Consider the following 55041-nt stretch of genomic DNA (forward strand, 5'->3'; position numbering starts at 1 on the left):
GGGGAGATCTCTAGCGAATGTGAGATTCGCCGGCAACGCCGGCTCCTACAGGGGTCGCGCATTACCTGTAGGAGCCGGCATTGCCGGCGAAGGGGCCCTGGAGGGCCCCGCAAGGATAAGGTCTTGCGCTCAGTTCCAGCCAGCCCGATCCATCAGGCGAATCGCTTCAGCCTGACGCTTGCCCGCCACTTCCACCGGCAGGCTGTCGGCCTTGAACTTGCCCCACGCCGCCACTTCTGCCGAAGGTTCGACCTTGGGGTTGGCCGGGAACTCCTGGTTCACATCGGCGAAGATCTTCTGCGCCTGCGGCCCGGTCATCCACTCCACCAGCTTGATCGCGGCCTCCTTGTGCGGCGCGTGCCGGGTCAAGCCGATGCCCGACAGGTTGACGTGCACGCCACGGTCGGCCTGGTTGGGCCAGAACAGCTTGATCGGCAGTTGCGGCTGCTCCTTGTGCAGGCGGCCATAGTAGTAGGTATTGACGATGCCCACGTCGCACTGCCCGGCCTCGATGGCCTTGAGCACTGCCACGTCATCCGAGAACACGTCGGTGGACAGGTTGTTCACCCAGCCCTTGAGGATCTCTTCGGTCTTCTCGGCGCCGTGGGTTTCGATCAGGGTCGCGGTCAGCGACTGGTTGTAGACCTTCTTGGCGGTACGCAGGCACAAGCGCCCTTCCCATTCCTTGCCGGCCAGCGCCTCGTAGGTGCTCAGCTCCTCGGGCTTGACCCGGTCGGTGGCGTAGGCAATGGTCCGTGCGCGCAGGCTCAGGCCGGTCCAGTCATGGGACGAAGCGCGATACTGCGGGGGAATGTTGGCGTCGATCACGGCCGACTTGATCGGCTGCAGGATACCCATCTGCTCGGCCTGCCAGAGGTTGCCGGCATCCACGGTCAGCAGCAGGTCGGCGGTGGCGTTGCTGCCCTCGGCCTTGATGCGCTGCATCAACGGCGCTTCCTTGTCGGTGATGAACTTGACCTTGACCCCGGTTTCCTTGGTGTAGGCATCGAATACCGGCTTGATCAGCTCGTCGATGCGCGAGGAATACACCACCACCTCGTCCGCCGCCTGTGCGGTACCGCCCAGCAGGGTGAGCGCCAGGGCGGCGAGTAGATGCTTGCGTGGCAACATGAAGGCGGTCCTCGGAATGCGGGAGAGGCGCAAATGGTAGTGAATGCCATTTGCCTTCTCAACCGAACTGCCAAGGGAGGAGTTACCAGATGTTGCGGTGCCGCCTCAGGCCCGTGCCAGCTCCGGCAGGTCGCCGCTCAGCCCCAGCGCCTGGCGCACGAACAGCGCCTTAGCCTCCGGCAGTTGCTCCACCCACTTCAGGCCACTGTTGCGCAGCCAGCGCAGCGGCAGCGGGTCGGCCTGGAACAGGCGCTCGAAGCCCTCCATTGCGGCCATCAAGGCCAGGTTGTGCGGCATGCGCCGTCGTTCGTAGCGGCTCAGCACGCGCACGTCGGCCAGGCGCTCGCCGCGCTCATGGGCATGCTGCAGCACTTCGGCCAGCACCGCCGCATCCAGAAAGCCAAGGTTCACGCCCTGCCCGGCCAGCGGGTGAATGGTGTGGGCCGCATCGCCGATCAACGCCAGGCCCTCGGCCACGTAGCGCTTGGCATGGCGCTGGCGCAGCGGTACGCACAGCCGTGGGTCGGCCGCCAGCACCGTGCCCAGGCGGCCCTCGAAGGCCCGCTCCAGCTCGGCGCAGAAGGCTTCGTCCGGCAGGGCCATGAGGCGCTCGGCCTGCGCAGGCGTGGTCGACCACACGATGGAGCACCAGTGCTGCTGGCCGTCGCGCAGCAGTGGCAGAAACGCCAGCGGGCCGTCATCGGTGAAGCGCTGCCAGGCCGTGGCCTGGTGCGGCTCGGCACAGCGTACGCTGGTCACGATGGCGTGGTGCAGGTAGTCCCACTCACGGGTTTGGCAGCCGGTCAGGCGGCGCACCGCCGAGTTGGCTCCGTCAGCCGCAATCACCAGCGGCGCGCGCAGGGTGCGGCCATCGGCCAGGGTCAGCAGCCAGTCGTCGCCACTGCGGCGCATCTGCTCCAGGCGGGCGTTGGCCAGCAGGCCGATCTCGCTGTCGTGCAGGCGCTGCAGCAGACCGTCCTGCACCACGCGGTTCTCGACGATGTGGCCGAGCACCTCGGCGTGCACGCTGGCGGCCGAAAAGTGGATCTGCCCGGTGCCGCTGCCGTCCCACACGTGCATGTCCGAATACGGGCTCAGGCGCCGCTCGCGTATGTGCTGCCAGGCGCCCACGCGCTCGAGGATGCGCTGGCTGGCCATCGACAGCGCGCTGACTCGCGGCTCGAAGGGCGCCTGTGCATCGAACGGCTTGACCGTCAGGGGGCTGCCGTCGAGCAGCAGGATGTCCAGGCCACTGTGCTGCAAGGCCAGGGCCAGGGCGCTACCGACCATTCCGGCACCGACAATCAACAGATCTGCGCGCATTTCCATGCTTTCAAGCCCGATAAAGAGAAGAAGGGGTCATTGGCCAGGCTGGTCCGGGCGTGTACCCAGGCCCATGGCCTGGCGGGCGAACCAGCGCTTGGCCGGGGGCAGCAGGTCCAGGCCCAGCAGGCCCAGGTTGCGCCCGGTGGCGAGCAACGGCTGGCCGCTGCCGAACAGCCGCGTGACCTTGTCGGAGAAGCCCACGGTCAGGTCCTGGTCCAGGCGCTGGCGCTCGCGGTAGGCCTGCAGGGTCGCCAGGTCGCCCGGTACTTCAGGCCCGGCCAGCAGACCGTCGGCCAGCGACTGCACGTCGCGCAGCGACAGGTTGAAACCCTGCCCGGCAATCGGGTGCAGGCTGTGCGCGGCGTTGCCCAGCACCACCAGGTGCGAGCGCACCTGCTCCTGGGCCTCGACCAGCGACAGCGGGTAGAGGTGACGCGCGCCCACCTGGCGCAAGGTGCCCAGACGGTAGCCGAACACGCCTTGCAGCTCGGCCAGGAAGGCTCGTTCGTCTATCTCGGCCAGCCGTCTGGCATCCATTCCGGCACGGGTCCAGACCAGCGCGCAGCGGTTTTCCGGCAGCGGCAGCAAGGCCATCGGGCCGTCATCGGTGAAGCGTTCGAACGCCTGCCCGCAATGGGCCTCGCTCGGGGTGATGTTGGCGATCAGCGCACTCTGGTTGTACGGGCGCTGGCTGACGTGGATGCCCAACTGCTCGCGCAGCCCGGAACGCCCGCCGTCGGCCAGTACCGCCAGGTCGCAGTCCACCGTGGTGTCGTCATCCAGTGTCAGGCGGTAGCCGTCGGCCAGCGGCTGCATCGCGCTGACCTGCGCCGGGCAGCGCCAAGTCACCACCTCGGCATCCAGCCCCTGCCACAGGCACTGGCCGAGCCAGGCGTTCTCGACCACGTAGCCGAGTGCCGGCACGCCTTCTTCCAGGGCGTCCAGGCGGGTGGCGCCAAAGCGGCCACGGTCGGACACCTGGATCTGGCGGATCGGTTCGGCGCGGCGGCTGATCGGCTGCCACAGGCCCAGACGCTCGTAGATCTGCCGGGTACCGTAGGAAAGCGCCGAGGAACGTGCGTCGTAACTGGGCTGGAAGCTGTCGCCGGGGGCGAACGGCTCGATCAGCAGGATCTTCCAGCCACGCGCCCTGGCCCCGGCCTGCAGGGCCAGCGCCAGGCTGGCACCGACCAGGCCGCCACCGATGATGGCAAGGTTGACCCGGCTCATGCGGCGTGGCTGCGTGCAGCCGCCATCAATGCTTCGATTTCGGCCACCGTGCGCGGTACGCCGGAGGTCAGGATTTCACAGCCCTGCTTGGTCACCACTACGTCGTCCTCGATTCGTACGCCGATACCGCGCCACTTCTTCGCGACGCTCTGGTTGTCGGCAGCAATGTAGATGCCCGGCTCCACCGTCAGGGCCATGCCCGGCTCCAGCACGCGCCACTGGTCGGCGACCTTGTACTCGCCGACGTCGTGCACATCCAGCCCCAGCCAGTGACCGGCGCGGTGCATGTAGAAGGCGCGATGGGCCTCGGCCTCGATCAGCGCCGGCACGTCGCCCTTGAGCAGCCCCAGCTCCACCAGCCCTTCGGTGATCACCTGCACGGTGGCCTCGTGGGCATGGTTCCAGTGCTTGCCCGGTGCAATCGCGGCAAAGGCTGCAGCCTGGGCCTTGAGCACCAGCTCGTAGATCGCTTTCTGCTCCGGCGAGAAGCGCCCGCTGACCGGGAAGGTGCGGGTGATGTCGCTGGCGTAGCAGTCGATCTCGCACCCAGCGTCGATCAGGACCAGGTCGCCGTCCTTGAGCAGCGCGTCGTTCTGCTGGTAATGCAGGATGCAGGCGTTGCGACCCGATGCCACGATCGAGCCGTAGGCCGGCATCTTCGCCCCGCCCTTGCGGAACTCGTAGTCCAGCTCGGCCTCCAGGCTGTATTCGTGCAACCCGGCGCGGCAGGCCTGCATGGCCCGCACATGGGCGCGTGCCGAAATCGCCGCGGCCTCGCGCATCACCTTCACTTCCGTGGCCGATTTATACAGGCGCATGTCGTGCAGCAGATGATCCAGCGCAACGAACTCGTTCGGTGGCTGGGCGCCGAGGTTGGCCTTGGAGCGGATCACGTTGATCCACTCCATCAGGTGGCGGTCGAATTCGGGGTGGCTGCCCATGGCCGAGTACACCCGGTCGCGGCCTTCGATCAGGCCCGGCAGGATGTCGTCGATGTCGGTGATGGGGAACGCATCGTCCGCGCCGTATTCGCGTATCGCGCCTTCCTGGCCGGCGCGCAGGCCGTCCCACAGCTCGCGCTCGGGGTTGCGCTCGCGGCAGAACAGCACGTACTCACCGTGCTCGCGGCCGGGGATCAGCGCAATCACCGCCTCGGGCTCCGGGAAGCCGCTGAGGTACTGGAAGTCGCTGTCCTGGCGGTACACATGCTCCACGTCGCGGTTGCGAATGGCCACCGCGGCCGCGGGCAGGATGGCGATGCTGTTGGGTTCCATCTGCGCCATCAGCGCCTTGCGACGACGGGCATACTCCGCTTTGGGGATATGGGCTATTGGCACGAGGAACCCCTGTTCGGCATTTAGTGCAAGGAAGGCTTGGGCGCAGGCGCCTGTGGCTTGGCCAGCTCGGAGAACAGCAGCATCGGTGCGACGCGCAGGTACTCCATCACTTCCATATAGTCGCTTTCGCCGTCTTCGGATTCTTCCAGTGCATCCTGGACCTGGGAAATGGCGTCCAGGTCACCCAGCACTTCCTTGGCTTCGGCACTCAGGCTCAGGCCTGCCGAGTTGAGGCCGAAGCCGTACAGGAAGCCTTTGCACCACTCGCCCAGGGCGATGGCACGCTCGGTCAGCGGGGCATCGTCGGTGGGCAGCAACAGCACGACGGTGACTTCTTCACCGGTGAGTTCGCCCTTGACCATCTCCTGCAGGCCGATCAAAGCGTTACGAACATTGTCTACAGGATCGACTTCCAGCAGGTGGGCCGCATCGGCCAACCAGCCGTCGGCATCGAAGCCGGCGCCGGCGCAGCTGCGCCCGAGCAACAAGCCGTGAAGCTCGGCAGGCGAAACAGGGTGACCGTTGCTGGTGAGCAAGGTGGCAAAAGCGGTGTATGGCGAATTCGTAATGGGCATGGGCAGCTAGGCGCCAGACGGCGCAATGACTAGAATGAAGGCCTTGTATCCTAGCACCGGCAGGCGCGCCAAGACCATCGACGCCGCCAATTCGGGGCATGCCGGAACTTAATGAGCGGGTAAGACCCGTCTGACAAAAGCGAGTGGCACGTCATGCCAGAGAACGACCTGCAAGCGCTGATGGGCCGATTCGAGCTGTTGATCGAACGTGTCGAGCAACTAAAGCGGCAAAATGCACTCCTATTAGCTCAGGAAAAATCCTGGCGCGAGGAGCGCGCCCACCTCATCGAAAAAAACGAGATCGCCCGGCGTAAGGTCGAATCGATGATTTCGCGGCTCAAGGCCCTGGAGCAAGACTCATGAGTTCAAGCAATAGCGTCACCGTTCAGATCCTCGACAAGGAGTATTCGATCATCTGCCCGCCGGAAGAGCGCAGCAACCTGGTCAGCGCAGCGCGCTACCTGGACAGCAAGATGCGCGAGATCCGCAGCAGCGGCAAGGTGATCGGCGCCGACCGTATCGCGGTGATGGCGGCGCTGAACATCACCCACGACCTGCTGCACAATCAGGAGCGCCCGCAGGCGCCCACCGGCGGTGCCACCCGTGAACAGGTGCGCGACCTGCTCGAACGTGTCGATCAGGCATTGGCCGACGACGCGGGTTCAAAACCGGCCTGAGTTTCGGGTATACTCCGACCACTCCCTGGAGTGCTTGCCAGTCGGTCATGTCCCTGAGCCGATACGCACAACCACGGGGGTTGCACGTGGGGCCGGTGTGCATGTCCGCTTGACGGAAAGCCTTAACGCCTCCTGTAATCTCCACCTTGAACTTTCGGGTTCAAGGGCTACACCGACAGCGGTTCGTCGGGGAGCCTGAATTCTCCAGCCTGCGCCCACCCAGCGGCGCACGCACATGCACTGCCACCCCTGCGTGGCAGTCGCCCCAGGGACCGCCCGTGCCATGACCGACACCGCGCCGCTTACCCGCCCCCAACTTCGTCGTCTGCTCCGTGATGCCCGCCGTGCCCTCAGCCCGGCCGAACAGCGCCGTGCCGCGCGCGGCCTGTACCGGCAACTGGCGCAGCACCCGCTGTTTCGTCGTGCCCGGCACATTGCCCTGTACCTGCCCAACGACAGCGAGATCGACCCGCGCCTGCTGCTGCGCGAAGCTCAACGTCGAGGCAAGCATACCTACCTGCCGGTGCTGCACGCCTGGCCCAGAACCCGCATGGCCTTCCAGCGCTTCGAGCACGGTGAAAAACTGCGCCCCAACCGCTTCCGCATCCCCGAACCACGCATCAATCTCACACGCCAGCGACCCACCTGGGCACTGGACCTGATCCTGCTGCCGCTGGTGGGTTTCGACGAGACGGGTGGGCGACTGGGCATGGGCGGCGGGTTCTATGACCGCAGCCTGGCGTACCAGGGGCGGCGCAAGGCCTGGAAGAAACCCCTGCTGCTGGGGCTGGCGCACGAATGCCAGAAAGTGGAACGACTGGCCCAGGCCAGTTGGGACGTGCCGCTGCAGGGCACGGTATCGGACAGGGGGTGGTACCTGGCACCCTGAAACGGGCGCCGCAAGGCTCAACGCTTGACGGGGGTCGGGGCGGCCGGCATCTCGTAGGCGGCTGTTTCGAGTTTCTGTTCCCATAGGCTTTGTGCATAGCCGGTGGTGACCACACCCAGGCCAAACAGAAAAACGAGCACCCAGAGCAAATCCGGTTTGCGATTCATCGATTGCCCCCCTCAGGCAAACTCATCACGATGACAGCAACGGTTTTTATTATGCCGTGCAGCAGCGTCAAGCTTAAAATGCGCGCATTCTCCGACAACCTGGTGCCACACGCAAACGTTGACGCCAACCGGCTGTCGGTTTCATGCAACAGGTTATTTCAAACTTTGTCTGGAGCGTCAACGATGGCCTACTGGCTGATGAAATCCGAGCCCGACGAGCTCTCGATCGAAGACCTCGCCCGCCTCGGCCAGGCGCGCTGGGACGGGGTGCGCAACTACCAGGCGCGCAACTTCATGCGCGCCATGGCGGTGGGCGACCTGTTCTTCTTCTACCACTCCAGCTGCCCCGAGCCCGGCATCGCCGGTATTGCCCGCATCACCACCGCCGCCTACCCCGACCCCACCGCACTGGACCCCGAGAGCCACTACTTCGACGCCAAGGCCAGCGCCGAGCAGAACCCGTGGAGCGCAGTGGACGTGGAGCATGTGGAAACCATGCGCAAGGTGCTGGGCCTTGGCTACCTCAAGCAACAGGCGGCACTGGCCGAACTGCCACTGGTACAGAAGGGCAGCCGCCTGTCGGTGATGCCGGTGACGGACGAACAATGGGCCGCGGTGCTCGCACTACGTTAATTTCGCGTAAGATGCCCACTCGTTTGATACGTATCAACCCGCCACGGTAGGCAAAACGTCAGACTCTGACGTCAAACGCAGCAGGATGCAGGTGCATGTCGATGAGCCAACACACCCCCAAACTCTTTGCCGGCGCGCTGATTGCGCTGCTGGTGGCAGCCGGCGGCCTGGGCTACTGGAAGTCCATGCACGACCGTCTGCCCGAAGGCCTGAGCATGGGCAACGGTCGCCTTGAGGCCACCGAGGTGCAGATCGCCACCAAAGTGCCGGGGCGCCTGGCCGAAGTGCTGGCCGACGAGGGCGACGTGGTGCACAAGGGCCAACTGCTGGCGCGCATCGACACCCGCACCATGGAGGCCCAGCGCAACCAGGCCGAAGCCGAAGTGCTGCGTGCCCGCGAGAACTACGCGGCCGCCCAGGCCACCGTGCAGCTGCGCCAGAGCGAACAGCTGCTGGCCAGCCAGGAACTCAAGCGCGTGCGCGAACTGTTCCAGCGCAAGTACTCCAGCCAGCAATTGCTCGACCAGCAGCAGGCCCGCTACGACACCAGCAATTCAGCCGTGGTGGCAGCGCGAGCGCAACTCGCGGCAATCAAGGCCGCCATCGGTGCCGCCGAGGCCCAGGTGGCCCAGCTCACCAGCGAAATCGACGACAGCAGCCTGCGCGCGCCCATCGATGGCGTGATCCAGCTGCGCCTGGCCGAACCGGGCGAAGTGCTCGGGGCCGGCGGGCGCGTACTGCTGCTGATCGACCCCAGCGACCAGTACATGAACCTCTATCTGCCCGCCTCCACCACCGGCAAACTGACCGTGGGCGACCAGGCGCGCATCGTGCTCGATGCCCTGCCCGACCGCGCGCTGCCGGCCAAGATCAGCTTCGTGGCAGCCAAGGCGCAGTTCACCCCCAAGCAGGTGGAAACCCGTGACGAACGCCAGAAGCTGGTGTTTCGCGTCAAGCTGCGCCTGACCGAGCCCAGCGCGGTGCCCCAGGCCAAGTCGGGCATGCCCGGCGCCGGCTATGTGCGTAGCGCCCCCGTGGACTGGCCGGCCAACCTGCAATGACGGCCCTGGCGCTGCAGGCGCGTGGCATCAGCCACCGCTACGGCTCCCTCGAGGCCCTGCAAAACATCTGCTTTGAACTGCCGGCAGGCACCCGCTGCGGCCTGATCGGCCCGGACGGTGCGGGCAAGTCGAGCCTGCTGGGGCTGATTGCCGGGGTCAAGAAGCTGCAACAGGGCGAGTTGCAGGTGCTGGACGGCTCGATCCGCCAGCGCCGCCACCGCAACAGCCTGTACCCGCGCATCGCCTTCATGCCCCAGGGCCTGGGCGGCAACCTGTACCCCGAGCTGTCGATCAGCGAGAACATCCGCTTCTTCGCCACGCTGTTCGGCCTGAGCCGTTCCGAGTGCGACACGCGCATGCACGCGCTGCTGCTGGCCACCGACCTGGAACGCTTTGCCGAGCGCCCGGCAGGCAAGCTCTCCGGGGGCATGAAGCAGAAACTCGGGCTGTGCTGCGCACTGATCCACGAGCCCGACCTGCTGATTCTCGACGAGCCCACCACCGGCGTCGACCCGCTGTCGCGCCGGCGCTTCTGGGAGCTGGTGGAGCAGGTGCGCGGCGAGCGTCCGCAACTGACCCTGCTGGTGGCCACCGCCTACATGGAAGAGGCCGAACAGTTCGAGCACTGTCTGATGCTCGACCGTGGTCGCCTGATCGCCCAGGGGCTGAGCCGCGAGCTGGCCGGCGCCACCGCCAGCGGCAAGCTGGACGACGCCTTCACCTGCTACCAGAGCCAGCAGCAGGATGACCGCAGCCGCACCCAGGCGCCGCTGGTGATCCCGCCACGCCCGGCCGACGACGGCGACATCGCCATCGAGGCCCATGAACTGACCCTGCGCTTCGGCGACTTCACCGCAGTGAACAAGGTCAGCTTCGCCATCGGCCGTGGCGAGATCTTCGGTTTCCTGGGCTCCAACGGCTGTGGCAAGACCACCACCATGAAGGTGCTCACCGGCCTGATGCCGGCCAGCGAAGGCAGCGCCACCCTGCTCGGCCGCCCGGTCGACGCCAAGGACCTGGCCACGCGCAAGCGCGTCGGCTTCATGTCGCAGAGCTTTTCGCTGTATGGCGAACTGAGCGTGCGTCAGAACCTCGAGCTGCACGCGCGCCTGTTCGACCTGAACAAGGCCGACAGCACCCCGCGCATCGCCGAACTGATCGAGCGCTTCGACCTGGGCGACATTGCCGACCAGCAGTCCGGCGCCCTGCCGCTGGGCCTGCGCCAGCGCCTGTCGCTGGCCGTGGCGGTGCTGCACCGGCCTGAAGTGCTGATCCTCGACGAACCCACCTCCGGCGTCGACCCGGCCGCACGCGACGACTTCTGGCGCCTGCTGATCGAGCTGTCCCGCGAGCAGGGCGTGACCATTTTCCTGTCCACCCACTTCATGAACGAGGCGCTGCGCTGCGACCGCATCTCGCTGATGCACGCCGGCCGTGTGCTGGCCTGCGATACCCCGGCCGCGCTGCAACAGCAGTTCGGCGGCCAGACCCTGGAAGACGCCTTCGTCACCTGCCTGGAACAGGCGCAGAACAGCAGCCCGGCGCCGACCGAGGCCCAACCGGTGAGCACCACCGCCGAGGCCGCCAGCCCGCCACCCCGCAGCGGCTTCAGCTTCGTGCGGCTGTTCGCGGTAGCCACCCGCGAAGGCAAGGAGCTGCTGCGCGACAGGGTGCGCCTGGCCTTCGCCCTGCTCGGTGCGCTGTTCATGATGGTGATCTTCGGCTACGGCATTTCGCTGGACGTGGAGAACCTGGCATTCGCGGTCTACGACCAGGACCAGAGCCCGCAAAGCCGTCTGTACCTAGAAGCGTTTCGCGGCTCGCGCTACTTCGCCGAACAGGCGCCGATCCGCGACGCCGCGCAACTGCACAAGCGCCTGCAACGCTCGGAAATCAAGCTGGCGCTGGAGATTCCCCCCGGCTTTGGCCGCGACCTGAATGCCGGGCGCCAGCCGGTGGTGGCGGCCTGGCTCGATGGCGGCATGCCGTTTCGCGCCGAAACCAGCCGCAACTATGTGGAGGCCGTGCACCAGGCCAACCTCGAACAGCTCGCCGCGCTGAGCAGCCGCGCACAGCCAGGCCAGGCAGCGGTAAAGCTTGAAACCCGCTTTCGCTACAACCAGGACGTGATCAGCGTGAACGCCATCGGCCCCGGGGTGATGGCGCTGATCCTGGCGTTCATTCCCGCGATGCTCACGGCACTGGGCATCGTGCGTGAAAAAGAGCTGGGCTCGATCACCAACTTCTACGCCACGCCGCTCACGCGCCTGGAGTTCCTGCTCGGCAAGCAGGCCCCGTACCTGCTGGTGAGCCTGGTCAACCTGGCGTTGCTGGTGGCGATGAACCGCTGGCTGTTCGGCGTGCCCTTCAAGGGCAGCGCGCTGGCCCTGGCCTGCGGCGGGGTGCTGTACCTGCTGGCCACCACCAGCCTGGGGCTGCTGATCTCGGCATTCACCCGCACCCAGATCGCGGCGATCCTGGGCACCATGATCATCACCAGCCTGCCGACTATCCAGTTCTCCGGGCTGATCGTGCCGCGCTCTTCTCTCGATGGCGCGGCAGCACTGATGGGCCAGCTGTTCCCGGCCGGCTACTTCCTCGACATTGCCGTCGGCACCTTCACCAAGGCCCTGGACCTGCGCGAACTATGGCCGCAGTGCCTGGCCCTGTTCGGGTTCTTCGCCGGCTTCACCGGGCTGAGCCTGATCATGCTGAAAAAGCAGGAGGTCTGATGCAGCGCCTGGCCCATATCTACCGCCTCGGTCTCAAGGAGCTGACCAGCCTGCGCCACGACAGCGTGCTGCTGCTGTTTCTGCTGTATGCCTTCAGCGTGGCCATCTACATGCCCGCCGCCGGCTCGGTGATCGGCGTGCACAACGCCAGCGTGGCCATCGTCGACGAAGACCACAGCCTGGTCTCACGCAAGCTGGGCGAGGCGCTGCAACCGCCGGAGTTCCAGCCGGCGGTGACGCTGCCCTACGACCAGCTCGACCAGGCCATGGACAGCGGCCAGTACACCTTCGTGATCAATATCCCGGTGAACTTCCAGAGCGACCTGCTGGCCGGGCGCACCCCGGAACTGCAGGTGAACGTCGACGCCACCGCCATGAGCCAGGCGTTCATGGGCGCCGGCTACATCGGGCGGATCTTCGAACGCGAGCTGCTCGACTACGCCAAGCAGGCCGTGCAGAGCCCGGCGCTGCTGAGCCCACGGGCGCTGTTCAACCCCAACCTGGAGGGCGGCTGGTTTCTGGCAGTGATCCAGATCGTCAACAACATCACCATCCTGGCCATCGTGCTGACCGGCACTGCGCTGCTGCGCGAACGCGAGCATGGCACCCTCGACCACCTGCTGGTACTGCCACTGACGGCACTGGAAATCATGCTGGCCAAGATCGGCAGCAACGCGCTGGTGGTGGTGCTGTGCACCTGGGTGTCGCTGGAGGTGGTGGTCAAGGGGGCATTGGGAGTGCCGCTGGCCGGCTCCATGGGGTTGTTCCTGGGCGTGACCGCGCTGTACCTGTTCGCCAGCACCGCGCTGGGGATCTTCCTCGCCACACTGGCGCGCTCGACCCCGCAGTTCGGCTTGCTGGCGATCCCGGTGATCATCCCGATGCTGTTGCTGTCGGGCGGCAGCACGCCGCTGGACAGCATGCCGCAATGGCTGCAGTGGGTGATGCAACTGTCACCCTCCACCCACTTCGTCAGCCTGGGTGCCGCGATCCTGTTCCGCGACGCCGACGCATCGGTGGTGTGGCCGGACCTGCTGGCGCTGGCGGCGATCGGCCTGGCGTTCTTTGCGATCGCCCTGGCACGCTTTCGCCGCAGCCTGGCTTCGTGACTACTGCACGATCAGGTTGTTGAACAGCAGGTCGGCCACCACCGGCCGGCCTTCTTCGCCGTTGAGCACCTGCTGCACCTGCTTGAGGGCTTCCTGGCGAAGGTGTTCCTTGGCCTCGACGTTGCTCATGCCGTCCAGGCTCTGCTGGGTGAACAGGGCCACCAGCTGGTTGCGGATCAGCGGTTCGTGGTGCTTGACCGCGGCCGCATCCACATCGTTGTCCACGCGCAACGCCACATCGGCCTTGTACACGCGCAGCTTGGGGCCGCCATCAAGGGCATAGTTGCCCACCAGTGGCGGGGTCAGGGAGATGTACGACACCTTCGGCGCGCCCTCTCCGTCCTTGGCTTCTTCGGCCATGGCCGCCGCTGGCAGCATCAGAGCCAGTACCATCAAGATCCACGCTTTCACCAATTCGCTCCTCAAACAGTTGGCGCCAGCATACCCAGCGCCTTCGCCAAACCCAAGCCCGGGCTTATGCCGGCTTATCAGGCCGGGGCATGCTCGTTGACCCGACACCCTGCCCACCTACACTTATCGGCCACCACCCGCAAAGGAATAGCCCTGATGAAAGCCGTGTTGTGCAAAGCCCATGGTCCGGCCAGCGACCTGGTCCTCGAAGAGGTCGCCAGCCCCGTGCCCAAACGCAATGAAGTGCTGGTGCAGGTGCATGCGGCGGGGGTCAACTTCCCCGACACCCTGATCATCCAGGGCAAGTACCAGTTCCAGCCGCCACTGCCGTTCTCGCCGGGTGGCGAAGCAGCAGGGGTAGTGCTGGAGGTGGGCGAAAAGGCCGGGCCGTTGCAGGTGGGCGACCGGGTGATGGCGCTGACCGGCTGGGGCAGCTTTGCCGAGCAGATCGCGGTGCCGGGCTACAACGTGATGCCGATCCCGGCGCACATGGACTTCGCCACGGCTGCCGCATTCGGCATGACCTACGGCACCTCGATGTACGCGCTCACCCAGCGCGGGCAGCTGCAAGCAGGGGAAACCCTGCTGGTGCTGGGCGCGTCGGGCGGGGTCGGGCTGGCGGCGGTGGAGATCGGCAAGGCCCTGGGCGCGCGGGTGATCGCAGCGGCCAGCAGCGCCGACAAGCTGGCCGTGGCCAAGGCTGCCGGTGCCGACGAGCTGATCAACTACAGCGAAAGCGGCCTCAAGGAGGAAATCAAGCGCTTGACCGGTGGCCAGGGCGTGGACGTGGTTTTCGACCCGGTGGGCGGCGAGCTGTTCGAGCAGGCGGTGCGCGGGCTGGCGTGGAACGGACGGATGCTGGTGGTGGGGTTCGCCAGCGGGCAGATCCCGCAGTTGGCGGTGAACCTGACGCTGCTCAAGGGCGCGGCGGTACTGGGGGTATTCTGGGGTGCGTTCGCGCAGCGCCAGCCGGCGGATAACGCCGCGAACTTCAAGCAGCTGTTTGCGTGGCATGCCGAGGGCAAGCTGAAACCGCTGGTGTCGCAGACCTACCCACTGGCCGATGCCGGGGCTGCAATCGAGCAGTTGGCGGAGCGCAAGGCGGTGGGCAAGCTGGTGGTGTCTGTGCGATAGCCAAGCCCGCTCCCGCACTGCCCTGTGGGAGCGGACTTGACCCGCGATAGAGGCGTGAACGTCAGCTCATGTCCCAGGCCAGCAGCACCTGCTTGCACCCACGGCACACGAACTTGTAGAACCCGGTATCCCCGCCCGGCGCATACCCCACCGCGGCCCACGACCAGTCCTCCACGGTCATGCCGTTGTACTCGGCCCAGTGCTCCCGGGTCGCCGGCGTGGCCTCACTGATGTCCTCGGCGCTGGCGTCCCCGTGGAACTCGCAGGCGTCACCGCAATGGTGCATCCACTGGCTGTCCTGCCATGTGGGATAGCCCGGCGTGCGATAGGCGATCTCGTCCAGCACCTCAGGCTTTATGCCCGCCTCCCCCATCGCATACACATCATGGAAACTGCCGTCGTAGCGCCTGGCCGCCGAACCATCGGCGATGCACCACGGGCAGATATCGCCCTCGAGTGTCTGCGCGGTGTACAGCGTGCCGTCATACAGGTAACCACGCGCCTGCCCGCAGCACACGCAAGCCTCGCTGCTGGCCACGATGTAATGAACCTTGCCGGGGTAATAGGTAAAGACCGGAAGTGGTGTTGTCATGGCATTCCTTCTCACAGCTGCTTGAGCGCAAGGTCACGCAGTTGCTGCGGCCAGGCGTCGATGAACATCAGGTCGGGCTGCCCGGCGCAGCGCCGCTCGATAGACGGCAGCGCTGCCTCGAACGCCTGCTGCGCCTGCTTGAACTGCAGCAGGGTGGGCGATGCGGGTGACGTCCTGGCCAGCAGGCCGATGGACGTGGCCACGCTGTCCATCTGCCACAGCGGCTGATGCGAGCGGATCTGACGGTAGGTGGTCAGGTAATAGTTGAACAGCTTGCACTGCAGCTGCGGCAACGCGGCCTGGGCATCCAGGGTCATCGCCATGGACTGCTCATCCATGCGAAAGAGCAGGCTCTGCACCACATCGGTTTTCACCGGCTCGCCCGCGGCCACCGTCCAGGGTTCGAACCGCACCTTTGCGATGGCCGCTTCTGCAGACGCACTGAACAACGCATGATCACTGTGCTTGACGGTTACATGGCTGACCGAGCCATCGCGCGAATCGACCTGGTAGCCGATGCGCACAGCGCCCTCCAGGCCCACCAGCCTCATGGCCCTCGGGTACACCGGGGCCGGGGGCTGTGCGAACGTGGGCACATGCTCGGCCTGCACGGCGCAGCACCAGCACAACAGTATTCCAAACCAGCGTTTCATCCCTGATTCCCAACACGTCCATTGATAAGGGGCGCGATGGTACCGCAGGCTTCACGCCTTGTCCGCCGAATGACAACGCTTGAAGCGTGCCTCTAGGTTGCGGTCGGGCATGGCATGGGTGCGCAGCGCCGAAAGGGTCTGCTCGACATAGTCGCGGGTGGTGCCGTAGCGACCCTTGGCGCTGGCCAGGATATGGCTGAGCAAGGTGTCGGGCAGGTTGCCGGCATAGCACGGCAGGTGCCGCTCCAGCACGAAGCCCAGTGCCTGCACCTTGCTGCCGTCCTCGAGACGGCAGTTGAGCCAGTGTGGACGGTACGCCGGGTACGGCATCTCGCGCTGCCACAGCGCCAGCAATGAATCCTCCAGGCGCTCTTCGGGCAGCCGATAGGCAAAGCCGCTGCACGAGCCACCACGGTCCAGACCGAACACCAGCCCCGGGCACTCCGGAGTGCCGCGGTGCTCGTGGGACCACAGGTACAGGCCGCGATGATAGCCATGCACGCGTGCCCGCCGGCGCTCGGCCGCGCTGCATTCCGGTCGCCAGATCAGCGAGCCATAGGCAAACAGCCAGACCGGGCCGCCCTCATGGCGGGACATGGTGTGATCAACCGATTGTCGAAGTTGCTCGTGGGTCAGTTGCTGACCGAAGTCGAGCACCGGAGGGTACGCCAAACTCGAGGGTGCAGTTTCAATTGCCGACATGATCGCCGCCAGAATTCCTCGTGAACTACTGAAGTAGCCCACTGTAAAGTCATTGCACTAACAATACATCGACCGTACGGCAGATGGCCGCTCGAATACAAGCCCCCGTTGCAAACAAAGCCCCCAGCACCGGGGCTTTCAGGCCTGCTGTTTCAAGTGTAGTAATAGTTTTTGGCGGTGCTTGCAATAATTAACGCGACCAGCACTTATAACCAACGAGGCACAATCGGGTTATTTGAATCGGCGCGTTATTGCAACGCGCCGTTATTACCTAAGTTAGCCGCGCGGGGCATAAGCGAATACATCGGCGCGCATCTGGTGTGCGTCCATGCCAGCGTCCACCAGGGCATCGAGGGTGGCGTAGATCATGGTGGGCGAGCCACTGGCATACACGTGCACGCCCGCAAGGTCGGCAATGTCTTCGCACACGGCTTCGTGCAGCAGCCCGCAGCGCCCCTCCCAGCCGCACAGGTCGCTCACCACTTTGTGCAGGAACAGGTTGGGCAGCGTTGCCCACTCGTCCCAGTGCTCGATCTGATAGAAGTCTTCCGGGCGGCGCACTCCCCAGTACAGGTGCACCGGGTGCTTGAAGCCGCTGGCCCGGCAATGTTCGATCAGGCTGTGCATCTGCGCCATGCCGGTACCGGCAGCAATCAGTACCAGCGGCCCGTCCGGCAGTTCGGCCAGGTGCGTGTCGCCAAACGGCAGCTCCACCCGCGCCATGCGGTTGCGCTGCAACTGTGCGATCAGTTCCAGTGCACTGCTCTCGCGGGCCAGCACGTGCAACTCCAGGTCACGCCCGCTGTGTGGCGCCGAGGCCAGCGAGAACGCGGCCTTGTCGCCAGCTTCGCGCTCGATCATCAGGTACTGCCCGGCATGGTAGCGCGGCGGCTTGCCGGCCGGCGCGCGCAGACGCACGCGCCACACGTCGCCGCCCACCTCGACACATTCGCTCAACTGGCAGGCCAGCTTGCGCACCGGCAGCTCGCCCAGGGCCAACACGCCATCCCACAGCAACACGCAATCCTCCAGCGGCTCGGCGATGCAGGTGTACAGCTCGCCATGGTCCTTCACCTCGCCATCCTGGCGCACACGGCCTTCCACCAGCAGTGCCGCGCACACATGGCAATTGCCATTGCGGCAGCTCTGCGGGCAGTCATAGCCCAGACGACGGGCCCCATCCAGTATGCGCTCACCAGGGTTCAGTGCCAGCACCGCCCCGGAGGGCTGCAAGGTAACCTGCATCAGTCTATTCCCAACTGTGTCCACAGCTCATCGATGCGTCGGGTGACGGCCTCGTCCTTGACGATGACACGCCCCCACTCGCGGGTGGTTTCGCCCGGCCACTTGTGGGTGGCATCCAGGCCCATCTTCGAGCCCAGGCCGGAAACCGGCGAGGCGAAGTCCAGGTAGTCGATCGGTGTGTTGTCGATCATCACGGTATCGCGCTTGGGGTCCATGCGCGTGGTGATGGCCCAGATCACGTCGTTCCAGTCCCGCGCGTTGATGTCGTCGTCGGTGACGATCACGAACTTGGTGTACATGAACTGGCGCAGGAACGACCACACCCCCAGCATCACGCGCTTGGCGTGCCCTGGGTACTGTTTTTTCATGGTGACCACCGCCATGCGGTACGAGCAGCCTTCAGGCGGCAGGTAGAAGTCGGTGATCTCGGGGAACTGCTTCTGCAGGATCGGCACGAACACTTCGTTCAGCGCCACGCCCAGAATCGCCGGCTCGTCAGGCGGACGCCCGGTGTAGGTGCTGTGATAGATCGGCTTGGTGCGGTGGGTGATGCGCTCCACGGTGAACACCGGGAAGCTGTCGACCTCGTTGTAGTAGCCGGTGTGATCGCCATACGGGCCTTCGGGCGCCATCTCGCCGGGGTGGATCACGCCTTCGAGGATGATCTCGGCGGTGGCGGGCACCTGCAGGTCATTGCCGCGGCACTTGACCAGCTCGGTACGGTTGCCGCGCAGCAGGCCGGCGAAGGCGTACTCGGACAGGCTGTCGGGCACCGGGGTCACCGCGCCGAGGATGGTCGCCGGGTCGGCGCCCAGTGCCACGGCCACCGGGAACGGCTGGCCAGGGTGCTTCTCGCACCACTCGCGATAGTCCAGCGCGCCGCCACGGTGGCTCAACCAGCGCATGATGACCTTGTTGCGGGCGATGACCTGCTGGCGATAAATACCCAGGTTCTGGCGGTCCTTGTTCGGACCTCGGGTCACGGTCAGGCCCCAGGTGATCAGCGGCGCCACGTCGCCCGGCCAGCAGTGCTGGATCGGCAGCGCGCCAAGATCGACGTCGTCCCCCTCGATCACCACGTCGTGGCAGGGCGCATCCTTGACCACCTTGGGCGCCATCGAGATGACCTTCTTGAAGATCGGCAGCTTCGACCAGGCGTCCTTCAGCCCCTTGGGCGGCTCGGGCTCCTTGAGGAAGGCCAGCAGCTTGCCGATCTCGCGCAGTTCGCTGACCGACTCGGCGCCCATGCCCATGGCCACGCGCTCCGGGGTGCCGAACAGGTTGCCCAGCACCGGAATGTCGTAACCGGTAGGGTTCTCGAACAGCAACGCCGGGCCCTTGGCACGCAGGGTGCGGTCGCAGACCTCGGTCATTTCCAGGATCGGGGAGATGGGGACCTGAATGCGCTTGAGTTCGCCGCGCTGTTCCAGGCCGCGGATAAAGTCGCGCAAATCGCGATACTGCATGCGGGAGCCTCGTGTTCGCCGTAGCGGTCGGGGTGCAAAGTGTAGCGCCGAACCCCGCCCGCCAGAATAGACAATGTACAGATAGCAAAAAGCCGGGTTTCCCCGGCTCTTGCGTACCGCCCGTGTTACTTGCGCTTCATCGACAGGAAGAACTCGTCGTTGGTCTTGGTCTGCTTGAGCTTGTCGACCAGGAACTCGATGGCGGCGATCTCGTCCATCGGGTGCAGCAGCTTGCGCAGGATCCACATGCGCTGCAGCTCGTCGTCGGCGGTCAGCAGCTCTTCGCGACGGGTACCCGAACGGTTGATGTTGATGGCCGGGAACACGCGCTTCTCGGCAATGCGACGGTCCAGGGGCAGTTCCATGTTGCCGGTACCCTTGAACTCTTCGTAGATCACTTCGTCCATCTTCGAGCCGGTCTCGACCAGCGCGGTGGCGATGATGGTCAGCGAACCGCCTTCCTCGATGTTACGTGCAGCACCGAAGAAACGCTTCGGCTTCTCCAGGGCGTGGGCGTCGACACCACCGGTCAGCACCTTGCCGGAGCTCGGGATCACGGTGTTGTAGGCACGGGCCAGACGAGTGATCGAGTCGAGCAGGATGACCACGTCCTTCTTGTGCTCGACCAGGCGCTTGGCCTTCTCGATGACCATCTCGGCCACTTGCACGTGACGGGTTGGCGGCTCGTCGAAGGTGGAGGCGACCACTTCGCCGCGCACGGTGCGCTGCATCTCGGTCACTTCTTCCGGGCGCTCGTCGATCAGCAGCACGATCAGGTGGCACTCGGGGTTGTTGCGGGTGATGTTGGCCGCGATGTTCTGCAGCATGATGGTCTTGCCCGCTTTCGGCGGGGCGACGATCAGGCCGCGCTGGCCCTTGCCGATCGGCGCGCACAGGTCGATGACGCGACCGGTGAGGTCTTCGGTGGAACCGTTGCCGGCTTCCATCTTCAGGCGCTTGTTCGGGAACAACGGCGTCAGGTTTTCGAAGAGGATCTTGTTCTTCGCGTTTTCCGGACGGTCGTAGTTGATGGTGTCGACCTTGAGCAGCGCGAAGTAGCGCTCGCCTTCTTTGGGCGGGCGGATCTTGCCGACGATGGTGTCACCGGTACGCAGGTTGAAGCGACGAATCTGGCTGGGCGAGACATAGATGTCGTCCGGGCCGGCCAGGTACGAAGCGTCAGCCGAACGCAGGAAGCCGAAACCGTCCTGGAGAATCTCCAGCACGCCGTCACCGGAGATTTCCTCGCCGCTTTTCGCGTGCTTTTTCAACAGGGAGAAAATCACGTCCTGCTTGCGCGAACGGGCCATATTTTCTATGCCCATCTGTTCGGCCAATTCGAGCAGATCGGTAATCGGCTTTTGCTTGAGTTCAGTCAGATTCATAAGGGGAATGACGTAATCATGTAAGAAGGGGGAATTAAGCTTCTGGCTTAATGAAGCCGCGCCGCAGAGAAGGCGACAGGATCGCGTACTAATTCGAATTGAGGTGCGTCGGCGACGGCGTGCAGGGGGCACTGAAAGAAACAGTGCGAGGCCGAATGTATCACTTGCATTTTCTGGCGTCTAGTCACCAGACAGAGAAAAGCCCCGACGAATGCGGGGCTTTTTTCGACTCAGATATTGGCGTCGAGGAACGCCTGCAGCTGAGACTTGGACAATGCGCCGACCTTGGTCGCCTCGACATTGCCGTTCTTGAACAGCATCAGCGTCGGGATGCCACGCACGCCGTGCTTGGCTGGGGTTTCCTGGTTTTCGTCGATGTTCAGCTTGGCGACGGTCAGTTTGCCCTCGTAGGTAGCGGCGATGTCGTCCAGAACCGGAGCGATCATTTTGCATGGGCCGCACCATTCAGCCCAGTAGTCGACCAGCACCGGACCTTCAGCCTTGAGCACGTCGGCTTCGAAGGTGGCGTCGGTGACGTGTTTGATAAGATCGCTGCTCATGGAAGTCTCCAAGGTCGTAAGCAAAAAAACGTGGCCCATCATAGCCGCCATCGCCGTAGACAGGAAGCCACGCGCGATTGACTGTAACTATAGTTGTGCGAGACGTTGCATATCGACTGTCACACAAAAGTCATAAAAAAGACTCGCAACTGCGTCAGGTCAAGCCTTGCCACACTGCGCGTTGGCGTCGGCGGCGGATCGTGGCACGATTGCCGGGTTATCGACCGAGAACCCATCACCATGCCGCAAAACCCAGCCAAGAATCTGTCCCTGATAGCCGCCATCGACCTGGGCTCCAACAGTTTTCACATGGTCGTGGCCAAGGCCCACCACAACGACATTCGCATCCTGGAGCGGTTGGGGGAAAAGGTTCAGCTGGCCGCCGGCATCGACGAAGAGCGCCAGCTCAGCGAAGAGTCCATGCAACGCGGGCTCGACTGTCTCAAGCGCTTCGCCCAGCTGATCAACGGCATGCCTGACGGCGCGGTGCGCATCGTCGGCACCAACGCCTTGCGCGAAGCGCGCAACCGCGGCGAATTCATCCGCCGCGCCGAAGCCATTCTCGGACACCCGGTGGAGGTGATTTCCGGCCGTGAAGAAGCACGCCTGATCTACCTGGGCGTCTCCCACACCCTGGCCGACACCCCCGGCAAGCGCCTGGTGGCCGACATCGGCGGCGGCAGTACCGAATTCATCATCGGCCAGCGCTTCGAGCCCCTGCTGCGCGAAAGCCTGCAGATGGGCTGCGTTAGCTTCACCCAGCGTTACTTTCGCGACGGCAAGATCACCCCGGCGCGCTATGCCCAGGCCTACACCGCCGCGCGCCTGGAGCTGATGAGCATCGAGAATGCCCTGCACCGCCTGACCTGGGATGAAGCCATCGGCTCCTCGGGCACCATCCGCGCCATCGGCCTGGCCCTGAAGGCCGGCGGCATGGGCAACGGCGAGGTCAACGCCGAAGGTCTGGCCTGGCTCAAGCGCAAACTGTTCAAGCTGGGCGATACCGACAAGATCGATTTCGAAGGGGTCAAGCCCGACCGGCGCACCATCTTCCCGGCGGGCCTGGCGATCCTGGAGGCGATCTTCGACGCGCTGGAACTGCAACGCATGGACCACTGCGAAGGTGCCCTGCGCGAAGGCGTGCTGTACGACCTGCTGGGCCGCCACCACCACGAAGACGTGCGCGAACGCACCCTGACCTCGCTGATGGAGCGCTACCACGTCGACCAGGGGCAGGCGGCACGGGTCGAGCGCAAGGCGCTGCATGCCTTCGACCAGGTGGCCAAGGCGTGGGATCTTGAAGACGGGATCTGGCGCGAACTGCTGGGCTGGGCGGCCAAGGTGCACGAAGTGGGGCTGGACATCGCCCACTATCATTACCACAAGCACGGCGCCTACCTGATCGAGCACTCCGACCTGGCCGGCTTCTCCCGTGAAGACCAGCAGATGCTGGCACTGCTGGTGCGCGGGCACCGGCGCAACATCCCCAAGGACAAGTTCGCCGAATTCGGCGACGACGGCGTGAAGCTGATTCGTCTGTGCGTGCTGCTGCGCTTCGCGATCCTGTTCCACCACATCCGCGGCACCCAGCAGATGCCGACGGTCAAGCTGCATGCCGCCGGCCAGAGCCTGGATGTGGAGTTCCCGGCCGGCTGGCTGGAACAGAACCAGCTGACCCAGGCCGATTTCGGCCTGGAAGCCGAATGGCTGGCCCGGGTCGGCTTTACCCTCAGCGTACGATAAGCACCGGGTTGCTCAGGCGCTCGAGCAGAGTGGCCTGGGCACTGCGCGGGTTCTGGTTGCCGGTCGGCGTGCTGCGCACATAGCGGCCGTCCGACTGCAGCAGCCACGCGTGGGTGTTGTCGGTCAGGTACCCCTCCAGCTCCTTCTTCACCCGCAGGATCAGCTTCTTGCCCTCCACCGGGAAGCAGGTCTCGACACGCTTGTCGAGGTTGCGCTCCATCCAGTCGGCACTGGAAAGGAACATCTGCTCTTCCCCGCCATTGAGGAAGTAGAACGCCCGGGTGTGTTCCAGGAAACGCCCGATGATCGAGCGCACGTGGATGTTGTGCGAAACGCCCGGAATGCCCGGACGCAGGCAGCACATGCCACGCACCACCAGGTCGATGCGCACGCCCGACTGGCTGGCCTTGTACAACGCCTTGATGATCTTGGGGTCGGTCAGCGAGTTGAACTTGGCGATGATGTGCGCCGGCTTGCCTTCCAGGGCGAACTGGGTCTCGCGCGCGATCATGTCGAGCATGCCCTTCTTGAGGGTGAACGGCGCGTGCAGCAGCTTCTTCATGCGCAGGGTCTTGCCCATGCCGATCAGCTGGCTGAACAGCTTGCCGACGTCCTCGCACAAGGCGTCGTCGGAGGTCAGCAGGCTGTAGTCGGTGTACAGGCGGGCGTTGCCGGCGTGGTAGTTGCCGGTACCCAGGTGCGCATAACGCACGATCTCGCCGGCCTCGCGCCGCAGAATCAGCATCATCTTGGCGTGGGTCTTGAACCCGACCACGCCATAGATCACCACCGCACCCGCCGCTTGCAGGCGGCTGGCCATCTGCAGGTTGGACTCTTCGTCGAAACGCGCGCGCAATTCGATCACCGCGGTGACCTCCTTGCCGTTACGCGCCGCATCCACCAGCGCGTCGACGATCTCGGAGTTGGCGCCGCTGCGGTACAGGGTCTGGCGCACGGCCAGCACGTGCGGGTCTTTCGCCGCCTGACGCAGCAGGTCGACCACCGGGGTGAACGACTCGAAGGGGTGCATCAGCAGGATGTCCTGCTTGCTGATGACACTGAAAATGTTCTCGCTGTTCTGCAACAGCTTGGGAATCGCCGGAGTGAACGGCGTGTACTGCAGCTCCGGGTGGCTGTCCAGGCTGGTGATGCTGAACAGGCGCGTGAGGTTGACCGGGCCATTGACCTGGTACACCTCGTGCTCGCTCAGGCTGAACTGCTTGAGCAGGTAGTCGGACAGGTGCTTGGGACAGGTATCGGCCACTTCCAGGCGCACCGCATCGCCATAGCGACGCGAGAACAGCTCGCCACGCAGGGCGCGGGCCAGGTCTTCGACGTCCTCGGAGTCCAGCGCCAGGTCGGCGTTGCGGGTCAGACGGAACTGGTAGCAGCCCTTGACCTTCATGCCCTGGAACAGGTCGTCGGCGTGCGCATGGATCATCGACGACAGGAACACGTAGTTGTCGCCGGGGCCACCGACGTCTTCCGGCACCTTGATCACCCGCGGCAGCAGACGCGGCGCCGGAATGATCGCCAGGCCCGAATCACGACCGAACGCATCGATGCCTTCGAGCTCGACGATGAAGTTCAGGCTCTTGTTCACCAGCAGCGGGAACGGGTGGGTCGGGTCCAGGCCGATCGGGGTAATGATCGGCGCGATCTCGTCGCGGAAGTAGCGGCGCACCCAGGTCTTGAGCTTGGTGGTCCAGTGTCGCCGGCGGATGAAGCGAATCTGGTGCTTTTCCAGCTCCGGCAGCAGCACGTCGTTGAGGATCGCGTACTGGCGGTCCACTTCGCTGTGCACCAGCTCGCTGATGCGCGCCAGCGCCTGGTGCGGCTGCAGGCCGTCGGCGCCGGCCTGCTCGCGAGCGAAGGTGATCTGCTTCTTCAGGCCCGCCACACGAATTTCGAAGAACTCATCCAGGTTGCTGGAAAAGATCAGCAGGAACTTCAGTCGCTCCAGCAGCGGGTAGGACTCGTCCAGCGCCTGCTCCAGCACGCGGATGTTGAACTGCAGCTGGGACAATTCGCGATGGATGTACAGGCTGCTGTCGTCCAGGCCCGGCACGGCAATCGCCGGCACCGCCGGGGCCGGAGCCACCACGGGCGCCTCGGCTTCGACCACCGGCGCGGGCTCGAGGTCCGGCGGGGTTTCGACCAGTTGCTCGGGCACCGGCTGGGCATCCTTCACTTCGACTTCGGTAAGTGCTTCGTTATTCATCTAGCGTTCCTGAAGGGCGTTACTGCCCTCTCATCAATTGTGCGGCGCGAACAGCGAAATAGGTCAGGATGCCGTCGGCGCCCGCCCGTTTGAAAGCGGTGAGGGATTCGAGGATAACCCCTTCGGAGAGCCAGCCGTTCTGGATCGCGGCCATGTGCATCGCGTACTCGCCACTGACCTGGTAGACGAAGGTCGGCACCTTGAACTCGTCCTTGACCCGCGCAAGGATATCCAGATACGGCATGCCTGGCTTGACCATTACCATGTCGGCGCCTTCGGACAGGTCGGCGGCCACTTCATGCAGGGCCTCGTTGGTGTTGGCCGGGTCCATCTGGTACGAGGCCTTGTTGGCCTTGCCCAGGTTCAGCGCCGAGCCGACCGCGTCGCGGAACGGGCCGTAGTAGGCGCTGGCATACTTGGCCGAGTAGGCCATGATGCGCACGTTGACATGACCGGCCAGCTCCAGGGCTTCACGGATCGCCTGGATCCGCCCGTCCATCATGTCCGACGGGGCCACCACCTGGGCGCCGGCCTCGGCATGCGACAGCGCCTGGCGCACCAGAGCGTCGACGGTGATGTCGTTCTGGACGTAGCCTTCCTCGTCGAGGATACCGTCCTGGCCGTGGGTGGTGAACGGGTCCAGTGCCACGTCGGTGATCACCCCCAGCTCCGGGAAGCGGTCGCGCAGGGCGCGGGTGGCGCGCTGGGCAATACCGTCCGGGTTGTAGGCTTCGGCGCCATCCAGCGACTTCCTGTCCAGCGGGGTCACCGGGAACAGGGCCAGCGCCGGAATACCCAGCTTCACCCACTCCTCGGCGGCCTGCAGCAGCAGGTCGATGCTCAGGCGCTCCACGCCGGGCATCGAGGCGACTTCCTCGCGACGGTTTTCGCCGTCCAGCACGAACACCGGCAGGATCAGGTCGTCAACAGTCAGTGTGGTTTCGCGCACCAGGCGACGGGAAAAGTCGTCACGGCGGTTGCGACGCAGGCGAGTGGCAGGAAACAAACGGTTAGCGGGGGTAAAGCTCACGGCAGACTCCTGAGCCCGCGCAGGCGGGCGAGCGCGACAGTTATAAGCAGCCATTATGACGCCCGTATGACGACCTGAGGCAACCCTGCGACTTATGGACGCATTCATTCTCCTTGTAGGAAATGTTCACGTCGAGACACATTTGGACACTTTCCCTAAAGCCTCCCAGGGGGTAGGCTGCGCGTTCATTTCGCCAGCACCCAGAAAATGCTTGAACAATTCCTGCAGGATTTCGGCTATTTTGCCCTTTTTCTAGGCACCTTTTTTGAAGGTGAGACCATACTGGTTCTCGCCGGATTTCTTGCGTTCCGTGGCTACATGGATATCAACATGGTGGTGCTGGTTGCCTTCTTCGGCAGCTATGCCGGCGACCAGCTGTGGTACTTCATGGGGCGTCGTCACGGGCGCAAGCTGCTGGCGCGCAAGCCGCGCTGGCAGATGATGGGGGACCGTGCGCTGGAGCACATCCGCCGCCACCCCGACATCTGGGTGCTGAGTTTCCGTTTCGTCTACGGCCTGCGCACGGTGATGCCCGTGGCCATCGGCCTGTCCGGCTACCCGCCGCGCCGCTACCTGCTGCTCAACGGCATCGGTGCCGCGGTATGGGCACTGGCCCTGGGCGCGGCCGCCTACCACTTCGGCGCCATCCTCGAAGGGCTGCTGGGCAACGTGAAGAAGTACGAGCTGTGGGTACTCGGTGCCCTGGTGGTACTGGGCGCCCTGCTGTGGCTGCGCCGGCGCTTCAAGGCCGCCCGCATTGCCCGCCAGGAAGCCGCCGAGGCCCAGGCCGAACAGGCGCGGGCCCAGGCCCGGGAGCAGCACACTGGCGAAGGTGGCGACCGGCCATAGGCCTGGCTGCTCGCTCTCACGACTGAACACTCCCCCTGCATTGCGATCTATGTAGAGAGCCTGGCGAGAATGGCCAAATCAGGGGACATTTAGCGCCTTGAACGGGAGTAGTGAGCATGACCAAGAAAAAAGTTGCGGTGATCCTTTCCGGTTGCGGTGTGTACGACGGTGCCGAAATTCACGAGAGCGTCATCACCCTGCTGCGCCTTGACCAGCGTGGCGCCCAGGTGCAGTGCTTTGCGCCAAACATCGCGCAGATGCATGTGATCAACCACCTTACCGGCGAAGAGATGCCCGAAACGCGCAACGTGCTGGTGGAGTCGGCGCGCATTGCGCGCGGCGAGGTCAAGGACCTGCGTGAAGCGAATGCGGACGACTTCGACGCACTGATCGTGCCCGGTGGCTTCGGCGCTGCGAAAAACCTCTCCAACTTCGCCGTGGAAGGCGACAAATGCTCGGTCAACCCCGATGTGCTCGCACTGGCCGAAGCCTTCGCCGAAGCGGGCAAGCCGGTGGGCCTGATCTGCATTTCGCCGGCCCTGGCGGCCAAGATCTACGGGCCAGGCGTGGTCTGCACCATCGGCAACGATGCCGACACCAGCGCGGCCGTGGTCAAGATGGGCGGCACCCATGAAGAATGCGATGTGCACGACATCGTCGAAGACACTCAGCGCAAGCTGGTCAGCACCCCCGCCTACATGCTGGCGCAGAGCATCGGCGAGGCGGCGGGCGGGATCTACAAGCTGGTCGACCGGGTGCTGGAACTGACCCACGAGGCCGACTGAGGCATCACTGCGGGTAGGCGCGTGCCAACCGCGTGAGAATGCGGTCCAGCGCATTGGCGAAGGCCTGTTTCTCACGCTCGCCGTAGGGCGCCTGCCCACCACCGACCTGGCCCTGCTCGCGCAGGTCGGTGAACAGGTTGCGCACCGCCAGCCGCTCGCCCATGTTGCGCTCGTCGAATTCGCGGCCACGCGGATCGAGCGCGGCCACCCCCTTCTTGACCAGCCGATCGGCCAGCGGCACATCGCTGCAGATCACCAACTCGCCGGGCACGGCGTGTTCCACCAGGTAGTCGTCGGCAGCATCCGGCCCACTGGGCACCACGATGAGCCTGACGCAGGCAAAGGCCGGCTTGATCTGGCCCTGACCGGCGACCAGCACCACCTCGAACTGGCGCTTGAGGGCAAATTTGACCAGTTGGTCCTTGGCCGCCTTGGGGCAGGCATCGGCGTCGATCCAGACACGCATGGTTGGGTTATCCACCGCAAAGAGAACAAGGCGCACAGTATCCCTGCATTGGCGCGGCGTTGCAGCATTCGCCGACAAGCCAGCGCAGGGGCCCTCGATCAGTGCACCGAAACCCGCCGCCCTGCCAGCCAGCTGCGCCCGTACAACACCGCAATGGCCACAAGCGCCAATGCCTGCGCGGCCAGCGAATACGCATCGGCATGAATCCCCAGCCAGTCGAAGTCGAAGAACGGCACTGGCCGCGTACCGAACACCCCCGCCTCCTGCAACGCCTTCACCCCATGCCCGGCGAACACCACCGACAACGCGCACAGCAGCGCCGCGTTGATGCTGAAGAACAGCGACAGCGGCAGCTTCGCCGACCCGCGCAGAATCACCCACGCCAGCCCCACCAGCAGCACCAGCGCCGTCGCCCCGCCGGCCAGCACCGCATCGTGCGCCGCAGGCCCGGCCTGCAGCCACAGGGTTTCGTAGAAAAGGATCACCTCGAACAGTTCGCGGTAAACCGAAAAGAACGCCAGCACGGCAAAGCCGAAGCGGCCGCCGCCCCCCACCAGGCTGCTTTTGATGTAGTCCTGCCAGGCCGCCGCATGGCGCCGGTCGTGCATCCACACCCCCAGCCACAGCACCATCACGCAGGCGAACAGGGCGGTGCAGCCCTCCAGCAGTTCACGCTGTGCGCCCCCCACGTCGATCACGTAGGCAGCCAGTGCCCAGGTGGCAAAGCCCGCCACCAGGGCCAGCGCCCACCCCACGTTGACGCTGCGCACTGCCGACTGCTGCCCGGTATTGCGCAGGAAGGCCAGAATCGCCGCCAGCACCAGGATTGCCTCCAGCCCCTCGCGCAGCAGAATCAGCAGGCCGGAGATGAAGCTCAGCGACCAGCTCAGGCCATCGCCACCCAGCAGCTTGGCCGATGCTTCGAGCTTGGCCTTGGCCGCCGCCAGGCGTTGCGTCACCTGCTCCACCGGCAAGCCGTCCTGCAACCCCTGGCGGTAGGCCATCAGGGCCTTTTCGGTGTTCTTGCGCAGGTTGGCATCGACGTTGTCCAAAGCGCTTTCCACCAGCTCGAAGCCCTCCAGGTACGCCGCCACCGACAGGTCGTAGGCCTGCTCGTGGTCGCCGGCACGATAGGCGGCCAGGCTCTGTTCGAGGGTGGTGGCGGTGTAGTCGATCAGTTGGCCAGGGCCGCGTTGCGCAGCTGGCGGCTTGGCGCGCTGGGCGCGAAAGGCGGCCGCCGCCTCGCCACCCTGGGTGTCACGCACCTGCGCCGGGGTGAGCTGCGCCAGCTCGGCCAGGCTGAAGCGCCGGTCGGCCTGCACAGCACCAGGCTCGGCGCTGAAGCCGGCAATGTAGCTGGCCACATCCCAGCGCTGGCGCTCGTCGAGCTGGTCGGCGAACGCCGGCATGTCGCTGCCCTCGATGCCCTGCTCCATCACCCGGTACAGCTCGGCCAGGCTCAGGGTGTCGAGCCGCGCCGCCTGGCGCAGATCGCCCGGCGGTGGTTCCAGCCCCAACCCCGCCGGCCCATCGCCGGCGCCGCCGTCACCGTGGCACACCGAACAGTGTTGGGCGTACAGCGGTGCACCGCGGGCCGGGTCCGGGGTAATCAGCGGCGCTTGCGGCGCGGCACTGCTCAAGGCACTGCCCAGGGCCAGCAGCGGCCCTAGCAGCCAGGCGAACACACGGGGGCGGGGCATCATGGGAGCCAATCTCGAACAGGAATGAGGAGGATTGCATTGTTCACTTCCACTTGCGCCGGCTCAAGCACCACCCGGAAGTTTCATGAAAAATTTTGAAACAAGTTTATCTCCTACCCCGGGAATCGACTTATTCCTACACCACACGGGAAATGTGACTACTGGCACATCCAAGAAAAAATGAAGCACAAGGCCATTAATTAGCCAGTCATTGCGTCTATAATGCCGCGCCTTTCGTTATAGCGAATGGAAATACAGGCTCCTCTGCTAAGAGGATTTGGAACTAGCGTCCAAAGGGATCACCGCCACTCGCCGGCGCCTAACGTCACTTTTTCAGGGAAGAGATTCAAGATGGCCTCCCGTGTCCTCACCGTCGCCACGCTGTGCGCGATCGTCCAACTGACGGGCTGCGCAGCGTTTCGCAGCTACGACAGCGAACTCCAGGAAACCAACCAGCAGCTGGCCAGCGGCAACGTCGACGCGGCCCTGGCCCTGCTGGAAAAGAACAACAAGGGTGAGGACAAGGACCTTCTCTACTACTTCGAGAAAGGCGAACTGCTGCGCTCCAAGGGCGACCTGAGCGGCAGCCAGGATGCCTGGCGCGAAGCCGATAGCGTGGTGTTCAAGTGGGAAGAGTCGGTGAAGCTGGACACCGCCAAGTACCTGAGCCAGTTCGGCAGCTACCTGGTCAACGACAAGGTGCGCCGCTACGAAGGCTACGACTACGAAAAAGTCATGCTGACCACCCAGATGGCCCTGAACCTGCTGGCGCAGAATGATTTCGACGGTGCCCGCACCGAAATCAAGAAAACCCACGAACGTGAGGCCGTGATCGCCGAGCTGCGCGACAAGGAATACCTCAAGCGCGAAGAAGAGGCCGAGAAGGAAGGCGTCAAGACCGAGTACAAGGACCTGCAGGGCTACCCGGTGGCCGCCCTGGACGCGCCTGAAGTGGTCGGCCTGAAGAACAGCTACCAGAGTGCGTTCAGCCACTACCTGTCCGGCTACGTATACGAAGCACTGGGCGAAAAAGGCCTGGCTGCACCGGGCTACCGCAAGGCGGCCGAACTGCGCCCGAACACCGCGCTGCTCGAGCGTGCGCTGCTCGACCTCGACAAGCCTGCCGCCAAGGGCGCCGACAGCGACGTGCTGATCGTGGTGCAGAGCGGCCTGGCGCCGGCCCGCGACTCGGTGCGCATCCCCCTGCCCCTGCCAATCAGCGGCAATCTGGTGATCACCCCGCTGTCGTTCCCGATCATCAAGGAAGACACCTCCACCGCGCACTTCAGCGAGATCTACCTGAACGACAAGACCCTCTCGCTGACCGCGCTCAACAGCACAACCGCCATGTCGCGCCGCGCGCTGCGTGACGACATGCCAGGCATCATCCTGCGCACCAGCGTGCGCGCCATCACCCGTGGCGTGGCGCAAAAGCAGCTCAACGACGTCAACCCGCTGGCTGGTCTGGCCGTGGGCATCGCCTCGGCCGTCACCGAAGGCGCCGACACCCGCACCTGGCGCACCCTGCCGGACGACACCCTGGTTGCCCGCGTGCGCCTGGCCCAGGGCGAGCACCAGCTGAGCCTGCCGTCGAATCTGGGCGGCAGCAAGATCGCCGTGAAGATCGATCGCCCCTATCAGGTCGTGGCCCTGCGCGTCGTGGGCAACCGCGTCTACGCCGGTGGCCCGGCCCTGCAAGTCACCCAGCCTGCGCCGGCCGCCGCCGTCGCCAGCCTCAAGTAAGCCAAGGAATCGCCATGCGCCTCAAGCTTCTCGCCGCGCTCGCCACCGCCACCCTGCTGGCCGGCTGCGCCACCCCACCACCGCCCGCACCGGGCAGCGCCGCCAGCAAGGTGGTCGTGATGGGCAAACTGAGCAACATCGATATCGGCCCGATGCGGGTTGCCCGCGAAAACGGCTTCATGACCGTCAAGGTCTCGCTGACCAACACCAGCCGCAGCAACAAGACGATGTTCTATCGCTTTGCCTGGCTGGGCAACGACGGCTTCCCGGTCGCCAGCGAAGAAAGCTGGAAGACCCTGAGCCTGTACGGCTCGCAGTCCACCGTACTGCCAGCGATTGCCCCGGTCCCCCAGGCCACTGACTTCCGCATTGAAGTCCAGGCCCAGTAATTTTCAATTTTCAGGAGATGCTCAACATGATGTTCGCTCGTTTTTCCCTGCTGGCCGTAGTGGTCGCGCTGGCCAGCGGCTGCGCCAACAACTCCCCTGTACTGGGCGGCAAGAACATTGGCTACGGCGACAGCAAGGCCGTTGAACTGGTCACCAACGAGTTCGGTTCCACCGACCTGCAGATGATCGCCGAAAGCATGACCCGCTCGCTGGCCCAGTCCGGCATCCTGCAGGGCCGTCCGGTGGTTCAGGTCTACGACGTGAAGAACAAGACCAGCGAGTACATCGATACCCGCGAGATCACCACCTCGATCAAGACCCAGCTGATGAAGACCGGCACCGCCCGCTTCGCCAGCGACAACAACCAGATGCAGAGCCAGGTCGACCAGCTCAAGCTGCAGAACCAGAGCGGCCTGTACAAGAAGAACACCGTGGCCAAGACCGGCAACATGATCGCTGCCAAATACCGCCTGGAAGGGTCGATCAGCTCGATCGTCAAGCGCAGCAGCGACTACAAGGACGTGTTCTACAAGTTCAGCCTGCAGCTGATCGACGTGGAAAGCGGCCTGGCCGAGTGGATGGACGAAAAAGAAATCCGCAAGACCACGGAGCGCTAAGCAATGCGTGCATGGATGGGCATCATCGGCCTGGCTTGCGCGTTCGGCGTGCAAGCGGCCCCCAAGGTAGCGGTCACCGACCTGGCTTATCAGGAGCGCGTGGAGCAGTACATCCACATGGTCTCGGCGAGCAGCAACTCGAATGCGAGCATGTACCACGCCAACGCGTCGTCCAGCTACAGCGAGTTCGAAAGCAGCCAGAGCTACATCGAGCAGACCGAGCTGCGCAAGTTCAGCGGTGACATCAAGGGCGAGATCCTCAAGTCCGGCATGTTCCAGCTGGTGCAGGGCACGCCGTACACGGCCAAGGCCAAGCAGGACGTGTATGACGTGATCGCGCGGATCAAGGCGGGCAACTACAAGGGCGCCGACTACGTACTGTTCGGCACCCTGTCGGATATCGACTTCCAGCGCGATATCACCTCGATCGACAACACCAACAGCTACTCGGCGATCCTGGGCCTGACCCTGGTGGCCGATTTCAGCCTGATCAACACCCGTACCTACGAGATCACCTCGGCGTTCACCGCCATGGGTGAAGGCCAAGACACCAAGCTGGTGAACAGCCAGGACGTGCGGGTCAGCCTGAACCGTCCGCGGGTGGTGCGTGAAGTGTCCAAGGAACTGGGCATGGATGTGGCCAGACAGCTCAAGGAGCAGCTGGTGGGTGTGATGCCGGATCAGGAACGTGCGCCGATGCGCAACAACCTGCCGCCGGATGAGCCGGCGCAGATCTTGCGCTGAGCATGCAAAAGGCGACCTTCGGGTCGCCTTTTTTATTGGGTGTCTGTGCTGGCCTCTTCGCCGGCAACGCCGGCTCCCACAAGAACAGTGGTGACCCGCGATGGACGGCGCAGCCTTCCGGTCTTAGACCGGCGCCCGGCGAATGGTCGCCAGCAATGTCGCCGCACCCAGGAACAACCCGGCAAACGTGCGGTTCATGCGCCGCTGCTGCCGGGGTGTGCGCAACAGGCGCAGCACCCGCGCCGCCAACCCGGTATAACCCGCCATCACCAGCAGGTCCACCGCCACCATGGTGCCGGCGATCGTCAGGTACTGCGGCAGCAGCTCGGCATGCGGATTGATGAACTGAGGCAGCACCGCAAGCATGAAGATCAGCGCCTTGGGGTTGCTGACGTTGACCAGAAAACCACGGAACACCAGGCTCAGCGGCTTGCCGATGGGGCGTACCGTCGAGTCGTCGGCCAGGTCTGCCGGCAGCGCTCGCCACTGTTTCACGGCCAGGTAGATCAGGTAGGCAACGCCAAACCATTTGATGACCTGGAACGCGGTAGCCGAGGCAGCGAGTACCGCGCCCACGCCGGCGGCAATGATCGCGATCTGCATCACCAGCCCCAGCTGCAGGCCCAGCGCGTTCCAGTAGCCGCGCCAGAAGCCGTACTGCAGACCGCAGGACATGGACGCAATGGCCCCAGCCCCCGGCGAAAGACTGATTACCCAACAGGCAGCAAAAAAAGCCAACCACGTTTCCAGCGACATCACACACCTCGGCCCGGACCCTTGTTCAAGGGTTCCACGCTAATGCGCCGCTGAAAAAATCACCACATTTTTTTGCAGCCGGTGTTCAGGCCCCGGGTTTCGGGCTTTCGCTTACCACGGCCAGGCCGTCCGAACCGCGCCAGCGGCGCACGCTCTTCTGGAAGAACTGGCTGTTGGGCACCTGCACCAGTGCGCCGCCCGCCTCGGGCAGTTCGACCAGGGTGGTGAACAGCAGGTTGATCGCGGTCACGCGGCCCTTGACCCCCGGCTTGTCGAGGGTCTCGACCAGCTCGACCACGTCGCCGATGCGAAACGGCCCCACGGTGAAGATCAGCACCGCGCAGAGCAGGTTGGACAGCACGCTCCACATCGCGAAGAAGGCCACCGCCGCCACCGCGACAAAGCCCGACAGGGCCGTCCACAGCACCGTGGCCGAAACACCCAGGCGCTCCAGCACGAAGATCAGCGCGCTGCCCATGATCAGCCAGCGCAAGCCGCCGCGCAGCGGCACCATCAGCTCCGGCGGCAACGGGTAACGCTCGCTCAGGCGAGTCAGGCAGCGCGCCACCAGGCGTTGCAGCAGGTACGCCGCGACCAGGATCAGCAGTATCTGCAGGCCCATCCAGAAGGGACCGATCCACTCGACCGGCAGCAATCCCTGCATCGACTCCATCAGGACAACGCCTCCAGCTCGGCCTGCATGCTTTCAAGCACTTCGAGCGCATGCATCCAGGCTTCTTCCAGCTCGCCTTCGCGCACCTTCAGCTTGGCCTGGCGGGCCAGCAGCTCGCGCAGCTCGTCCTTGCGCGCCGCTTCATACAGCGCGCTGTCGCTCAGGCTGGCATCGACCCCGGCCAGCTCTTCATGCAACTTGGCCAGCTCGGCTTCGAGCTTGTCGGCCTGGCGCTTGTGCGGGGCCAGTTGCTGGCGCAACGCCGCCGCAGCCTGGCGCTGGGCCTTCTTGTCGGTCTTGTCGGGGTTGACCGGTGTGGTGCTGACCGGGGCATTGCGCTGACGATACTCGACCAGCCAGCGGGTGTAGTCGTCGAGGTCGCCATCGAAGGTCTCGACCTTGCCGTCTGCCACCAGCAGGAAGTCGTCGGTGGTGCTCTTGAGCAGGTGACGGTCGTGGGACACCACCAGTACCGCGCCACTGAACTCCTGCAGGGCCATGGTCAGTGCCAGGCGCATCTCCAGGTCCAGGTGGTTGGTCGGTTCGTCGAGCAGCAGCAGGTTGGGCCGCTCCCAGGCAATCAGCGCCAGGGCCAGGCGGGCCTTTTCGCCGCCGGAGAAGTTCAGCACCGGCTCGTCGATGCGCGCACCGCGAAAGTCGAAACCGCCGAGGAAGTCGCGCAGGGTCTGCTCGCGCTCGGTGGGGGCCAGGCGCTGCAGGTGCAGCAGGGGGCTGGCCTTGCTGTCCAGCGAATCGAGCTGGTGCTGGGCAAAGTAGCCCACCACCAGGTTCTCGCCGCGCACCAGGCGTCCGGCCAGCGGCTCCAGCTCGCCGGCCAGGTTCTTGATCAGGGTCGACTTGCCGGCGCCGTTGGGGCCCAGCAGGCCGATGCGCGCACCCGGGGTGAGCTGCAGCTTGACCTTCTCCAGCACGGTCTTTTCGCCATAGCCCAAGCGGGCTTCGGCAAGGTCGAGCAGCGGGCTGGAGATCTTCTCGGACTCGCGGAAGGTGAAGTCGAACGGCGAGTCGACATGCGCCGCCGAAAGCTCCTCCATGCGCTCCAGTGCCTTGATGCGGCTTTGTGCCTGGCGCGCCTTGGTGGCCTGGGCCTTGAACCGGGCGATGTACTTTTCCATGTGGGCGCGTTGCGCCTGCTGCTTCTCGTACGCCTGCTGCTGTTGCGCCAGGCGTTCGGCACGGGCGCGCTCGAAGGCGCTGTAGCCGCCGCGGTAGAGGGTCAGCTTGCACTGTTCCACGTGTGCCACGTGGTCGACCACCGCATCCAGGAAATCGCGGTCGTGGGAAATCAGCAGCAGCGTGCCGGGGTAGCTCTTGAGCCAGTCTTCAAGCCACAGGATCGCATCCAGGTCCAGGTGGTTGGTGGGCTCGTCGAGCAGCAGCAGGTCGCTGGGGCACATCAGTGCCTGGGCCAGGTTCAGGCGCATGCGCCAGCCGCCGGAGAAGTCGCCGACGCGCCGGTCCATCTGTTCGTTGCTGAAGCCCAGGCCGGCCAGCAGCTTGCGGGCGCGGGCATCGGCGGTATAACCGTCGGCGCTGTCGAGCTCCACATGCAGTCGGGCCAGGGCATTGTTGTCGTGCGCGGCCTCGGCGGCTGCGAGCGCAGCCTGTACCTCGCGCAGGCGCACGTCGCCATCGAGCACGTAGTCCACCGCCAGGCGATCAAGGGTATCGACCTCCTGGCGCATGTGCGCGATGCGCCAGTCGCCGGGCAGCTGGCATTCGCCCGAATCGGGCGTGAGCTCACCGCGCAGCAAGGCGAACAGGCTGGATTTGCCGGCGCCGTTGGCACCGATCAGGCCGGCTTTCTGGCCGGCGTGCAGGGTCAACTCGGCGCCTTCTAGCAGGCGCTGGGGACCACGCTGTAAAGTGAGGTTCGAAAGTCTGATCATAATGGCCGCGGAGTCTACCAGCTTCGATGGCAACTGGCGCGAGTAGGACCATGCACACCGACCTGTGGAATTTCGCTCTGCACCTGTACGCCCGGCCGGGCGTGGAGGCTGCCTGCCTGGCCTTGCAGGACGAAGGGGCCGATGTGTGCCTTCTGCTGTGCGGGGCGTGGCTTGAAGCCCGCAGGGCCGGGGTGACCCCCGAGCGCGTACAGCACCTGCAACAGCTGGCCGCTGCCTGGCAGCAGCATGTGGTGACACCGCTGCGTCAACTGCGCCGCCAATGGCGTGCAGACGCGCAGCACGACCCGCAGCTGGCGCACTTGCGCGGGCAGGTCAAGGCACTGGAACTGGAGGCGGAGCGAACATTGCTGGCGCGCCTGCAACAGGCTAGCGAAGGCTGGATGAATCAGGGTGTGGCAGGTGACTGGCTGGCCGTGCTGGCCCCCCAGGGCACCCGGCACCACGACGCGCTGCAGGTGCTGCGCGTCGTGGCGGTGGCGGATCAGGAAGCAGTCGAGGGCGACTGAGTCACTGGGGTCGTCACGGGTGCAGCGGCAGGCGAAGCAGCAGGTGCGGCTGTGGTGGCCGCAGCAGGTGCCGAAGTCGCCGGTTTGGCAGCAGCGGGTTTGGCGGCCGGCTTGGCGGGTGCGCGGGTAGCGGCGGGCTTGGCGGGGGCCTTGGCAGCAGCAGGCTTGGCAGCTGGCTTGGCCGGAGCCTTGGCAGCGGCAGGTTTGGCAGCTGGCTTGGCGGGGGCCTTGGCGGCTGCGGGTTTGGCAGCAGACCTTGCCGGAGCCTTGGCAGCTGCAGGTTTGGCAGCTGGCTTGGCAGCGGCTGGCTTGGCCGCGGCAGTTTTGGCCGCTGGCTTGGCGGCGGCTTTGGTAGCGGCTGGCTTGGCTGCAGCCTTGCGGGCCGGGGCCTTGGTGGCCGACTTGGCCGCTACCGGAGCAGCCTTGGCCGAACGCGAGGTCAGGGCCTTGGACGCTGCTTCCTGCACCTTGCCGACGCCTTGGGCGAGCTTCAGGCTTTCCTGCGCATCACGCTTGAGCTGCACGATGTACAGGCGGGTTTGCGACTGGCGATCCTTGAGCGAATCGAGCAGGGTTTCCAGTTCGCCTACGGCGCCCTTGGCCTTGTTCTGCGCCTTGTTCTTGCCGGCGACCGCAGCGTCCTGAAGTTTGAGACGCGACTTGTGAAGTTTTTCCTGCGCCTTGCCCCGTTGTTTTTCCAACTTGGCCAACAGTTTTTCAGCATCAGCCAGTGCTTGCGAGCAGGCACTTTCCAGATGCTCGAGCAAACTGCCCGAGAGTTGATGTAGCAGGTGTAATGGCGTACTGACTGGCTTCTTACTGGCCGACATGGCTTACCTCCTGGCTGACGAGAATGCGGCTCATACTAGACCTTCTGCTGCTACCGCCGCTAGGGCATGTTGACAGTAAGTAGGACGCCGCGTTGCATGCCTGGGCAAAGTTGTTATGGCTGCAGCTGCGCACAAGTGTAGATGCTGTTAAAAAGGCTGTCGGAATTTGCTCTATGCAAAGATTCATCCGGCCCTCACCATGCACTCAAACCACCTGGAGTGAGCCTGTGCCACGCTACCTGTTACTGCCCTTGCTGCTCGCCCTGCCCTGCGCATTCGCAGACACCACCGAGCCACCGGCAAGTGCTCACGACCTGTCCTATAGCGTCGGCGCCAGCCTGGGTGAACGGTTGCGCAACGAGATGCCCGAGCTGCAGCTCGATGCCTTGATCCAGGGGTTGCAACAGGCCTACGCGAACAAGCCCCTGGCAATCAGCCAGGCACGGCGCGAAGCGATTCTCAGCCAGCACGAGGCCCAGGCCAGCGAGGCCGCCGAGCAGTCGCAGGTGGAAATGCTGATGGCGGTGGAAACCCGTTACTTGGCCACCGAACGCGCCCGTGCCGGAGTACGAGAACTACCCGAAGGCGTACTGGTGACCGAACTGGTCAAGGGCAATGGTGCCTCACCCAGGGCCGATGGCCGGGTGCAGGTACGCTACGTCGGCAAGCTGCCCGATGGCAGCGTGTTCGACCAGAGCGAACAACCGCAGTGGTTCAGCCTCAAGAGTGTGATCGAGGGCTGGCAGGTGGCGTTGCCACAGATGGCTGTCGGGGCGAAATGGCGTGTGGTGATTCCGTCGGCCAAGTCCTACGGAGCCGATGGCGCAGGCGATCTGATTCCGCCGTTCACGCCACTGATCTTCGAGATCGAACTACTGGGGGTTGCCGACTGAATGTCGGCAACGGAGGAGACAGGGATCAGGCCTGGACGGCCTCTTCTTCCTTGTGCGCGTTGTGCAGCACTTCGATCAGGCAATCCTCAAGCTCGAAGCGCTCGTGGAGCAGGCTGCCCAGCTCGCTGAGCTTCTTGGCGAAGCGCTCCTGGTCGGTACAGTTGCCCTTGTCGCAGTGATCGTTGAAAGCCGACGCGATATCGGTAATGGCACTGATACGAGGGCTGATCTGCTTCGCCAGTTCCAGGCCCTTGTCATCTCCGAACGCCTTGGCTTCAGCCACCAACTGCTCACTGACCTCGAAGTGCCAGGCGGAGACGTAATCGACCAGTATCGCGCAGAAGCCGAGGTTCTTGTCCTTGTCCGCAAAAGCCGGTTTGGCATCGCGCAATGCGCGAAAGGCCGTGACCAGTTCGGCCCGCTCGTCCAGCCAGCGGTCAATCAGCTTGTGAACCCCACCCCAGCGTTCCTGAGCATTCTGACAACTATCTAACATGGCGGTGTCTTCCCTTCTGGGTCATGCCGCTGCGCCCCGTCGTGCGAGGTATGCACAACAAAGGGAGAAAGCAGCAGAACGGCATCGAGCAGCAGTGTTTTGGGTATGCGTGCAAGGGAGATTATTCCCGCGCGCCCTTGCCTTCAAGGTACGCAGGCGACAAGTTTCATACAAGTGTTTAATCGCCGCACCCGCGGCCATCGGTCGATTGCCCAGCCCCCGCCGGCAAGCGTCAGGGTTTCAATGACTTGCCCGTGGCCGCTGGCTGCACGTACAGCAGCCGCGCCAACGCCAGCGCCGCCAGCAGCAGGAAGGCCAGGAGGCTCCACTCCGGCAGGCTCAGGTCCAGAAAGCTCCAGGTGATCGAAGCGCAATCGGCCGAACCGAGCAGCATGGCGTGCAGCACGTCGGCAAGGCTGCCTTGCTCGATGAGCGCACCGAGGGGCATCGAGCAGGCCTCACCCGCCGCCACCCCGCTGCCCTGCAACCAGATCTGGCGCACCGCCAGCAAGCCGCCCCCCAGCGCCAGGCCCAACGCCGCAGCCGCATAGCGACGCGCACCCGGCTGACCCGGTGCATGCAGGCGCGCGGCCAGGCAGACACCGGCAAACACAACCAGCAATACACGCTGGCTCTGGCACAGCGGGCAAGGCACCAGCCCTTTGGTGAATTCGAGGTAAAACGCACCGGCGAGAATCAGTAACGACGCGACGAAAGCCAGGGAGAACAATGAGCGCAAACAGGCCAATGGCATGGCAAGTCCAGGTGCGGGAAAGACATGTAACAACGGTAGAGGAAAATCGAGCCTTGTTTCAAGGCACGACAGGCGCGATAAATCGCTGAAACATAAGGGAAGTGTCGAAGAGTTGAGGTGGATATTTCCTCTGTAACTCAGCGAAAAGTTACCCACCCCCGCAACCAGCCAAACAGTACGGGTTTAACCTGGGGCTAAACCCGTACGACGTCAGGCCCGGACGGCTTCAGGCAGAGGCAAGGCCAGCAGGCGCTCATCCAACAGGCCCAGGCCCTCCTGAAACAGCTGGTTGCTGCGCTCGGTGTCGCCCAGGCCGGCCAGCAGACGGGCCAGCTCGGCGCAGGCCTCAGGGTTGCGCTGCCGGCGCAGGCTGTCTTCGAAGTAGTCGCGCGCCTTGCCCCACAGACGATTCTGCAGGCTCAGACGACCCAGGGTCAGCAACAGGCTGGGATCGTCCGGGTGCTGCTTGAGCCAGCCCTCGGCCGTCTGCAACTGACGCGCCGGGTCGCCGCCTCGCACCAGCCCGTACAGCCGGGCCAGGTGGCTTTCGTATTCGCGCTGCAGGGCCGTACGCAGGACCTTCTCGGCGTCGCTTTCGGCGCCCAGCTGGCGCAGTTGCTCGGCATACGCCAGCACCAGTTGCGGCTCCTGGCGTTGTGCCGAGGTCAGTTGCTGCCAGGCACGCTCAAGGGACTGCTGTGCGGTCTGGTCGTCCTGCTCGCGGCGTGCGGCCAGGCTCAGGTTTTCGCCCCAGGCCCGCCGCTCCAGCTCGGCCAGTTCCGCAGCAGACAACACCTTGTCCTTGCGCAGCTCCGGCAGCAGGCGGATCACCGCGCTCCAGTCGCCACGCTGCTGGTACAGACGCTGCAACTGGCGCAGCACCTGCACGTTGTGCGGGTGGCGCTCGTGCATCGCCTGCAGGGTCACCAATGCCGCCTCGGTGTCACCGCGGTCGACCTGCAACTGCGCGTGGGTCAGGGCGATGGCCAGCTCGGCTTGCGGCTGGCGTTCCAGGGCACGTTCCAGCAGGTTGTCGCTGTCCTCGGTGCGCCCCAGTTCGTTGGCAGCGCGGGCCGCCCCGAGGTAATAGAGCAGCGGCTGGCGTTCGGCCTCGGCAGCGCGATGCAGATGGCGCTGGGCACTGGCCCAGCGGCCCTCGGCCAGGTCCAGTTGCCCCTGCTCGATGGCCAGGCGTGTACGCCGGCTGCGGTTGCGCCGCGACCATGGGTTGACCACCCCGCCCGAGGTGAACACCAGGCCCAGCACGAAGCGCACCATCAGCACCACGAGCACCACGGCCAGCAGCAGGGCCAGGGTCGCCCACAGGCTCGACTCGTAGCGGAAGCTGTCGTAGGCGATCAGCACGTATCCGCTATGCCGGGCCACGGCGATACCCAGCAGGGTCGCGGCGACGATCGCCACCACCACCCACAGGTAGGCACGTTTCATGGGGTGCCCTCCTCATGACCTTGTGCCGCCGGCTGGCGCGTGATCGATTCTTCGGCGGGCAGGTGGCGACGCTCGAGGTAGGCCTGGACCGCACCGAGGCTGTCGGCCAGGTCCGGCGTCACTACCGACACCGGCTCGTTCGCCACCGCGTTGAGCTGTTCGAGCATCGACTGGCTCTGCTCGTTGTCGTGGTTGAAGTTGGCCAGCAGCACGCTGCGCGCTTCATCCAGCGCCTGGGCATAGACCTTCGGCTCGCCGTTGAGCGCGGCCCACTGCGCCTGCTCCAGGGTCAGGCTCAGGGCCAGGCGCACCTGGTTCAGGGCCTGGCCGGCCAGCAACGGCTTGACGTTCTTGTCGGCATTGAAATCGATACGGAAGTAGCGCGACAGCTGCGCCCACCACTGTGACCAGCGGCTGGCACCGTCGCCGTCGGCAGCCAGGCCGAACAGCGGTTCGCCGCCTTCTTCGAATTCGGGGGCCATGGCGGTGAGCTGCACTACCTGCTCGCGCAGCGCGGCCAGCTTGAGGAACAGCCCGGTGCGGTCCGGTTGCTTGACGCTGTTCAGGGTGGCCAGGCTGCGTGCCAGCTGTTCGCGGGCAGCGAACGAGGCCGGGTCGCTCTGCTCGCGCAGGATCTGGTCGGCGCCTTCGACCAGCGCTCGAGCGCTGGTGATGTCCTGCAATGCCGACAGGCGCAGGCTGGCCAGGCGCAGCAGGTGCTCGGCCTCGGCCAGGCGCCAGTCCTTGCGGCTGGCACCGAGCACGGTCTCCAGGCGCTGGCTCAGACGTTGCTGGTCGCCCTGCAATTGCGCCACCAGGCGCCGGCGCTCTTCGAGCTCGGCGGCCGGTGGCAGGTCGGCCAGGCGTGACGACAGTCGCTGCTCGCCCTGCTGCAAGGCCTGGGCCTGGGCATTCAAGGCCTGCAATTGTTCGCTCTGGAGCTGGTTGGCGCCCTGCAGGTGGCGCACCTGCCAGACACCCCAGCCACCGATTGCGACACCTGCCGCACCCAGCAGCAGGGCGAACAGTGCCAGACCGGTGCCGGCCCGCTTGGCAGGGGCGGCGGGCGTTTGCGCGGGCGCTTCTGGCGCCGGCTGCAGATCATCGTTGGGCAAGGCAGTTTCGCTCACGTATCCATCCTTTGCATTGGGGCACCTCGCCAGACAGCTTAGCGCCTTAGGAGGCGGGCGCAGGGGTTTCCTGCAACGCCGCCAGCAAAGCCGTGGCACTGGCACCACGGCAATCCACTACATTCTGTGCGCCAGCGGCGCGGGCCTGCTCGGCAACACGCGGGCTCGGCACGAACAGCGGCCACGCGGCCAGTCGCGACCAGTCGCTGCCAGCCAGCTGGCGCAGGTGTTCAAGACCCTGCCCACTGCTGACCACCACGCCGTTCAGGCGTTCCGCATCGATGCGTCGCATCAGTGTGCCGACCGGGTACTCGGGCAGGCAGCGGCGGTACAGGGGCAGATAATCGACACTAGCACCCTGCGCGGTCAATCGCTCGGCCAACAGCTCGCGACCGTCTTCGCCACGCATGATCAGAAAGCGCGGCTGGGGCTGTGCGAAAACTTCCTGCAGCCGGGTCAGTTGCAGCAGGGCTTCGCTGTCATCCCCCAGTGGCGGGAAGTGCACTTCGCAGCCATGGGCCTGCAGGATCGCGGCGGTAGCCGCCCCCACCGTGAACCACGGCAGGGCCGGCGTGCGGGGCCAGTACTGGTCGAGCAGGGCCAGGCCGAGCCGGGCTGCCGGCTTGCTGACCACGATGACCGCAGCATAGTCGGCCAGGCCGAGCACGGTGCTGCGCTGCGCATCGGTCACCGGCAGCGCTTCGATCTCGAGCAGCGGCAGGCTGCTGCCGAACACCCCGGCCTGGGCCAGGGTCGCGGCCAGTGCCGCGCAGTCGTCGGCCGGCCGGGTCAGCAGCAGGCGCCAGCCGTTCACGGGTGGCCGGCCTCGCCATACACCGCCTTGAGAATGTCTTCGGCGCCCTGGTTCAGCAGGTCTTCGGCGACGCGTACACCCAGTGCATCCGCGTCTGCGCGCGGTGCACGTGCCTCGGCGCTGAGCAACAGGCCGCCGGCCGGTTCGCCCACCAGGCCGCGCAACCACAGCTGCTCGCCCTCGAGCACGGCGTAACAGGCGATCGGTACCTGGCAGCCGCCGTTGAGGTGCTTGTTCATGGCTCGTTCGGCCACCACGCGGTCAGCCGTATCGGCGTGGTGCAGCGGCGCGAGCAAGGCATGGATTTCGGCGTCGGTGGTGCGGCACTCGATGCCTACCGCGCCCTGGCCACCGGCTGGCAGGCTGTCGTCGACGCTGATGCTGGCGGTGATGCGGTCTTCGAAACCGAGGCGGATCAAACCGGCAGCCGCCAGGATGATCGCGTCGTACTCGCCGGCATCGAGCTTGGCCAGGCGGGTGTTGACGTTGCCGCGCAGGAAGCGGATCTCGAGGTCGGGGCGGCGGGTCAGCAGTTGCGCCTGGCGACGCAGGCTGGAGGTGCCGACAATGGCGCCTGCCGGCAGTGCATCGAGGCTGGCATAGGTGTTGGAGACAAAGGCATCGCGCGGGTCTTCGCGCTCGCAGATGCAGAACAGGCCCAGGCCTTCGGGGAAGTCCATCGGCACGTCTTTCATCGAGTGCACGGCGATGTCGGCTTCCTGCTCCAGCAGCGCGGTTTCCAGCTCCTTGACGAACAAGCCCTTGCCGCCGATCTTCGACAGCGGCGAGTCGAGCAGCTTGTCGCCGCGGCTGACCATCGGCACCAGGGTCACCACCAGGCCGGGGTGTGCCTGTTCGAGGCGGGCTTTTACATAGTCGGCCTGCCACAGGGCAAGGGCACTTTTGCGCGTGGCAATGCGGATTTCACGAGTGGACATGGATCGATCCGTACGAGATAGATGCGCGGGATGATAACAGCTCAATCCGGGCTGCTAGCAGATCTATGTCAGTGGAGGGGTCGACCGTCCCTGGTCAAGCAGTGCTCCCGCCCCGCCCTAAAGCTGCTGCATCATCTTGCGTACGCCGGCCACATGGCGGCGGCTGACAATCAGGGCATCGCCATTGAGGCCCTTGAGAAAAAGCTGGAAATGCCCCAGCGGCGTGCGCTGCAGGCGTTCGATACGGTCGCGGGCCACCAGCGCGTTGCGGTGGATACGCACGAAGCGCTCGCCGAACTCGTCTTCCAGAGCCTTGAGCGGTTCGTCCAGCAGCACCTCGCCGCCCTCATGACGCAAGGTCACGTACTTGTGATCGGCGATGAAGTAGATCACCTGGTCGATGGGAATCAGCTCGATGCCCTTACGGGTCCTGGCGCTGATGTGGCTGCGCGGCCCGTTGCCGCTTTCGGCGCCGGGGCGGGTCAGCGCCGCCAGTTGCACGCGGTTCGGGCGCTCGGCCTTGCGCAGCGCGTCGCGCAGGGCATCGGCCTGAACCGGCTTGAGCAGATGGCCCAGGGTGCTGTCCTTGAACGCCTGCACGGTGAATTCGTCATCCCCCGTACAGAACACCACGGCCGGTGGCGCTTCGCGCTCGCACAACCGGGCCGCCACCTGCAGCCCGTCCATGCCGGGCATGCGGATGTCGAGCAGGACCACCTCGGGCTTGAGGCTGTCGATCAATGCCAGGGCCTCTTCGCCATTGGTGGCGCTGGGCTCCAGCACGGTATAGCCCTCCAGCTCGCCGAGCATTCGGCTCAGGCGTTCCCGGGCTTGGGGTTCGTCATCAACGATCAGGACATTCATATAGCGCTGGATTCCTGCGTGAGTCTCGCACAAGGATAGCGTAGACAGGTGAAGTGACGACCGTCACGGCGATCCACGCTCAGACTCGCACGAGGGCTAAAGATTCACTGGGAGGGCGAAACCTGCCAATCCTCTGTCCAACTGTAGACGGTTGCAGGCACGCTGCCGTTCAATCGATAAATATCCTTTTGCATCGCCCCTGTCGTGGCCCCCGGCTGCGACACAAACCCGCAGTTGCGCCGACCGCCGAGCCCCGTGAGCCCCGGCAACCCTGCTATCATCTGCGCCACTTTTTCCGTTCACGCCTTACACGAGTGAATCCATGAGCACCGACAAGACCAACCAGTCCTGGGGCGGCCGTTTCAGCGAGCCGGTCGACGCCTTCGTCGCCCGCTTCACCGCCTCCGTCACCTTCGACCAGCGCCTGTACCGCCACGACATCATGGGTTCGATCGCCCACGCCACCATGCTGGCCAAGGTCGGCGTGCTCACCGATGCCGAGCGCGACAGCATCATCGACGGCCTGACCACCATCCAGGGCGAAATCGAGGCCGGCAACTTCGACTGGCGCATCGACCTCGAAGACGTGCACATGAACATCGAGGCACGCCTGACCGACCGCATCGGCATCACCGGCAAGAAGCTGCACACCGGGCGCAGCCGCAACGACCAGGTGGCCACCGACATCCGCCTGTGGCTGCGCGACGAGATCGACCTGATCCTGGCCGAGATCACCCGCCTGCAAAAAGGCCTGCTGGAGCAGGCCGAGCGCGAAGCCGACACCATCATGCCGGGCTTCACCCACCTGCAGACCGCCCAGCCGGTGACCTTCGGGCATCATCTGCTGGCCTGGTTCGAAATGCTCAGCCGCGACTACGAGCGCCTGGTGGACTGCCGCAAGCGCACCAACCGCATGCCGTTGGGCAGCGCCGCACTGGCCGGTACCACCTACCCGATCGACCGTGAACTGACCTGCTCGCTGCTGGGCTTCGAAGCGGTGGGCGGCAACTCGCTGGACGGCGTGTCCGACCGTGACTTCGCCATCGAATTCTGCGCGGCGGCCAGCATCGCGATGATGCACCTGTCGCGCTTTTCCGAAGAGCTGGTGCTGTGGACCAGCGCGCAGTTCCAGTTCATCGACCTGCCGGACCGCTTCTGCACCGGCAGCTCGATCATGCCGCAGAAAAAGAACCCCGACGTCCCCGAGCTGGTACGCGGCAAGACCGGCCGCGTGTTCGGCGCCCTAACCGGCCTGCTGACCCTGATGAAGGGCCAGCCGCTGGCCTACAACAAGGACAACCAGGAAGACAAGGAACCGCTGTTCGATGCCGCCGATACCCTGCGCGATTCGCTGCGGGCATTTGCCGACATGATCCCGGCGATCAAGCCAAAGCACGCGATCATGCGCGAAGCCGCGCTGCGCGGGTTCTCCACCGCCACCGACCTGGCTGATTACCTGGTACGCCGCGGCCTGCCGTTCCGTGATTGCCACGAGATCGTCGGCCACGCGGTGAAGTACGGCGTGGACACCGGCAAGGACCTGGCCGAGATGAGCCTGGACGAACTGCGCCAGTTCAGCGACCAGATCGAGCAGGACGTGTTTGCCGTGCTGACCCTGGAAGGCTCGGTGAACGCGCGCAACCACATCGGCGGCACCGCACCGGCCCAGGTACGTGCAGCCGTGGCCCGCGGCCAGGCGCTGCTGGCCAGCCGCTGAGGCATTCGCCAGGCCCGTCTGGCGGGCCTGGCTGCGCTGAAGTCAGCGCTTGCCGGTACGCACCATCTCGAGGAAGGCCGGCATCTGGGCTTCCTTGTCTGCGGCGTTTCTCTGCACGTTGGGGTTCTGCTTGAAGTGTTCGAGCAGGGCCTTGGCCTGCGGGAAGTCCGCCAGCACATCCATATCGAACACCTTCTTGCCCACCGCATACGCCAGGTCGACGCTGTAGCAGAACAGGATGTCCGCCAGGGTCATCTGCTCGCCCGCCACATAGGGAGCGAAGGCACCGTTGCGCTTGAGGGCGGCAAGACCCGCCAGCAGCTCGGCCTTGGCCTTTTGCTTGATGGCCGGGTCCACCTGGGCACCGAAGAACGCCTCGGGGTAGCAGGCTCGGGCCGGCAGCTCGATGTACAGCTCGATCTCCTTGGCCAGTTCGCGCACCTTGGCCTGGGCGAACACGCCCTCGGGCAGCAGCGCCTTGCCGGGCTGGGTCTGCTCGATATAGTCAAGGATCAGGTTGGTCTCACTGAGAAAGCCGTGCTCGGTCTCCAGCACCGGCACCTTGCCGCAGGGGCTGATCTTCAGTGATGCGGGGCCGGGGCCGCCGAAAAACAGCACCTCTTCGAAGGGCACGCCCTTTTCCAGCAGCGCCAGTTTGACCATGTTGTAGTAGTTGCTGACTGCAAAACCGTGAAGCTTGAGCATGAAACATGCCTCCAGGCCGAAAGGGGTTGGCCTGGCCTTTATAGACGCTACCGCAGGCACTGACCAGCATCATGCAGTTGCTCGATAGCCAGGCATTGGCGTGCACTGCATGGCAAACTGGATGCCCATTCCGAGGAGAGCGCCCATGAGCGAGCCCACCGATATCGACAATGACGAAGAAGCGTTCGCCGAATCGACCCTGATCCAGGCCATCGAGAACCAGATCGAGAACGACAACCCGCCAGCGGCCAAGGCCACGTTCAACAAGCTGACGCTGGTGGGCTATGAGCGTGAGGACATCCTCAACCTGATGGCCCACGTGCTGGCCTGCGAGATCGACGCCATGCTCGAGGACGACCGAGCGTTCGATACGCAGTGGTACGAAACCGCCCTGCGTGCGTTGCCTGAGTTGCCACCCGAAAAGGACTGAAGCAATTACCGGCTGGCGTGGCTACACTGCAACTTCATGTACCCCTGCAAGGGTGCTGCCCTCCACTTCAGGAAAGTCCGGAGTATCTATGTCGTTTACCCCCGAGCTGATTGCCGAACTGGAAATACTCGCGCTGTTCAACCTGGACAGCACGCAGGAAGGACTGAAAGTCCATGCCACCGCAGCACCCCAGGCGATTGCCGCCGCCAAGCGCCTGTTCTCCAAGGAACTGATCACCCAGGAAGACGGCGGCTACCTGACCCCGCTGGGCCGCGATGCGGCGCAGAACGTACAGCAGTTGCTGATCATCCTGAACACGGTCGCCGAGCCGGCTTGAGAGCTTCGCTGAAGCCTTCGCCGGCAAGGCCGGCTCCTGCAGATCGGTACAGGAGCCGGCCTTGCCGGCGAAGGCCACAACCGGTCAATACGTCAGGCGCTGACAAAATGGCGCCAGAAATCAAATAGATTTCAGCCCCTCGCCCCGTAGCGGCTAAACTCGCCATTGCTCCCGTGATGGCCAGTTAGAGCCCTGCAATGAACCACCCCCACGAAATTCGACCCGACCTCGACGAAGGCATCGATCGCAAGGTGCTCAGCCAGTTGCGCAAGCGCTTCCTGGCCATCAACCAGGGTCGACTGGCACGCGCCATGGAAGGGTTGTCGAGCCGCCAGCAGCAGGTGCTCAACCTGCTGGCGCTGTTCTTCCACGTCAATCACCCGCTGCTGCCCGGCTACGTATCGGGCACCACTCCGGCGGGCATCTCGTGCTACGAGCCCGACGACGAGGCGCTGGCCGAGGCCCAGCGCCTGACCCGCTCGTTCACCTACCGCAAGCGCCACGGCCAGCCACCGCGCCCGCTGCTGGGGCTGTACCTGATGGGCAGCCTGGGCACCCTGGCCCAGGCCGATGAAAGCGACATGGACGTGTGGCTGTGCCACGCCCCCGGGCTCAGCGAGGCCGAGCTGAGCGAGCTGCGCAGAAAGTGCGTGTTGCTGGAGGTCTGGGCCGCGTCCCAGGGCGCCGAACTGCACCTGTTCCTGATCGAGCCGGAGCGCTTCGTCACCGGCGAGCGCAATACCGCACTGAGTTCGGACGACTGCGGCACCACCCAGCACTACCTGCTGCTGGACGAGTTCTACCGCACCGCGCTGTGGCTGGCCGGGCGCACGCCGCTGTGGTGGCTGGTGCCGGTCTACGAGGAAGGCAGCTACGCGCATTACACCCAGACCCTGCTGTCCAAGCGCTTCATCCGCGCCGACGAGAACCTGGACCTCGGCCACCTGGCCCACATCCCGCCCGGCGAGTTCGTGGGCGCCGGGTTGTGGCAGCTGTTCAAGGGCATCGAGTCACCCTACAAGTCGCTGCTCAAGCTGCTGCTGACCGAGGTGTATGCCAGCGAACATCCGCACGTGCAGTGCCTGAGCCTGCAGTTCAAGCAGGCGGTGTTCGCCAACCGCCTCGACCTCGACGAGCTGGACCCGTACATGATGGTGTACCGGCGTATCGAGCAGTACCTGCAGCACCGCGGCGAGGCCCAGCGCCTGGAGCTGGTGCGACGCAGCCTGTACCTGAAGGTGAACAAGAAGATCAGCCTGCTGGCGCGCCAGCGCAGCGGCGGCTGGCAGCGCGACCTGCTCGAGCGCCTGACCCGCGAGTGGGGCTGGGACGAGCGCCAGCTGATGCTGCTGGACAGCCGCAGCCAGTGGAAGGTGCGCCAGGTGGAAGCCGAACGGCGCATCCTGGTGGCCGAACTCAACCACAGCTACCGTTTTCTCGGCCAGTTCGCACGCAACCCGCAAGCTGCCACGCGCCTCGACCAGCGGGACCTCAACGTGCTGGGCCGACGCCTCTACGCCGCCTTCGAGCGGCGCGCCGGCAAGGTCGAGTTCATCAACCCGGGCATCGCCCCGGACCTGGCCGAAGACACCCTGACCCTGGTCCAGGCACCCAATCGCCAGGAGCCTGGGCAAACCCACTGGAGCCTGTACAGCGGCAACCTGAACGCCCATGAGTGGGAGCAGTTCGTGCCGTTCAAGCGCTGCCGCGAATTGCTCGAACTGCTGGCCTGGGCGCACCGCAACGGGGTGATCGACAGCACCACGCGCCTGGCGCTCAACCCCGGCAGCAGCGACCTGAGCGAGTACGAGCTGTTCAACCTGCTGGGCAGCCTGCAGCAGAGCGTGGCCCTGCCGTTCAAGGACGTCAGCGAGGCGCGCCTGCTGCAACCGAGCGTGGCGGACGAGATCCTGCTGCTGGTCAACGTCGGCATCGACCCGCTGCAGCATCACCGCGACCTCAACATCCTGATGACCACCGAGCGCACCGACTCGCTGAGCTACGCCGGGGTGCGCGAGAACCTGGTGCTGACTCTGGACCAGGTGACCCTCAACAGCTGGAACGAAGTGCTGGTGCAGCGGTATGACGGCGAGCACGCCCTGATGCGCAACCTGCGTGACTACCTCAACAGCCTGGGCAGCAAGGGCCACCTGCCCACGCTGAACGTGCGCTGCTTCTGCCACAACCGCGCCCAGGCCATCGCCCAGCGGGTCGAAGAGGTGTTCGCCACCGCTCAGGCGCTGCTTGCCGAAGGCCTGGGGCATCGCTACCTGATACAGGTGCAGCAGCACACCCATGTACTGGAATTGCACCACGGGGCGGTCAACCTGGTCAGCCTGGACAGTCAGGATGCACTGTTGGCATACCTGGGCGAGGAACGTGCCGAGTACACCCCGCTGCACCTGGACGCCAACGTGCTGGAAGACCACGACCTTGCGCTGGTGCTGCCCCAGGGCCAGCCGCAGTGCCTGCAGGTGTTCTACCGGGTGCAGGAGAACTGGGCCGACGTCTACGTGCTGGATGAATTCAATGCGCTGTGGCAGCAACGCCTGCCCTACCACGACGACAGCAGCCTGTTGCTGCCGCTGCAGCGCTTTCTGCAATCGGTGGTGTTCCGGCACAACGCACGGCTGCCGCTGGAAGAGCTGCCGGCACAGGGCGCGCTGGACATCCTCTACTATCAGCTGTCGCCCCCCGGTATCGGCCGGGCACGCCAGCTGGAGCCGCGCCAGGCACCGCCCACCACGCTGGGCAGCACCGCCTACGAAGTGCAGGCGATCATCCAGGCAGGCGTCGAAGACGCCCTGCAGGTGACGTTGTACTGCAACCAGAAGGAGTTTTCGGAGCTCGAGTATGGCGACCAGCTGTATGCGGTGGTCGCCCGCGAGATCGTCGGCCAGCGCCGTGACGCCCAGCGCTACCGCTGCTACATCACCGACCTGGACCTGTCCGACCTGCTTGCCGAAGGCCAGGGCTCGAGCATCCTGTACCTGCGCTACAAGCAGGAACTGGAGCGGGTGCTGAACCAGGCGCTGGAAGCGGCCTGATCAGAGGTCGAAGTCGCCTGCGGCTTCGGGCTGGTACTCGACTTCGAGCAGCTTGAGCTTGAGGGTCTTGCCGCCGGGCACCGGCCAGTCGATCTGCTCGCCCACCGACAGGCCGAGCAATGCGCTGCCCATCGGCGCCAGGATCGAGACCGTGCCTTCGGCGCCGGCGTCCTTCGGGTACACCAGGGTCAGGTGGTAGTCCTTGCCGCTGACTTCATCGCGGCAATGCACGCGCGAGTTCATGGTCACGACACCGGCCGGAACCTCCTCGTGGCTCACTACCTGCTCGGCGCGGTCCAGCTCGTCCTGCAGGGCGAGCACACCCGGCGAGTCCTGCGTCTTTTCATCGAGGCCATCGATCAGACGCTCGAGACGCTGTACGTCCAATCGGGTGAGGATAAGGGAAGGCTTGGTGCTCATGATCCAGTCAGACTCCTTGTTCATGGGTAAAAGTGCTGGGCGTTATAAAGCAAAACCCCGCCCAAGGGCGGGGTTTGCATGTTTTTCGGCCAGGCCGATCAACCTCGACACTACCACAGCACAATAAATACACAAGAGGCTCGCCGTCGCAGCCTAGCCGGCCGCCTGGCGTCGTGCCTGTGCCTGGGCGCAGATCTCGCGGCGGCGCTGGTCGTCGGCGCTGCGCCACTGGCGAATGTCCTCGACATGGCGAAAGCAGCCCAGGCACACCTTGGCCTCGTCCAGCCGGCACAGGCTGATGCAGGGCGACGGCACCGCCGGGCTGACATTGCTGTACAGCGGCTTGGCCGGTTTGGCAGCAGTGCTCATCTCAGATCTCGTCGAAGTCGAGCTTTTCGCCGACCCGCTCCCAGACGATGCGCTCGAGCATCTCGCCGAGCAGTTCCTCGGTCTTCTCACAGGTCCATTTGCCGCTGGCTTCGTCATAGTCGAAATGGAAACCACCCGACTTGTCGGCCAGCCACAGCTGGCGCAGCGGCTCCTGGCGGCTGAAGATCAACTGGCTGCCGTTGTCGAACTTGATGGTAAGAACGCCCGCCGAGTTCTCCATGTCCAGGTCCAGGTCGGTTTCATCGAACAGGTCTTCCAGGGCCTGTTGGGTCGCGTCGACCAGGTCGTGAAAACGCGCTTCGCTCAAACTCATTGCAAGAACCTCGAAAATGTCTGCACACACGCAAGCCGGGCAAGATACGAGCGCCGCGCCACGAATGCAAAGGTTAACGCCCGCAGCCGACACCCTGCACGGGCGCCTGTCCGACGGCGCAGCGGCTACATAGGCAAGGCGCCGGGCGCTCGGTATACTCGGGCGCAATACTGCTTAAATTCAAAGGATTTCGCCATGAAGCGCCTGATTTCCTCCCTCGCGGCGCTAGTCGCGATTGCCTGCCTCGTCTCCGCTTGCGGTCAGAAAGGCCCACTGTACCTGCCTGAAGACGGCAAAGACGGCAAAAAGTCGCAATCGCACCAGCACTGATTAAGGGATCCCCATGGACGCTTTCAACTACCGCGACGGCGAGCTGTTCGCGGAAGGCGTGGCGCTGTCGGCGATTGCCGAACGCTTCGGCACGCCTACCTACGTGTACTCGCGGGCGCATATCGAAGCCCAGTACCGTAGCTACTCCGATGCATTGCAGGGTGTTTCGCACCTGGTGTGCTTCGCCGTAAAAGCCAACTCCAACCTCGGCGTGCTGAACGTGCTGGCACGACTGGGCGCAGGCTTCGACATCGTCTCGGGCGGTGAACTGGAGCGTGTGCTGGCCGCCGGCGGGCGCGCCGACCGTGTGGTGTTCTCCGGCGTGGGCAAGACCCGCGACGACATGCGCCGCGCCCTCGAAGTGGGCGTGCACTGCTTCAACGTCGAGTCCACCGACGAGCTGGAGCGCCTGCAGGTGGTTGCCGCCGAAATGGGCGTACGCGCGCCGATCTCGCTGCGGGTCAACCCGGATGTCGATGCCGGCACCCACCCGTACATTTCCACCGGCCTCAAAGAGAACAAGTTCGGTATCGCCATTGCCGATGCCGAAGAAGTCTACGTGCGCGCCGCGCAGCTGCCGAACCTGGAAATCGTCGGCGTCGACTGCCACATCGGTTCGCAGCTGACGACGCTGGAGCCCTTCCTCGATGCCCTCGACCGCCTGCTGGCGCTGATCGACCGCCTCGGCGAGTGCGGCATCTACCTGCGCCACCTGGACCTGGGCGGCGGCGTGGGCGTGCGCTATCGCGACGAAGAGCCGCCACTGGCCGGCGACTACATCAAGGCCATCCGCGAGCGCGTGGGCGACCGCGACCTGGCGCTGGTATTCGAACCGGGCCGCTACATCGTGGCCAATGCCGGCGTGCTGCTGACCCGCGTCGAGTACCTCAAGCACACCGAGCACAAGGACTTCGCCATCGTCGACGCGGCGATGAACGACCTGATCCGCCCGGCGCTGTACCAGGCCTGGATGGACGTGACCGCCGTGCAGCCGCGTGATGGCGAGCCGCGCAGCTATGACGTGGTCGGCCCGATCTGCGAGACCGGCGACTTCTTGGCCAAGGACCGTGCGCTGAACCTGGCCGAGGGCGACCTGCTGGCCGTGCATTCGGCCGGTGCCTACGGTTTCGTCATGAGTTCGAACTACAACACCCGTGGTCGCTGCGCCGAAGTACTGGTGGATGCCGATCAGGCCTTCGAAGTGCGCCGTCGCGAAACCGTGGCCGAGCTGTTTGCCGGCGAAAGCCTGCTGCCGGAGTGACCCCATGCTGCTGCGTTTTACCAAGATGCACGGCCTGGGCAACGACTTCATGGTCCTCGACCTGGTCAGCCAGCACGCGCACATCCTGCCCAAGCACGCCAAGCAATGGGGTGACCGGCACACCGGCATCGGTTTCGACCAACTGCTGATCGTCGAGGCGCCGAGCAATCCGGACGTGGACTTTCGCTACCGGATCTTCAACGCCGACGGGTCCGAGGTCGAGCAGTGCGGCAACGGTGCGCGCTGCTTCGCGCGCTTCGTGCTGGACAAGCGCCTGACGGCGAAAAAGCGCATCCGCGTCGAGACCAAGAGCGGCATCATCGAACTCGATGTGCGCGGCGACGGGCAGATCAGCGTCGACATGGGCCCACCGCGCCTGGTGCCGTCCGAGATACCCTTCGACGCCCCCGCCCAGGCCCTGAGCTACCCGCTGGAAGTGGCCGGTCGCACGGTCAACCTGGCTGCCGTGTCGATGGGCAACCCCCATGCGGTGCTGCGCGTCGACGACATCAACAGCGCCCCGGTGCACGACCTCGGCCCGCAGATCGAGAACCACCCGCGCTTCCCGCAGCGGGTCAACGTCGGCTTCCTCCAGGTCATCGACCGCCACCGCGCCCAGTTGCGCGTGTGGGAGCGCGGCGCCGGGGAAACCCAGGCCTGCGGCACCGGTGCCTGCGCCGCGGCGGTGGCTGCCATCAGCCAGGGCTGGATGGATTCGCCGCTGCTGATCGACCTGCCCGGAGGGCGCCTGTCCA

At 64.9% G+C, this 55041-nt stretch carries 56 protein-coding genes, 1 other RNA gene and 2 pseudogenes (1 of these 59 only partly in view); 25 read left to right on the forward strand and 34 right to left on the reverse strand.

What is annotated here, in order from left to right; all coding sequences use genetic code 11:
- Nucleotides 1-129 precede the first annotated feature (129 nt).
- From JZZ72_RS16025 to JZZ72_RS16045, 5 genes are all read right to left on the reverse strand, one after another.
- Nucleotides 130-1131 (reverse strand): extracellular solute-binding protein, encoded by a 1002-nt coding sequence (locus JZZ72_RS16025; RefSeq protein ID WP_043863409.1) that lies wholly within the window; start codon nt 1129-1131, stop codon nt 130-132.
- Nucleotides 1132-1236: 105 nt separating this feature from the next.
- Nucleotides 1237-2454: a 2-octaprenyl-3-methyl-6-methoxy-1,4-benzoquinol hydroxylase gene (locus JZZ72_RS16030; protein WP_167400227.1), complete on the reverse strand. Its 1218-nt coding sequence runs from the start codon at nt 2452-2454 to the stop codon at nt 1237-1239.
- A 36-nt stretch (nt 2455-2490) separates the two neighbouring features.
- Entirely contained in the window at nt 2491-3687 is a 1197-nt protein-coding gene (ubiH, locus tag JZZ72_RS16035; protein ID WP_116052403.1) for a 2-octaprenyl-6-methoxyphenyl hydroxylase, read from the reverse strand.
- Entirely contained in the window at nt 3684-5018 is a 1335-nt protein-coding gene (pepP, locus tag JZZ72_RS16040) for a Xaa-Pro aminopeptidase (protein ID WP_043863469.1), read from the reverse strand. The genes ubiH and pepP overlap by 4 nt, the downstream gene beginning before the upstream one ends.
- Nucleotides 5019-5044: 26 nt before the next feature.
- Nucleotides 5045-5599, reverse strand: coding sequence for a YecA/YgfB family protein (locus JZZ72_RS16045; protein WP_043863406.1), 555 nt, complete (start codon nt 5597-5599; stop codon nt 5045-5047).
- 153 nt (nt 5600-5752) lie between these two features.
- On the opposite strand from JZZ72_RS16045, the gene JZZ72_RS16050 reads away from it, so the two are divergent.
- The 4 genes from JZZ72_RS16050 to JZZ72_RS16065 all read left to right on the forward strand — a co-directional run bounded on the left by JZZ72_RS16050 (nt 5753) and on the right by JZZ72_RS16065 (nt 7165).
- A complete protein-coding gene (locus JZZ72_RS16050; protein ID WP_043863405.1) occupies nt 5753-5962 on the forward strand; it encodes a TIGR02449 family protein in 210 nt (69 codons plus the stop codon).
- Nucleotides 5959-6276, forward strand: a complete 318-nt coding sequence (locus tag JZZ72_RS16055) for a cell division protein ZapA (RefSeq protein WP_043863404.1) — start codon at nt 5959-5961, stop codon at nt 6274-6276. Before JZZ72_RS16050 ends, JZZ72_RS16055 begins: the two co-directional genes overlap by 4 nt.
- Before the next feature lie 19 nt (nt 6277-6295).
- Nucleotides 6296-6473, forward strand: a non-coding RNA gene (gene ssrS / locus JZZ72_RS16060) — 6S RNA.
- Nucleotides 6474-6559: 86 nt separating this feature from the next.
- Nucleotides 6560-7165 (forward strand): 5-formyltetrahydrofolate cyclo-ligase, encoded by a 606-nt coding sequence (locus tag JZZ72_RS16065; protein WP_210014695.1) that lies wholly within the window; start codon nt 6560-6562, stop codon nt 7163-7165.
- 17 nt (nt 7166-7182) lie between these two features.
- Here the strand turns inward: JZZ72_RS16065 and JZZ72_RS16070 are convergent, their stop codons facing one another.
- Entirely contained in the window at nt 7183-7332 is a 150-nt protein-coding gene (locus tag JZZ72_RS16070) for a hypothetical protein (RefSeq protein ID WP_167400226.1), read from the reverse strand.
- A gap of 183 nt (nt 7333-7515) precedes the next feature.
- On the opposite strand from JZZ72_RS16070, the gene JZZ72_RS16075 reads away from it, so the two are divergent.
- From JZZ72_RS16075 to JZZ72_RS16090, 4 genes are all read left to right on the forward strand, one after another.
- Entirely contained in the window at nt 7516-7965 is a 450-nt protein-coding gene (locus JZZ72_RS16075) for an EVE domain-containing protein (protein WP_210014696.1), read from the forward strand.
- A gap of 95 nt (nt 7966-8060) precedes the next feature.
- A complete protein-coding gene (locus tag JZZ72_RS16080) occupies nt 8061-9026 on the forward strand; it encodes an HlyD family secretion protein (protein WP_408004347.1) in 966 nt (321 codons plus the stop codon).
- Entirely contained in the window at nt 9023-11758 is a 2736-nt protein-coding gene (gene rbbA, locus JZZ72_RS16085) for a ribosome-associated ATPase/putative transporter RbbA (protein ID WP_210014698.1), read from the forward strand. Before JZZ72_RS16080 ends, rbbA begins: the two co-directional genes overlap by 4 nt.
- The gene (locus JZZ72_RS16090) at nt 11758-12867 is read left to right on the forward strand and encodes an ABC transporter permease (protein WP_043863399.1); all 1110 of its coding nucleotides are present in this window, start codon (nt 11758-11760) and stop codon (nt 12865-12867) included. Before rbbA ends, JZZ72_RS16090 begins: the two co-directional genes overlap by 1 nt.
- On the opposite strand, the gene JZZ72_RS16095 is transcribed toward JZZ72_RS16090, so the two are convergent.
- Nucleotides 12868-13278 carry a flagellar basal body-associated protein FliL gene (locus tag JZZ72_RS16095; protein ID WP_054915500.1) on the reverse strand — a complete coding sequence of 137 codons (411 nt, stop codon included), beginning with the start codon at nt 13276-13278 and terminating at the stop codon, nt 12868-12870.
- A 156-nt stretch (nt 13279-13434) separates the two neighbouring features.
- Here JZZ72_RS16095 and JZZ72_RS16100 point away from each other — a divergent pair, with 156 nt between their 5' ends.
- Nucleotides 13435-14412 carry an NADPH:quinone oxidoreductase family protein gene (locus JZZ72_RS16100; RefSeq protein WP_210014699.1) on the forward strand — a complete coding sequence of 326 codons (978 nt, stop codon included), beginning with the start codon at nt 13435-13437 and terminating at the stop codon, nt 14410-14412.
- 61 nt (nt 14413-14473) lie between these two features.
- Here the strand turns inward: JZZ72_RS16100 and JZZ72_RS16105 are convergent, their stop codons facing one another.
- The 7 genes from JZZ72_RS16105 to trxA form a co-directional block, all read right to left on the reverse strand.
- Entirely contained in the window at nt 14474-15004 is a 531-nt protein-coding gene (locus tag JZZ72_RS16105; protein WP_054915498.1) for a CbrC family protein, read from the reverse strand.
- Nucleotides 15005-15015: 11 nt separating this feature from the next.
- The gene (locus JZZ72_RS16110) at nt 15016-15657 is read right to left on the reverse strand and encodes an energy transducer TonB (RefSeq protein ID WP_210014700.1); all 642 of its coding nucleotides are present in this window, start codon (nt 15655-15657) and stop codon (nt 15016-15018) included.
- A gap of 51 nt (nt 15658-15708) precedes the next feature.
- Nucleotides 15709-16359, reverse strand: coding sequence for a gamma-glutamylcyclotransferase (locus JZZ72_RS16115; protein ID WP_210014701.1), 651 nt, complete (start codon nt 16357-16359; stop codon nt 15709-15711).
- Nucleotides 16360-16635: 276 nt separating this feature from the next.
- Nucleotides 16636-17604: a CDP-6-deoxy-delta-3,4-glucoseen reductase gene (locus JZZ72_RS16120; protein ID WP_043863393.1), complete on the reverse strand. Its 969-nt coding sequence runs from the start codon at nt 17602-17604 to the stop codon at nt 16636-16638.
- Complete coding sequence (gene ubiD / locus JZZ72_RS16125) at nt 17604-19070, reverse strand: 4-hydroxy-3-polyprenylbenzoate decarboxylase (RefSeq protein WP_054915496.1); 1467 nt, start codon at nt 19068-19070, stop codon at nt 17604-17606. Before ubiD ends, JZZ72_RS16120 begins: the two co-directional genes overlap by 1 nt.
- Nucleotides 19071-19195: 125 nt before the next feature.
- The gene (gene rho, locus JZZ72_RS16130; RefSeq protein WP_043863391.1) at nt 19196-20455 is read right to left on the reverse strand and encodes a transcription termination factor Rho; all 1260 of its coding nucleotides are present in this window, start codon (nt 20453-20455) and stop codon (nt 19196-19198) included.
- A gap of 230 nt (nt 20456-20685) precedes the next feature.
- A complete protein-coding gene (gene trxA, locus JZZ72_RS16135) occupies nt 20686-21015 on the reverse strand; it encodes a thioredoxin TrxA (RefSeq protein ID WP_043863390.1) in 330 nt (109 codons plus the stop codon).
- A 240-nt stretch (nt 21016-21255) separates the two neighbouring features.
- Here trxA and ppx point away from each other — a divergent pair, with 240 nt between their 5' ends.
- Complete coding sequence (ppx, locus tag JZZ72_RS16140; protein ID WP_043863389.1) at nt 21256-22758, forward strand: exopolyphosphatase; 1503 nt, start codon at nt 21256-21258, stop codon at nt 22756-22758.
- Here ppx and ppk1 read toward each other — a convergent pair.
- Together ppk1 and hemB are read right to left on the reverse strand one after the other, a co-directional pair.
- Nucleotides 22745-24979 carry a polyphosphate kinase 1 gene (gene ppk1, locus JZZ72_RS16145; RefSeq protein WP_043863388.1) on the reverse strand — a complete coding sequence of 745 codons (2235 nt, stop codon included), beginning with the start codon at nt 24977-24979 and terminating at the stop codon, nt 22745-22747. The two genes, ppx and ppk1, sit on opposite strands and share 14 nt — an antisense overlap.
- Nucleotides 24980-24998: 19 nt before the next feature.
- Nucleotides 24999-26009: a porphobilinogen synthase gene (gene hemB / locus JZZ72_RS16150; RefSeq protein ID WP_043863387.1), complete on the reverse strand. Its 1011-nt coding sequence runs from the start codon at nt 26007-26009 to the stop codon at nt 24999-25001.
- A 207-nt stretch (nt 26010-26216) separates the two neighbouring features.
- On the opposite strand from hemB, the gene JZZ72_RS16155 reads away from it, so the two are divergent.
- Nucleotides 26217-26858, forward strand: a complete 642-nt coding sequence (locus JZZ72_RS16155) for a DedA family protein (RefSeq protein ID WP_043863386.1) — start codon at nt 26217-26219, stop codon at nt 26856-26858.
- Nucleotides 26859-26974: 116 nt separating this feature from the next.
- On the forward strand, nt 26975-27643 hold the full coding sequence (elbB, locus tag JZZ72_RS16160) for an isoprenoid biosynthesis glyoxalase ElbB (protein WP_043863385.1): 669 nt from the start codon (nt 26975-26977) through the stop codon (nt 27641-27643).
- Between the two features lie 4 nt (nt 27644-27647).
- Here the strand turns inward: elbB and JZZ72_RS16165 are convergent, their stop codons facing one another.
- Nucleotides 27648-28109, reverse strand: coding sequence for a YaiI/YqxD family protein (locus JZZ72_RS16165; protein ID WP_043863384.1), 462 nt, complete (start codon nt 28107-28109; stop codon nt 27648-27650).
- 98 nt (nt 28110-28207) lie between these two features.
- Nucleotides 28208-29731, reverse strand: a pseudogene (locus tag JZZ72_RS16170) (FTR1 family protein); the annotation flags it as partial.
- Nucleotides 29732-30160: 429 nt separating this feature from the next.
- Here JZZ72_RS16170 and JZZ72_RS16175 point away from each other — a divergent pair.
- Genes JZZ72_RS16175 through JZZ72_RS16190 form a run of 4 tightly spaced genes read left to right on the forward strand, consistent with a single transcriptional unit; the run spans nt 30161 to nt 33302 of the window.
- Nucleotides 30161-31552: a COG3014 family protein gene (locus JZZ72_RS16175; RefSeq protein ID WP_054915494.1), complete on the forward strand. Its 1392-nt coding sequence runs from the start codon at nt 30161-30163 to the stop codon at nt 31550-31552.
- Nucleotides 31553-31566: 14 nt separating this feature from the next.
- Nucleotides 31567-31941, forward strand: a complete 375-nt coding sequence (locus JZZ72_RS16180; RefSeq protein WP_043863382.1) for a YcfL family protein — start codon at nt 31567-31569, stop codon at nt 31939-31941.
- A 29-nt stretch (nt 31942-31970) separates the two neighbouring features.
- Nucleotides 31971-32558 carry a penicillin-binding protein activator LpoB gene (lpoB, locus tag JZZ72_RS16185; RefSeq protein ID WP_043863467.1) on the forward strand — a complete coding sequence of 196 codons (588 nt, stop codon included), beginning with the start codon at nt 31971-31973 and terminating at the stop codon, nt 32556-32558.
- 3 nt (nt 32559-32561) lie between these two features.
- Nucleotides 32562-33302, forward strand: a complete 741-nt coding sequence (locus tag JZZ72_RS16190; protein WP_043863381.1) for a hypothetical protein — start codon at nt 32562-32564, stop codon at nt 33300-33302.
- A gap of 123 nt (nt 33303-33425) precedes the next feature.
- On the opposite strand, the gene JZZ72_RS16195 is transcribed toward JZZ72_RS16190, so the two are convergent.
- From JZZ72_RS16195 to JZZ72_RS16205, 3 genes are all read right to left on the reverse strand, one after another.
- On the reverse strand, nt 33426-34058 hold the full coding sequence (locus tag JZZ72_RS16195; RefSeq protein ID WP_043863380.1) for a LysE family transporter: 633 nt from the start codon (nt 34056-34058) through the stop codon (nt 33426-33428).
- Nucleotides 34059-34143: 85 nt separating this feature from the next.
- Nucleotides 34144-34731, reverse strand: coding sequence for a mechanosensitive ion channel family protein (locus JZZ72_RS16200; protein ID WP_043863379.1), 588 nt, complete (start codon nt 34729-34731; stop codon nt 34144-34146).
- Nucleotides 34731-36641, reverse strand: coding sequence for an ATP-binding cassette domain-containing protein (locus JZZ72_RS16205; RefSeq protein WP_210014702.1), 1911 nt, complete (start codon nt 36639-36641; stop codon nt 34731-34733). The genes JZZ72_RS16200 and JZZ72_RS16205 overlap by 1 nt, the downstream gene beginning before the upstream one ends.
- 50 nt (nt 36642-36691) lie before the next feature.
- Here JZZ72_RS16205 and JZZ72_RS16210 point away from each other — a divergent pair, with 50 nt between their 5' ends.
- Entirely contained in the window at nt 36692-37168 is a 477-nt protein-coding gene (locus JZZ72_RS16210) for a TIGR02444 family protein (RefSeq protein ID WP_100634252.1), read from the forward strand.
- Here JZZ72_RS16210 and JZZ72_RS16215 read toward each other — a convergent pair.
- Entirely contained in the window at nt 37144-37998 is an 855-nt protein-coding gene (locus JZZ72_RS16215; protein WP_210014703.1) for an AlgP family protein, read from the reverse strand. The genes JZZ72_RS16210 and JZZ72_RS16215 overlap by 25 nt on opposite strands.
- A gap of 227 nt (nt 37999-38225) precedes the next feature.
- Here JZZ72_RS16215 and JZZ72_RS16220 point away from each other — a divergent pair, with 227 nt between their 5' ends.
- Nucleotides 38226-38891, forward strand: coding sequence for an FKBP-type peptidyl-prolyl cis-trans isomerase (locus JZZ72_RS16220; RefSeq protein ID WP_116052410.1), 666 nt, complete (start codon nt 38226-38228; stop codon nt 38889-38891).
- A gap of 25 nt (nt 38892-38916) precedes the next feature.
- On the opposite strand, the gene JZZ72_RS16225 is transcribed toward JZZ72_RS16220, so the two are convergent.
- The 8 genes and pseudogenes from JZZ72_RS16225 to JZZ72_RS16260 form a co-directional block, all read right to left on the reverse strand.
- Entirely contained in the window at nt 38917-39387 is a 471-nt protein-coding gene (locus JZZ72_RS16225) for an Rsd/AlgQ family anti-sigma factor (RefSeq protein WP_043863375.1), read from the reverse strand.
- A gap of 232 nt (nt 39388-39619) precedes the next feature.
- The gene (locus tag JZZ72_RS16230) at nt 39620-40141 is read right to left on the reverse strand and encodes a disulfide bond formation protein B (RefSeq protein WP_043863374.1); all 522 of its coding nucleotides are present in this window, start codon (nt 40139-40141) and stop codon (nt 39620-39622) included.
- 210 nt (nt 40142-40351) lie between these two features.
- Nucleotides 40352-41590: a heme biosynthesis HemY N-terminal domain-containing protein gene (locus tag JZZ72_RS16235; protein WP_058541740.1), complete on the reverse strand. Its 1239-nt coding sequence runs from the start codon at nt 41588-41590 to the stop codon at nt 40352-40354.
- Nucleotides 41587-42720: a uroporphyrinogen-III C-methyltransferase gene (locus JZZ72_RS16240; protein ID WP_043863372.1), complete on the reverse strand. Its 1134-nt coding sequence runs from the start codon at nt 42718-42720 to the stop codon at nt 41587-41589. The genes JZZ72_RS16235 and JZZ72_RS16240 overlap by 4 nt, the downstream gene beginning before the upstream one ends.
- Nucleotides 42721-42766: 46 nt before the next feature.
- On the reverse strand, nt 42767-43534 hold the full coding sequence (locus tag JZZ72_RS16245; RefSeq protein ID WP_058541739.1) for a uroporphyrinogen-III synthase: 768 nt from the start codon (nt 43532-43534) through the stop codon (nt 42767-42769).
- Nucleotides 43531-44472 carry a hydroxymethylbilane synthase gene (gene hemC / locus JZZ72_RS16250; RefSeq protein WP_043863370.1) on the reverse strand — a complete coding sequence of 314 codons (942 nt, stop codon included), beginning with the start codon at nt 44470-44472 and terminating at the stop codon, nt 43531-43533. The genes JZZ72_RS16245 and hemC overlap by 4 nt, the downstream gene beginning before the upstream one ends.
- Nucleotides 44473-44589: 117 nt before the next feature.
- Entirely contained in the window at nt 44590-45336 is a 747-nt protein-coding gene (locus JZZ72_RS16255) for a LytR/AlgR family response regulator transcription factor (protein WP_043863369.1), read from the reverse strand.
- Nucleotides 45333-45440 (reverse strand): annotated as a pseudogene (locus JZZ72_RS16260) (sensor histidine kinase); the annotation flags it as partial. The gene JZZ72_RS16255 and the pseudogene JZZ72_RS16260, both read right to left, overlap by 4 nt.
- Before the next feature lie 218 nt (nt 45441-45658).
- On the opposite strand from JZZ72_RS16260, the gene argH reads away from it, so the two are divergent.
- Nucleotides 45659-47053 (forward strand): argininosuccinate lyase, encoded by a 1395-nt coding sequence (gene argH, locus JZZ72_RS16265; protein ID WP_043863368.1) that lies wholly within the window; start codon nt 45659-45661, stop codon nt 47051-47053.
- Nucleotides 47054-47095: 42 nt separating this feature from the next.
- Here the strand turns inward: argH and JZZ72_RS16270 are convergent, their stop codons facing one another.
- On the reverse strand, nt 47096-47758 hold the full coding sequence (locus tag JZZ72_RS16270) for a glutathione S-transferase family protein (RefSeq protein ID WP_043863367.1): 663 nt from the start codon (nt 47756-47758) through the stop codon (nt 47096-47098).
- A 145-nt stretch (nt 47759-47903) separates the two neighbouring features.
- On the opposite strand from JZZ72_RS16270, the gene JZZ72_RS16275 reads away from it, so the two are divergent.
- The 3 genes from JZZ72_RS16275 to JZZ72_RS16285 all read left to right on the forward strand — a co-directional run bounded on the left by JZZ72_RS16275 (nt 47904) and on the right by JZZ72_RS16285 (nt 51572).
- Nucleotides 47904-48188, forward strand: a complete 285-nt coding sequence (locus JZZ72_RS16275; RefSeq protein WP_043863366.1) for a hypothetical protein — start codon at nt 47904-47906, stop codon at nt 48186-48188.
- A gap of 88 nt (nt 48189-48276) precedes the next feature.
- Complete coding sequence (locus JZZ72_RS16280; RefSeq protein WP_043863365.1) at nt 48277-48525, forward strand: TIGR02647 family protein; 249 nt, start codon at nt 48277-48279, stop codon at nt 48523-48525.
- Between the two features lie 197 nt (nt 48526-48722).
- Nucleotides 48723-51572, forward strand: a complete 2850-nt coding sequence (locus tag JZZ72_RS16285) for a class I adenylate cyclase (protein ID WP_210014704.1) — start codon at nt 48723-48725, stop codon at nt 51570-51572.
- Here the strand turns inward: JZZ72_RS16285 and rnk are convergent, their stop codons facing one another.
- The 3 genes from rnk to cyaY form a co-directional block, all read right to left on the reverse strand.
- Nucleotides 51573-51992 carry a nucleoside diphosphate kinase regulator gene (gene rnk, locus JZZ72_RS16290; protein ID WP_043863363.1) on the reverse strand — a complete coding sequence of 140 codons (420 nt, stop codon included), beginning with the start codon at nt 51990-51992 and terminating at the stop codon, nt 51573-51575.
- A gap of 153 nt (nt 51993-52145) precedes the next feature.
- The gene (locus tag JZZ72_RS16295; RefSeq protein ID WP_054915485.1) at nt 52146-52361 is read right to left on the reverse strand and encodes a DUF1289 domain-containing protein; all 216 of its coding nucleotides are present in this window, start codon (nt 52359-52361) and stop codon (nt 52146-52148) included.
- A gap of 1 nt (nt 52362) precedes the next feature.
- Nucleotides 52363-52695 carry an iron donor protein CyaY gene (gene cyaY / locus JZZ72_RS16300; RefSeq protein WP_043863361.1) on the reverse strand — a complete coding sequence of 111 codons (333 nt, stop codon included), beginning with the start codon at nt 52693-52695 and terminating at the stop codon, nt 52363-52365.
- 195 nt (nt 52696-52890) lie between these two features.
- Here cyaY and lptM point away from each other — a divergent pair, with 195 nt between their 5' ends.
- The 3 genes in view from lptM to dapF are tightly spaced (at most 13 nt apart) and all read left to right on the forward strand, a layout consistent with a single transcriptional unit that may run on beyond the window.
- Nucleotides 52891-53025: an LPS translocon maturation chaperone LptM gene (gene lptM / locus JZZ72_RS16305; RefSeq protein WP_043863360.1), complete on the forward strand. Its 135-nt coding sequence runs from the start codon at nt 52891-52893 to the stop codon at nt 53023-53025.
- A gap of 13 nt (nt 53026-53038) precedes the next feature.
- Nucleotides 53039-54286 (forward strand): diaminopimelate decarboxylase, encoded by a 1248-nt coding sequence (gene lysA / locus JZZ72_RS16310; protein WP_210014705.1) that lies wholly within the window; start codon nt 53039-53041, stop codon nt 54284-54286.
- A 4-nt stretch (nt 54287-54290) separates the two neighbouring features.
- On the forward strand, nt 54291-55041 hold the 5' portion of the coding sequence (gene dapF, locus JZZ72_RS16315; RefSeq protein WP_058541735.1) for a diaminopimelate epimerase. Its footprint extends 80 nt past the window's final position; only the first 751 of its 831 coding nucleotides appear in the window; it begins with the start codon at nt 54291-54293; its stop codon lies off the right edge, out of view.

This window comes from Pseudomonas palmensis, assembly GCF_017848315.1.
Classification (GTDB): domain Bacteria; phylum Pseudomonadota; class Gammaproteobacteria; order Pseudomonadales; family Pseudomonadaceae; genus Aquipseudomonas; species Aquipseudomonas palmensis.

Coding starts and splice junctions, on each gene's coding strand:
- lptM (WP_043863360.1), top strand. CDS start 52,891: ATGAAGCGCCTGATTTCCTCCCTCGCGGCGCTAGTCGCGATTGCCTGC.
- elbB (WP_043863385.1), top strand. CDS start 26,975: ATGACCAAGAAAAAAGTTGCGGTGATCCTTTCCGGTTGCGGTGTGTAC.
- rho (WP_043863391.1), bottom strand. CDS start 20,455: ATGAATCTGACTGAACTCAAGCAAAAGCCGATTACCGATCTGCTCGAA.
- cyaY (WP_043863361.1), bottom strand. CDS start 52,695: ATGAGTTTGAGCGAAGCGCGTTTTCACGACCTGGTCGACGCGACCCAA.
- JZZ72_RS16275 (WP_043863366.1), top strand. CDS start 47,904: ATGAGCGAGCCCACCGATATCGACAATGACGAAGAAGCGTTCGCCGAA.
- JZZ72_RS16175 (WP_054915494.1), top strand. CDS start 30,161: ATGGCCTCCCGTGTCCTCACCGTCGCCACGCTGTGCGCGATCGTCCAA.
- ubiD (WP_054915496.1), bottom strand. CDS start 19,070: ATGCAGTATCGCGATTTGCGCGACTTTATCCGCGGCCTGGAACAGCGC.
- JZZ72_RS16105 (WP_054915498.1), bottom strand. CDS start 15,004: ATGACAACACCACTTCCGGTCTTTACCTATTACCCCGGCAAGGTTCAT.
- argH (WP_043863368.1), top strand. CDS start 45,659: ATGAGCACCGACAAGACCAACCAGTCCTGGGGCGGCCGTTTCAGCGAG.
- JZZ72_RS16210 (WP_100634252.1), top strand. CDS start 36,692: ATGCACACCGACCTGTGGAATTTCGCTCTGCACCTGTACGCCCGGCCG.
- JZZ72_RS16050 (WP_043863405.1), top strand. CDS start 5,753: ATGCCAGAGAACGACCTGCAAGCGCTGATGGGCCGATTCGAGCTGTTG.
- JZZ72_RS16075 (WP_210014696.1), top strand. CDS start 7,516: ATGGCCTACTGGCTGATGAAATCCGAGCCCGACGAGCTCTCGATCGAA.
- JZZ72_RS16025 (WP_043863409.1), bottom strand. CDS start 1,131: ATGTTGCCACGCAAGCATCTACTCGCCGCCCTGGCGCTCACCCTGCTG.
- JZZ72_RS16225 (WP_043863375.1), bottom strand. CDS start 39,387: ATGTTAGATAGTTGTCAGAATGCTCAGGAACGCTGGGGTGGGGTTCAC.
- JZZ72_RS16065 (WP_210014695.1), top strand. CDS start 6,560: ATGACCGACACCGCGCCGCTTACCCGCCCCCAACTTCGTCGTCTGCTC.
- JZZ72_RS16080 (WP_408004347.1), top strand. CDS start 8,061: ATGTCGATGAGCCAACACACCCCCAAACTCTTTGCCGGCGCGCTGATT.
- hemC (WP_043863370.1), bottom strand. CDS start 44,472: ATGTCCACTCGTGAAATCCGCATTGCCACGCGCAAAAGTGCCCTTGCC.
- JZZ72_RS16045 (WP_043863406.1), bottom strand. CDS start 5,599: ATGCCCATTACGAATTCGCCATACACCGCTTTTGCCACCTTGCTCACC.
- JZZ72_RS16215 (WP_210014703.1), bottom strand. CDS start 37,998: ATGTCGGCCAGTAAGAAGCCAGTCAGTACGCCATTACACCTGCTACAT.
- JZZ72_RS16230 (WP_043863374.1), bottom strand. CDS start 40,141: ATGCCATTGGCCTGTTTGCGCTCATTGTTCTCCCTGGCTTTCGTCGCG.
- JZZ72_RS16255 (WP_043863369.1), bottom strand. CDS start 45,336: ATGAATGTCCTGATCGTTGATGACGAACCCCAAGCCCGGGAACGCCTG.
- JZZ72_RS16100 (WP_210014699.1), top strand. CDS start 13,435: ATGAAAGCCGTGTTGTGCAAAGCCCATGGTCCGGCCAGCGACCTGGTC.
- JZZ72_RS16235 (WP_058541740.1), bottom strand. CDS start 41,590: ATGAAACGTGCCTACCTGTGGGTGGTGGTGGCGATCGTCGCCGCGACC.
- trxA (WP_043863390.1), bottom strand. CDS start 21,015: ATGAGCAGCGATCTTATCAAACACGTCACCGACGCCACCTTCGAAGCC.
- JZZ72_RS16115 (WP_210014701.1), bottom strand. CDS start 16,359: ATGTCGGCAATTGAAACTGCACCCTCGAGTTTGGCGTACCCTCCGGTG.
- JZZ72_RS16165 (WP_043863384.1), bottom strand. CDS start 28,109: ATGCGTGTCTGGATCGACGCCGATGCCTGCCCCAAGGCGGCCAAGGAC.
- ppk1 (WP_043863388.1), bottom strand. CDS start 24,979: ATGAATAACGAAGCACTTACCGAAGTCGAAGTGAAGGATGCCCAGCCG.
- lysA (WP_210014705.1), top strand. CDS start 53,039: ATGGACGCTTTCAACTACCGCGACGGCGAGCTGTTCGCGGAAGGCGTG.
- JZZ72_RS16205 (WP_210014702.1), bottom strand. CDS start 36,641: ATGATCAGACTTTCGAACCTCACTTTACAGCGTGGTCCCCAGCGCCTG.
- ppx (WP_043863389.1), top strand. CDS start 21,256: ATGCCGCAAAACCCAGCCAAGAATCTGTCCCTGATAGCCGCCATCGAC.
- ubiH (WP_116052403.1), bottom strand. CDS start 3,687: ATGAGCCGGGTCAACCTTGCCATCATCGGTGGCGGCCTGGTCGGTGCC.
- rbbA (WP_210014698.1), top strand. CDS start 9,023: ATGACGGCCCTGGCGCTGCAGGCGCGTGGCATCAGCCACCGCTACGGC.
- JZZ72_RS16155 (WP_043863386.1), top strand. CDS start 26,217: ATGCTTGAACAATTCCTGCAGGATTTCGGCTATTTTGCCCTTTTTCTA.
- JZZ72_RS16195 (WP_043863380.1), bottom strand. CDS start 34,058: ATGTCGCTGGAAACGTGGTTGGCTTTTTTTGCTGCCTGTTGGGTAATC.
- JZZ72_RS16285 (WP_210014704.1), top strand. CDS start 48,723: ATGAACCACCCCCACGAAATTCGACCCGACCTCGACGAAGGCATCGAT.
- JZZ72_RS16200 (WP_043863379.1), bottom strand. CDS start 34,731: ATGGAGTCGATGCAGGGATTGCTGCCGGTCGAGTGGATCGGTCCCTTC.
- JZZ72_RS16070 (WP_167400226.1), bottom strand. CDS start 7,332: ATGAATCGCAAACCGGATTTGCTCTGGGTGCTCGTTTTTCTGTTTGGC.
- JZZ72_RS16295 (WP_054915485.1), bottom strand. CDS start 52,361: ATGAGCACTGCTGCCAAACCGGCCAAGCCGCTGTACAGCAATGTCAGC.
- JZZ72_RS16270 (WP_043863367.1), bottom strand. CDS start 47,758: ATGCTCAAGCTTCACGGTTTTGCAGTCAGCAACTACTACAACATGGTC.
- rnk (WP_043863363.1), bottom strand. CDS start 51,992: ATGAGCACCAAGCCTTCCCTTATCCTCACCCGATTGGACGTACAGCGT.
- JZZ72_RS16280 (WP_043863365.1), top strand. CDS start 48,277: ATGTCGTTTACCCCCGAGCTGATTGCCGAACTGGAAATACTCGCGCTG.
- JZZ72_RS16180 (WP_043863382.1), top strand. CDS start 31,567: ATGCGCCTCAAGCTTCTCGCCGCGCTCGCCACCGCCACCCTGCTGGCC.
- JZZ72_RS16120 (WP_043863393.1), bottom strand. CDS start 17,604: ATGCAGGTTACCTTGCAGCCCTCCGGGGCGGTGCTGGCACTGAACCCT.
- JZZ72_RS16030 (WP_167400227.1), bottom strand. CDS start 2,454: ATGCGCGCAGATCTGTTGATTGTCGGTGCCGGAATGGTCGGTAGCGCC.
- JZZ72_RS16055 (WP_043863404.1), top strand. CDS start 5,959: ATGAGTTCAAGCAATAGCGTCACCGTTCAGATCCTCGACAAGGAGTAT.
- JZZ72_RS16190 (WP_043863381.1), top strand. CDS start 32,562: ATGCGTGCATGGATGGGCATCATCGGCCTGGCTTGCGCGTTCGGCGTG.
- JZZ72_RS16090 (WP_043863399.1), top strand. CDS start 11,758: ATGCAGCGCCTGGCCCATATCTACCGCCTCGGTCTCAAGGAGCTGACC.
- JZZ72_RS16110 (WP_210014700.1), bottom strand. CDS start 15,657: ATGAAACGCTGGTTTGGAATACTGTTGTGCTGGTGCTGCGCCGTGCAG.
- lpoB (WP_043863467.1), top strand. CDS start 31,971: ATGTTCGCTCGTTTTTCCCTGCTGGCCGTAGTGGTCGCGCTGGCCAGC.